This window comes from Psychrobacter sp. AT9, from assembly GCF_047272965.1.
Lineage (GTDB): Bacteria > Pseudomonadota > Gammaproteobacteria > Pseudomonadales > Moraxellaceae > Psychrobacter > Psychrobacter glaciei.
Map to the genome: position 1 here is coordinate 1,556,590 of NZ_JBKOTW010000001.1, position 57,671 is coordinate 1,614,260.

Annotated in this window: 51 protein-coding genes (2 of these 51 only partly in view); 23 read left to right on the forward strand and 28 right to left on the reverse strand. The window is 43.6% G+C overall.

Annotation, left to right across the window (positions count from 1 at the left end; genetic code table 11):
• From ACMFL8_RS06605 to cobA, 3 genes are all read left to right on the forward strand, one after another.
• Window positions 1-1,132, forward strand: partial view of an NAD(P)/FAD-dependent oxidoreductase gene (locus tag ACMFL8_RS06605; RefSeq protein WP_413190452.1) — the 3' portion only. 329 nt of this gene lie to the left of the window's left edge; 1,132 of the gene's 1,461 nt are visible here — the last part of the coding sequence; its start codon lies off the left edge, out of view; it ends in the stop codon at window positions 1,130-1,132.
• Window positions 1,129-4,500, forward strand: a complete 3,372-nt coding sequence (locus tag ACMFL8_RS06610; RefSeq protein WP_413190453.1) for a molybdopterin-dependent oxidoreductase — start codon at window positions 1,129-1,131, stop codon at window positions 4,498-4,500. The genes ACMFL8_RS06605 and ACMFL8_RS06610 overlap by 4 nt, the downstream gene beginning before the upstream one ends.
• Before the next feature lie 137 nt (window positions 4,501-4,637).
• Complete coding sequence (gene cobA / locus ACMFL8_RS06615; RefSeq protein ID WP_413190454.1) at window positions 4,638-5,570, forward strand: uroporphyrinogen-III C-methyltransferase; 933 nt, start codon at window positions 4,638-4,640, stop codon at window positions 5,568-5,570.
• Window positions 5,571-5,582: 12 nt separating this feature from the next.
• Here the strand turns inward: cobA and ACMFL8_RS06620 are convergent, their stop codons facing one another.
• Window positions 5,583-6,467, reverse strand: a complete 885-nt coding sequence (locus ACMFL8_RS06620; protein WP_413190455.1) for a LysR family transcriptional regulator — start codon at window positions 6,465-6,467, stop codon at window positions 5,583-5,585.
• Between the two features lie 173 nt (window positions 6,468-6,640).
• Between ACMFL8_RS06620 and ACMFL8_RS06625 the strand changes: the two genes are divergently transcribed.
• A complete protein-coding gene (locus tag ACMFL8_RS06625) occupies window positions 6,641-7,780 on the forward strand; it encodes an alkene reductase (RefSeq protein ID WP_413190456.1) in 1,140 nt (379 codons plus the stop codon).
• 353 nt (window positions 7,781-8,133) lie between these two features.
• On the forward strand, window positions 8,134-8,355 hold the full coding sequence (locus tag ACMFL8_RS06630; RefSeq protein ID WP_194619683.1) for a hypothetical protein: 222 nt from the start codon (window positions 8,134-8,136) through the stop codon (window positions 8,353-8,355).
• A 35-nt stretch (window positions 8,356-8,390) separates the two neighbouring features.
• On the opposite strand, the gene ACMFL8_RS06635 is transcribed toward ACMFL8_RS06630, so the two are convergent.
• The 7 genes from ACMFL8_RS06635 to ACMFL8_RS06665 all read right to left on the reverse strand — a co-directional run bounded on the left by ACMFL8_RS06635 (window position 8,391) and on the right by ACMFL8_RS06665 (window position 14,127).
• Window positions 8,391-8,876, reverse strand: a complete 486-nt coding sequence (locus ACMFL8_RS06635) for a DUF305 domain-containing protein (protein WP_413190457.1) — start codon at window positions 8,874-8,876, stop codon at window positions 8,391-8,393.
• A 27-nt stretch (window positions 8,877-8,903) separates the two neighbouring features.
• A complete protein-coding gene (locus ACMFL8_RS06640) occupies window positions 8,904-10,070 on the reverse strand; it encodes a copper resistance protein B (protein WP_413190458.1) in 1,167 nt (388 codons plus the stop codon).
• A gap of 25 nt (window positions 10,071-10,095) precedes the next feature.
• Window positions 10,096-11,796: a copper resistance system multicopper oxidase gene (locus ACMFL8_RS06645; protein WP_413190037.1), complete on the reverse strand. Its 1,701-nt coding sequence runs from the start codon at window positions 11,794-11,796 to the stop codon at window positions 10,096-10,098.
• A 118-nt stretch (window positions 11,797-11,914) separates the two neighbouring features.
• A complete protein-coding gene (locus ACMFL8_RS06650) occupies window positions 11,915-12,550 on the reverse strand; it encodes a DUF411 domain-containing protein (RefSeq protein ID WP_240216052.1) in 636 nt (211 codons plus the stop codon).
• Between the two features lie 132 nt (window positions 12,551-12,682).
• The gene (locus ACMFL8_RS06655) at window positions 12,683-13,276 is read right to left on the reverse strand and encodes a c-type cytochrome (RefSeq protein ID WP_413190459.1); all 594 of its coding nucleotides are present in this window, start codon (window positions 13,274-13,276) and stop codon (window positions 12,683-12,685) included.
• 108 nt (window positions 13,277-13,384) lie between these two features.
• Window positions 13,385-13,666, reverse strand: coding sequence for a hypothetical protein (locus ACMFL8_RS06660; protein ID WP_189585229.1), 282 nt, complete (start codon window positions 13,664-13,666; stop codon window positions 13,385-13,387).
• A 134-nt stretch (window positions 13,667-13,800) separates the two neighbouring features.
• Complete coding sequence (locus tag ACMFL8_RS06665) at window positions 13,801-14,127, reverse strand: hypothetical protein (protein ID WP_189585232.1); 327 nt, start codon at window positions 14,125-14,127, stop codon at window positions 13,801-13,803.
• A 236-nt stretch (window positions 14,128-14,363) separates the two neighbouring features.
• Between ACMFL8_RS06665 and ACMFL8_RS06670 the strand changes: the two genes are divergently transcribed.
• Both ACMFL8_RS06670 and ACMFL8_RS06675 read left to right on the forward strand, forming a co-directional pair.
• Window positions 14,364-15,086, forward strand: a complete 723-nt coding sequence (locus ACMFL8_RS06670; RefSeq protein ID WP_413190460.1) for a heavy metal response regulator transcription factor — start codon at window positions 14,364-14,366, stop codon at window positions 15,084-15,086.
• 1 nt (window position 15,087) lies between these two features.
• A complete protein-coding gene (locus tag ACMFL8_RS06675) occupies window positions 15,088-16,620 on the forward strand; it encodes an ATP-binding protein (protein WP_413190461.1) in 1,533 nt (510 codons plus the stop codon).
• Window positions 16,621-17,304: 684 nt separating this feature from the next.
• Here the strand turns inward: ACMFL8_RS06675 and ACMFL8_RS06680 are convergent.
• The 13 genes from ACMFL8_RS06680 to ACMFL8_RS06740 all read right to left on the reverse strand — a co-directional run bounded on the left by ACMFL8_RS06680 (window position 17,305) and on the right by ACMFL8_RS06740 (window position 30,748).
• Entirely contained in the window at window positions 17,305-18,666 is a 1,362-nt protein-coding gene (locus ACMFL8_RS06680; RefSeq protein WP_413190462.1) for an MFS transporter, read from the reverse strand.
• Window positions 18,667-19,058: 392 nt separating this feature from the next.
• A complete protein-coding gene (pcaD, locus tag ACMFL8_RS06685) occupies window positions 19,059-19,835 on the reverse strand; it encodes a 3-oxoadipate enol-lactonase (protein ID WP_413190463.1) in 777 nt (258 codons plus the stop codon).
• 88 nt (window positions 19,836-19,923) lie between these two features.
• Complete coding sequence (gene pcaF, locus ACMFL8_RS06690) at window positions 19,924-21,156, reverse strand: 3-oxoadipyl-CoA thiolase (protein ID WP_413190464.1); 1,233 nt, start codon at window positions 21,154-21,156, stop codon at window positions 19,924-19,926.
• Between the two features lie 51 nt (window positions 21,157-21,207).
• Window positions 21,208-21,867, reverse strand: a complete 660-nt coding sequence (locus ACMFL8_RS06695) for a 3-oxoacid CoA-transferase subunit B (protein WP_210539205.1) — start codon at window positions 21,865-21,867, stop codon at window positions 21,208-21,210.
• Between the two features lie 37 nt (window positions 21,868-21,904).
• A complete protein-coding gene (locus ACMFL8_RS06700) occupies window positions 21,905-22,606 on the reverse strand; it encodes a 3-oxoacid CoA-transferase subunit A (RefSeq protein WP_413190465.1) in 702 nt (233 codons plus the stop codon).
• 115 nt (window positions 22,607-22,721) lie between these two features.
• Entirely contained in the window at window positions 22,722-23,918 is a 1,197-nt protein-coding gene (gene benE, locus ACMFL8_RS06705) for a benzoate/H(+) symporter BenE (protein WP_413190466.1), read from the reverse strand.
• 78 nt (window positions 23,919-23,996) lie between these two features.
• A complete protein-coding gene (locus ACMFL8_RS06710; RefSeq protein ID WP_413190467.1) occupies window positions 23,997-24,776 on the reverse strand; it encodes a 1,6-dihydroxycyclohexa-2,4-diene-1-carboxylate dehydrogenase in 780 nt (259 codons plus the stop codon).
• Between the two features lie 49 nt (window positions 24,777-24,825).
• Complete coding sequence (gene benC, locus ACMFL8_RS06715) at window positions 24,826-25,851, reverse strand: benzoate 1,2-dioxygenase electron transfer component BenC (protein ID WP_413190468.1); 1,026 nt, start codon at window positions 25,849-25,851, stop codon at window positions 24,826-24,828.
• A 138-nt stretch (window positions 25,852-25,989) separates the two neighbouring features.
• A complete protein-coding gene (gene benB / locus ACMFL8_RS06720) occupies window positions 25,990-26,496 on the reverse strand; it encodes a benzoate 1,2-dioxygenase small subunit (RefSeq protein ID WP_413191379.1) in 507 nt (168 codons plus the stop codon).
• Window positions 26,497-26,558: 62 nt separating this feature from the next.
• Window positions 26,559-27,938, reverse strand: a complete 1,380-nt coding sequence (gene benA, locus ACMFL8_RS06725) for a benzoate 1,2-dioxygenase large subunit (protein WP_194621164.1) — start codon at window positions 27,936-27,938, stop codon at window positions 26,559-26,561.
• A gap of 131 nt (window positions 27,939-28,069) precedes the next feature.
• The gene (gene catA / locus ACMFL8_RS06730) at window positions 28,070-28,993 is read right to left on the reverse strand and encodes a catechol 1,2-dioxygenase (protein ID WP_413190469.1); all 924 of its coding nucleotides are present in this window, start codon (window positions 28,991-28,993) and stop codon (window positions 28,070-28,072) included.
• 202 nt (window positions 28,994-29,195) lie between these two features.
• Window positions 29,196-29,486 (reverse strand): muconolactone Delta-isomerase, encoded by a 291-nt coding sequence (gene catC, locus ACMFL8_RS06735; protein ID WP_179799432.1) that lies wholly within the window; start codon window positions 29,484-29,486, stop codon window positions 29,196-29,198.
• A gap of 89 nt (window positions 29,487-29,575) precedes the next feature.
• Window positions 29,576-30,748, reverse strand: a complete 1,173-nt coding sequence (locus tag ACMFL8_RS06740) for a muconate/chloromuconate family cycloisomerase (protein ID WP_413190470.1) — start codon at window positions 30,746-30,748, stop codon at window positions 29,576-29,578.
• 240 nt (window positions 30,749-30,988) lie between these two features.
• Here ACMFL8_RS06740 and ACMFL8_RS06745 point away from each other — a divergent pair, with 240 nt between their 5' ends.
• The gene (locus ACMFL8_RS06745; protein WP_413190471.1) at window positions 30,989-31,906 is read left to right on the forward strand and encodes a LysR family transcriptional regulator; all 918 of its coding nucleotides are present in this window, start codon (window positions 30,989-30,991) and stop codon (window positions 31,904-31,906) included.
• Window positions 31,907-32,176: 270 nt separating this feature from the next.
• Window positions 32,177-33,304, forward strand: coding sequence for a M14-type cytosolic carboxypeptidase (locus ACMFL8_RS06750; RefSeq protein WP_413190472.1), 1,128 nt, complete (start codon window positions 32,177-32,179; stop codon window positions 33,302-33,304).
• A 106-nt stretch (window positions 33,305-33,410) separates the two neighbouring features.
• Here the strand turns inward: ACMFL8_RS06750 and ACMFL8_RS06755 are convergent, their stop codons facing one another.
• A complete protein-coding gene (locus ACMFL8_RS06755; RefSeq protein ID WP_413190473.1) occupies window positions 33,411-34,301 on the reverse strand; it encodes a LysR family transcriptional regulator in 891 nt (296 codons plus the stop codon).
• A gap of 189 nt (window positions 34,302-34,490) precedes the next feature.
• Between ACMFL8_RS06755 and ACMFL8_RS06760 the strand changes: the two genes are divergently transcribed.
• The 14 genes from ACMFL8_RS06760 to ACMFL8_RS06825 all read left to right on the forward strand — a co-directional run bounded on the left by ACMFL8_RS06760 (window position 34,491) and on the right by ACMFL8_RS06825 (window position 49,817).
• Window positions 34,491-34,880, forward strand: coding sequence for a RidA family protein (locus ACMFL8_RS06760; RefSeq protein ID WP_189582353.1), 390 nt, complete (start codon window positions 34,491-34,493; stop codon window positions 34,878-34,880).
• A 42-nt stretch (window positions 34,881-34,922) separates the two neighbouring features.
• Window positions 34,923-36,398 carry an aldehyde dehydrogenase family protein gene (locus ACMFL8_RS06765; RefSeq protein ID WP_413190474.1) on the forward strand — a complete coding sequence of 492 codons (1,476 nt, stop codon included), beginning with the start codon at window positions 34,923-34,925 and terminating at the stop codon, window positions 36,396-36,398.
• Between the two features lie 107 nt (window positions 36,399-36,505).
• Window positions 36,506-37,495 carry a membrane dipeptidase gene (locus tag ACMFL8_RS06770; RefSeq protein WP_413190475.1) on the forward strand — a complete coding sequence of 330 codons (990 nt, stop codon included), beginning with the start codon at window positions 36,506-36,508 and terminating at the stop codon, window positions 37,493-37,495.
• 197 nt (window positions 37,496-37,692) lie between these two features.
• Window positions 37,693-39,372: a BCCT family transporter gene (locus ACMFL8_RS06775; protein ID WP_413190476.1), complete on the forward strand. Its 1,680-nt coding sequence runs from the start codon at window positions 37,693-37,695 to the stop codon at window positions 39,370-39,372.
• Between the two features lie 401 nt (window positions 39,373-39,773).
• Window positions 39,774-41,501: a hypothetical protein gene (locus tag ACMFL8_RS06780; RefSeq protein ID WP_413190477.1), complete on the forward strand. Its 1,728-nt coding sequence runs from the start codon at window positions 39,774-39,776 to the stop codon at window positions 41,499-41,501.
• Window positions 41,498-42,223, forward strand: a complete 726-nt coding sequence (locus ACMFL8_RS06785; RefSeq protein WP_194621154.1) for a DUF3726 domain-containing protein — start codon at window positions 41,498-41,500, stop codon at window positions 42,221-42,223. Before ACMFL8_RS06780 ends, ACMFL8_RS06785 begins: the two co-directional genes overlap by 4 nt.
• A gap of 386 nt (window positions 42,224-42,609) precedes the next feature.
• Complete coding sequence (locus ACMFL8_RS06790) at window positions 42,610-43,401, forward strand: putative hydro-lyase (RefSeq protein WP_110923439.1); 792 nt, start codon at window positions 42,610-42,612, stop codon at window positions 43,399-43,401.
• Between the two features lie 190 nt (window positions 43,402-43,591).
• Window positions 43,592-44,137 (forward strand): acetyl-CoA carboxylase biotin carboxyl carrier protein, encoded by a 546-nt coding sequence (locus tag ACMFL8_RS06795; protein WP_413190478.1) that lies wholly within the window; start codon window positions 43,592-43,594, stop codon window positions 44,135-44,137.
• 78 nt (window positions 44,138-44,215) lie between these two features.
• The gene (gene accC / locus ACMFL8_RS06800; RefSeq protein WP_197217226.1) at window positions 44,216-45,562 is read left to right on the forward strand and encodes an acetyl-CoA carboxylase biotin carboxylase subunit; all 1,347 of its coding nucleotides are present in this window, start codon (window positions 44,216-44,218) and stop codon (window positions 45,560-45,562) included.
• 204 nt (window positions 45,563-45,766) lie between these two features.
• Window positions 45,767-46,420, forward strand: a complete 654-nt coding sequence (gene pxpB, locus ACMFL8_RS06805; protein WP_413190479.1) for a 5-oxoprolinase subunit PxpB — start codon at window positions 45,767-45,769, stop codon at window positions 46,418-46,420.
• Between the two features lie 52 nt (window positions 46,421-46,472).
• Window positions 46,473-47,396, forward strand: a complete 924-nt coding sequence (locus tag ACMFL8_RS06810) for a biotin-dependent carboxyltransferase family protein (protein WP_413190480.1) — start codon at window positions 46,473-46,475, stop codon at window positions 47,394-47,396.
• A complete protein-coding gene (pxpA, locus tag ACMFL8_RS06815; protein WP_413190481.1) occupies window positions 47,386-48,123 on the forward strand; it encodes a 5-oxoprolinase subunit PxpA in 738 nt (245 codons plus the stop codon). The genes ACMFL8_RS06810 and pxpA overlap by 11 nt, the downstream gene beginning before the upstream one ends.
• A gap of 54 nt (window positions 48,124-48,177) precedes the next feature.
• Window positions 48,178-49,365: an NRAMP family divalent metal transporter gene (locus tag ACMFL8_RS06820; RefSeq protein WP_201551326.1), complete on the forward strand. Its 1,188-nt coding sequence runs from the start codon at window positions 48,178-48,180 to the stop codon at window positions 49,363-49,365.
• A 23-nt stretch (window positions 49,366-49,388) separates the two neighbouring features.
• The gene (locus ACMFL8_RS06825) at window positions 49,389-49,817 is read left to right on the forward strand and encodes an acetyl-CoA carboxylase biotin carboxyl carrier protein (protein WP_413190482.1); all 429 of its coding nucleotides are present in this window, start codon (window positions 49,389-49,391) and stop codon (window positions 49,815-49,817) included.
• 297 nt (window positions 49,818-50,114) lie between these two features.
• Here ACMFL8_RS06825 and ACMFL8_RS06830 read toward each other — a convergent pair whose 3' ends face one another.
• The 6 genes from ACMFL8_RS06830 to ACMFL8_RS06855 all read right to left on the reverse strand — a co-directional run.
• Window positions 50,115-51,992, reverse strand: coding sequence for a hypothetical protein (locus tag ACMFL8_RS06830; RefSeq protein WP_413190483.1), 1,878 nt, complete (start codon window positions 51,990-51,992; stop codon window positions 50,115-50,117).
• A gap of 809 nt (window positions 51,993-52,801) precedes the next feature.
• Window positions 52,802-53,386: a TetR/AcrR family transcriptional regulator gene (locus tag ACMFL8_RS06835; protein ID WP_210539228.1), complete on the reverse strand. Its 585-nt coding sequence runs from the start codon at window positions 53,384-53,386 to the stop codon at window positions 52,802-52,804.
• Between the two features lie 220 nt (window positions 53,387-53,606).
• Window positions 53,607-54,464, reverse strand: coding sequence for a glutathione-dependent disulfide-bond oxidoreductase (yghU, locus tag ACMFL8_RS06840; RefSeq protein ID WP_210539229.1), 858 nt, complete (start codon window positions 54,462-54,464; stop codon window positions 53,607-53,609).
• A 29-nt stretch (window positions 54,465-54,493) separates the two neighbouring features.
• Window positions 54,494-55,177: a glutathione S-transferase family protein gene (locus tag ACMFL8_RS06845; RefSeq protein ID WP_189582305.1), complete on the reverse strand. Its 684-nt coding sequence runs from the start codon at window positions 55,175-55,177 to the stop codon at window positions 54,494-54,496.
• Between the two features lie 133 nt (window positions 55,178-55,310).
• Window positions 55,311-56,573, reverse strand: a complete 1,263-nt coding sequence (locus ACMFL8_RS06850) for an MFS transporter (protein WP_413190484.1) — start codon at window positions 56,571-56,573, stop codon at window positions 55,311-55,313.
• Between the two features lie 508 nt (window positions 56,574-57,081).
• A protein-coding gene (locus ACMFL8_RS06855) for a LysR substrate-binding domain-containing protein (protein ID WP_413190485.1) crosses the window boundary here: on the reverse strand, window positions 57,082-57,671 show its 3' portion. The gene runs 328 nt beyond the window's last position; the window shows 590 of its 918 coding nt (coding positions 329-918); its start codon lies beyond the right edge, outside the window — the gene reads right to left on this strand; it ends in the stop codon at window positions 57,082-57,084.

Below are 57,671 nucleotides of genomic sequence, written 5' to 3' on the forward strand. Positions count from 1 at the left end.
ATTGGCTGGAGTTTCGGTTGACACAATAGACATCAAACAGCAATCCATTGAGCTGAGCAATGGACAAACGATCGCTTATAGTAAGCTGGTTATTGCGACGGGCTCCAGTGCTCGAATTATTCCTTTTCCTAATTACGATGCTAAAGGCGTGCACGTGTTTCGAGAAGTAGCCGATGTAAATGTACTAACCGCATATGCACATCAAGGGAAAAAAGGTCTGGTGATTGGGGGCGGGGTATTAGGGTTAGAGGCCGCGTGCGCTTTGGCTTCTCAAGGAGCAGATATGACGGTTGTTCATGTGGACAGCTATGTACTGAATCGACAGCTTGATTTGCCCGCCGCTGAGCTATTGCAAGCAGAGCTCAGTTGTCGAAATGTCGGACTTGAGGTATCAGCGATCACTGAATGTATAGCGGTCAACAACCAGCATGAAGTATGCGGATTATTACTAAAAGATGGGCGCACGTTGCCAGCAGATTTCGTGGTCATGGCAGTGGGAGTGGTACCTAATATCACATTGGCAAAAGACAGCGGGCTGACGGTCAACCGTGGCATCATCGTCGATAATTATATGCATACCAGCGCTGCCAACGTATACGCTATTGGTGAATGTGTGGAGCTAGACGGTGAGCTGTTCGGTATGGTAGCGCCCGTCAATCAGCAAGTTGATACCTTAGTTTCTGTCCTAAAAGATGCGAGGATATCAAACGATGGCTTAGCATCCAGAAATAATTGGCACCCCTTTACTAGCAAACCGCTGTCTTTAAAGCTAAAAGTATCTGGCATCAGTGCCTTTTCAGCAGGACAAGTCGACTTTGATGAGGAGGAAGCGGCGGCTGTCGAAACCATCACTTATCAGCAGACCAGTATAAATCACTATCATTGCCTCTATCTTAGAAACAATAAACTGATCGGCGCTGTACTCTACGGTGAGGTCAATGAAGGCAGTTTTTATAGCCAGCTGATCAACAGCAATAGTGATATCGCGCCTATAAAAGCGGATTTGATATTTGGCGAGGCTTACTGTGATTTGGAGAAAATAACGACAGATAGTGAGGCTAACGGAGACATGGATATCGATAGCGATCTGGATTTATTAAGCGCAGCAGACATAGTAGGAGCGGCGTCATGAGTGAAGTGATCTTGAGTAATAAATCGAATGCTAGTCAAGAATTAGAAAGTGGTATACGTCGATCTGATCACAAATCTAATAACAAATCTGATGACATGATCAATCCTTCAAAAACGGCTCTTATTGCCACTTATACTGAAGAAACGACGTCCACCATACGTACCACTTGTCCTTACTGCGGGGTAGGGTGTGGCGTCCTAGCCAGTGTCGATGCGATAGGGGTAGTGAGCGTAAAAGGAGATCCTGAGCATCCGGCGAACTTTGGTAAACTATGCTCAAAAGGCAGTGCGCTGGCACAAACCTTAGGCAGTGAGCGACGCTTAACTGAGCCTTACTATCAAAACAAGCAAGCGGTAATGCAACAGCATCGACCTATGCAATTGGGTAATGATTTTAACGCTATCGACATATCTGATGAGCCACTTATAAATCCTACCGATTGGGATAACGTTTTAGATGATATTGCCACGCGCTTAAACGACACGATCGCCAAGCATGGTCGCGACAGTATTATGTTTTATGTCTCAGGACAGCTACTCACTGAGGATTATTACGTCGCCAATAAGTTTATCAAAGGCTTTATCGGTAATAATAATATTGATTCCAACTCACGCCTATGTATGTCTTCCGCAGTAGCAGGGCACAAACGTGCCTTTGGCGCTGATTTGGTGCCTGGTAATTACGAGGATTTAGAGTCCTGCGATTTATTGGTGCTGGTGGGCTCAAACATGGCATGGTGCCACCCTATTTTGTTTGGACGTTTTTTAGCCGCCAAAAAAATTGATCCCAGTAAAAAGCTTATCGTCATTGATCCGCGTCGTACGGACTCTTGTGAGTTCGCGGATTTGCACTTACCAATAGCCGCTGGCACCGATACGCATTTATACAATGGGTTGTTGCACTATCTTAAGCAGCAAGGTTGTTGCGATGAGCGTTATCTCAAGCAATGTAATGATGTCGACCTCGCTCTGGAGGCTGCCAAGACGTGGAGCATCGACAAAGTCGCTCAAGCATGCAAAATCAGCGCTGACCTCATACGCCAGTTTTATCAGCTAGTCGCTGCCAATGACAAGACAGTGACCGCGTTTAGTATGGGCGTTAACCAATCAAAGAGTGGCACCGACAAGGTCAATGCCATTATCAATAGTCATCTGTACACCGGACGCGTAGGAAAAGTAGGCGCCAGTCCGTTTTCACTCACTGGTCAGCCAAATGCTATGGGTGGCCGTGAAGTCGGTGCACTGGCTAATTTGCTGGCGGCACATTTAGATTTGAGTAATAGTATTCATCGTCAACTGGTGGCTGACTTTTGGCAGGCACCGCAGTCTATTGCGCCAGAGGTTGGCATCCAAGCTTGTGATGCTGCCGATGCTATCTTAGATGGGCGTATCAAAGCCATTTGGATTATGGCGACCAATCCAGTCGTGAGCTTACCTGAAGCGGATAAATTTCGCCGCGCATTAGCGGCTTGTGACTTGGTCATTGTCTCTGACTGCTCGGTAGACAGCGATACGGTGAAGTGCGCAGATATTGTATTACCAGCACAAGGTTGGGGCGAAAAGTCAGGCACAGTCACCAATTCTGAGCGGCGAATCTCAAGGCAACGGGCATTGAAGCCTGCACTAGGACTCGCTAAGCCTGACTGGTGGATACTGTCTCAAGTGGCTACCCGCATGGGGCTAGCTGGGTTTGATTACCAGCATCCCAGCGAGATATTCAATGAGCATGTGGCATTGACTGCTTATAAAAACGATCCTAGCCAAGTGCCCTCTATTAGAAATCAACCGCGCTATCTGAACTTTGCTAAAGACCTACCAATGCCAATCCTAAACCGTGCTGACTATGAGGTAATGACCCCCTTTCAATGGGGCGACCAGCGAATCACGATGGCGCACTCAAACTTTATCGCTATTACACCCTCAGATAGTGCCAGCTTACCTAATAGGCATCAGCGTCGCTCAAGACCGGAAGCTAATGGCCATACAGAAAGCGATAATATAGCGAGCGATAATAGAGAAAAGGATAATAAGAGCGATAAGCCACATAACGGTCACTCATCAACCGTGAATCTACGTCTTATTACCGGTAGATTACGTGATCAATGGCATACCATGACCCGCACAGGACTTGCGCCGCAGCTTAACCAACATGAGTCTGCGCCGATGCTGACCCTCCATCCCGATGACGCCGAGCAACTCGGTGTTGAAAAAGGCGACTATGTGCAGCTACGTCCTCGCTATGAGCAAAACCTACCAAACAAGCAGCAGCAAAAACAGCGTCAGCCACATAGTAAGGCGGCTGTTGATTCAAATACATATGACTCACATACAGATCATTCAAATACAGATATTGAAGTGTTAGAACAAAAAGTAATAGCACAAGTTGCCATCAGTGATGGCATGCGTGTTGGTGATGCATTTATGCCCATGCACTGGAGTAACGCCTTTGCCAGCGGTGCAAGAGTAGGTACGCTCATTCCGACGGTTGTCGACCCCCATTCAGGACAGCCTGAGCTAAAAAACTCAGCGATTAGCATTAGCACTGTACCTATGCAGACGTTTGGCAAGATTTTGGTGCATCCTGATTTGCAAGACACCATACTAGTGCACTTTCGTGCTATGGCGGCTAACTTTAAGGAGCAAATGACAGACAATGAGTCGCAAGCAGCCTTTTCGAGCTTTGATGTGGCTAGTGAGCAGTCGCCTCAGACACTACCAACACTGACATGGAGTATTAGTCGCCAAACCAACAGCGTTCTAATCACTCTTGCTAGCCCAGTCGATAGCATCGCTAAGAAATTGCTTGATCCTGAGTTTTGGCAGCAGTTTATCGATAGCTATCAAAGCTCTGTATCGGATAAAAGATTGACTGATGACGCTGCTAATACTGTAGGGATTAATAGTGCTTTTACCCTTAGTAAACCGGAGCAGCAACTACGCTTTATTTTAACTCAGTCGGAGGCGAATGAGGCAAGTGAGGCAAATAATGAAGAGGTTGATCGCACGTTGCCAAGCACTTCTGTCTCTACTATACCGAGTGAGCGGCTACTATTAGCTATTTACTTCGCGCCGCAAGTGACGCAGCTGCCAAGCAGTCATTGGCTTGATAGCTGCTTTACCAATACCGATGCGATACCCGCACAGCAGCGCTATAAATGGTTGCTGGCAGGTCGTCCAGCCACAGGTTATATCGATCCAGGCCCGCTGGTGTGTTCGTGCATGGCGGTGGGGAAAAATATCATCATCAATGCTATCACCAAACAGCAATGTACCAGCGCACATGCCATTGGTAAAGCGTGCCGAGCGGGCACCAATTGCGGCTCATGCGTGAGTCAAATTAATGCACTTATTGAGGAGTATGCGTCCTAAACGCCTGTTGAAAGAGGGTTAAGTTATCGATATGGCATGAGGCTTGCACCGTGTCTTGTACTATCTTTTGTTCTTATGTATTCCATTATTAAGTGCTGATCTGCACGGCGCTAGTAGTGTTATTAGGAGTGACCATTATGACTGATTCATCTGCTTTTATCGCAACCCTACCTTCGGATAACTTGTCCAATAAAAAATGCAACGTCAATGTGCTAAACACACCATCAACGATAGCAGAAGGTGAGAAAGTGGGCACTGTGCATTTAGTCGGTGCTGGTTCTGGTGATCCTGAGTTGTTGACTCTAAAAGCGTTACGAGTCATGCAGCGCGCAGACATAGTGCTTTATGACAGCTTAGTCTCAGAGGATATCTTAGATATGTGCGCGCTGACAGCAGAAAAAATATTCGTCGGTAAGCGCCGTGCTAACCATGCTCTGCCGCAAGAAGGCATCAATGAGCTGCTAGTCAAACACGCGCTGGCAGGCAAAACAGTGGTTCGTCTAAAAGGCGGCGACCCCTTTATTTTTGGGCGCGGCGGCGAAGAGCTGCAAGAAGTTGTGCGCCATGGCATTCGTTTTGAATCCATTCCTGGTATCACAGCCGCCAGTGCCGCTGCTAGCCGTGCAGGGATTCCACTAACGCACCGTGATCATGCACAAGCCGTCAAGTTTGTGACAGCGTGCAAAAAGTCAGGCGCAGCCAATAATGACTATGACGAACACTTGGACAGCAAACAAACCGTGGTGTTTTATATGGGACTACATCGGCTAGGTGAGTTGACCAAAGGGTTGATAGCAGCGGGGCGCGACAGCGAGACTCCTTTTGCCGTGATTAGTCATGCAAGCTTACCCACGCAGCAGCTGCTCATCGGTACGCTTGGTAGTATCGCTAATCAGCAAGCGATAGCGAAATTGCCAACACCTGCACTATTAATTATGGGTGATGTGGTCACTTTATATCATGAGTTTGCAGACTATAATCTTGGTGCTGTGGGTAAAGGTGCATTTGTTGATGTTAATAAAGTTATAAGCAGTAACGACTTGATACCCAATTTGGAAAGTATGACGTAGGAACGTTACTTATTATAAATTTCGTAATTGCTCGATTAACCAACGATGTATGCCACTGTCAGTAGTACGTGGATGCCATGCCGCGATGACTTTAAAAGTAGGTGGCAAGGCTTCAACCTCAAGCTCTTTGACCTTACTGCTCGGCAATAACCGCGAAGGATAAAACGCAATCATATCAGTCGTGTGCAAAATATTGGGTACAGCCGAAAAGCTAGGAACTGACATCACAATATTTCGTTTTAGACCTTTTTCTGCAAACCATTGGTCATGAGAGCCGCGCAAATTAGCACGCGAAGGCGATACCACCAGCTGTGGGTGCGCAGCCACTTGCGTCAGTGTTAATGGCTCTGTGGCAAAGGTATTTTCACAACCCGTCACGCATAAATGTTGCTCTTCAAACAGAGTGACATACGATAAGTTATCAGGGATGAATTCAGGAAAGGTAATCAATAAATCAAGTTCGCCTGCTGCAATCAGCTGATTGATATTGTCTGAGGCAAAGTCGCGCACGATCAACTTCAAATCCGGTGCGTCGCGGCGCGTAATATTAAACAACTGCGGTAATAATGCCTGCGTCGCATAGTCGGTTGCGCTAATCGTAAAGACGCCTTTATATGTTTGCGGCATAAAAATCTCTGGCTCTAACAAATCTTCCAACTGCTTTAATATATGATCAATAGGTTGCTGCATCGATAGCGCCTTTGGTGTTGCCACCATGCTATTTCCTTGACGAATAAACAAGCGATCATCAAACACCTCACGTAACTTGCGCAACTGCTCACTAATGGCTTGTTGGGTCAGCCCCATTTTGCGTGCGACTTGTGAGAGGTTTTTTAGATCAAGCAAAGCCTGTAATACTCTAAGCTGCTTAATATCGAGCCGATTCATACCATTCATAACTCATACCATTAATAGTTGTATCTTAAACAATAAGTGGTTGTTTCTAATTGTACCCTCAAAACGCTATGCTGACCAACATTGCTTAAGTAGCCACTAAATGAGCTATTAAGCATCAAAACAGGCCAAATACATTCAATAATAAGCCATCAGCTGCTTTAAAAGAGACATTTATGACACAAACCATTCTAAATACAAGTACACTATTTTCCTCTGTAGAACTTGGGCCTTATACGCTCAAAAACCGTATCGTAATGCCGCCATTGACACGCTCTCGTAGCACGCAGCCTGACAATATTCCTAATGACTTGATGGCCAGCTACTATGCACAGCGTGCGACAGCAGGCTTTATGGTGACGGAAGGTACGCAGATTGAGCCAAGAGGCCAAGGCTATGCTTGGACACCTGGTATCCATTCACCAGCCCAAATTGAAGGCTGGAAAAAAGTTACGCAAGCAGTACATGCTAAAGGTGGTATTATTTTTGCTCAGTTATGGCATGTTGGGCGTGTGTCTCATACCAGCTTGCAGCCACAAGGTGCTCAGCCTGTAGGCCCATCAGCGATTGCTGCTGACAACGTAAAAGTATTTATTGAAACAGGTCCAGGTGAAGGTGCATTGGCCGATCCAAGTGAGCCACGCGCACTCAGTACCGATGAAGTTGGTGAGCTGGTAACGATGTATGCGGCAGCCGCAGGCAATGCATTGGAGGCGGGTTTTGATGGGGTAGAGCTGCATTGTGCTAATGGTTATTTGGTCAATCAGTTTATTTCTGAGCATAGCAACACACGTGATGACCAATATGGTGGGTCATTGACCAATCGTCTACGTTTCTTAAAAGAAATCGTCGCTGCTGTCAGTGATGTGGTTGGTGCGGATCGTTTAGGTGTACGCTTTGCGCCTTTGTTTGCGAGTACGGATGAGACGCGCGTGTATTTAGGATTGGTAGAGTCAGATCCTCATCATACGTATGTCGAAGCGGTCAAATTGCTTGAGCAAGCGGGTATTGCTTACTTATCAATTGCAGAAGCTGATTGGGATAATGCGCCTGATTTGCCAGACACTTTTTATCGAGCGGTCAGAGAAGAATTTTCAGGACGTATTATTTATGCGGGTAAATATACCGTAGAAAAAGCCGTGAATATTTTAGCCAAAGGCTATGGCGATTTATTTGCGTTTGGTCGTCCTTTTATTGCCAACCCTGATTTACCTGAGCGTATCGCCAATAATTGGCCACTCAATGAAGTAGATCCTGCCACGATGTATGGTGGCACTGACGTTGGCTACAGCGATTATCCTTATTATCAAGCGTAGTTAAAAAAACAATAATAATAAATGAAATAAGGCCATTTTTGGTCTTATTTCTATTTATAAATTTAGGGTCTGTTAAACATTCAAATATTAGGACTGCTGATCGCTAAAATCGCATCAAACTAGGCGTAAACCGACGATAATGTCGATACCTTAGCTAGGTTTATAACAACGTTTGAGGTGATTTTAGCATCAGCCTTTCAGGGCAGGACTATTTTTTGCCAATACATAGCGAAATTGTCTAACCTAGAATGACTAGGCATCAAAAATTTCACTGCGTATTGTCTAAAAAATAGCCACTGCCAGTACTACATTTGAATGTTTAACAGACCTTAATCATCAGTCGGTATCATATAATGAATCAGAATACTAAAGACAGACTTATACGCATATTAGTAGGATATGTCGGACTCTATCCAACACTCTTAATTGTATTAACGTTATTGAAGCCTGTGACTCAAGGATTAAGCCTGCCAGTGGTGGTATTAATTGAAACGATCATACTCGTTCCACTGACACAGCTGGTGTCCTTCCCACTAGCAGGCTGGGTCATTGAGCGTCTAAGCAGAAAAAAGTGATCGTTTTTCGCAGCGTTCACTGGTAAATCATCATATTATTCCAGCTCTTCAATCAACTGCTTCATCTCAGCGATCTCACGTTTTTGCGCTTTTATAATATCGTCAGCAAGCTGTTGTACACGCGGATCTTCAATATCAGCGCGGCTACTGGTGAGAATGGCAATCGAGTGATGCGGTATCATGGCTTGCATCCAATCCACTTGATCGACAGTTGCTTGTGATCTGACACCCCAAATACCAACGGCAAACATCAACACGCTCAGACCATAAATCATTAAGTTGACCTTGGTCTTCTTATACATATTGGTCATAAATGCCAACATGACCACTGCCATACCAGCACCCATATAGAGCGCCATATAAGCTCGGGTTTCACTAAAATAAATATGACTCCATTCATAAGTATTGAAATACATCATGATGTACATCACAATCGTAGACGTCACAATCATCAGAGTGAACTTTACATACGGGTTCATGCCCTGTTGATGATCCATGTTGTTTTGATCTGAAGCATTCATAGTATATCCCCTATTATTTTAATAATATTAGAACCAGAATTTGACCCCCGCAGTCAAACTACTGCTATCAACCGATTCATTTTCTTGACGTCGTTGACCACGAGCCTTGCCAAGCGCTGTCTCATAACTCACACCCACATAAGGAGCTAGCTGGCGACTGAACGTCTCGTAAGTCAGCCTGACCTCAGCTTCCATCTCATTAAAACCTTTGGTAATGCCATTATCATGGTCATCTTTACTAAAGGCAGTTAATCCCACCTCTGGTATGACTACCCAATGCTGATCCAAACGCCATTCGTACTCTGCACCTAAATCAAGGCGGAGTTGACCATCGGTATATAAGTAGGCTCTCGCATCTGTTTCGATAAAATACGGTGCAGTGCCGACAATACCTGCCATCACTGCAGCGTTATCGTTTTCAGTATCGTAAGCGACACCAGCTTCACCATTCCAGAAAATGCTCAGTGGTTTCCAATAAGCAAGCGAGCTCAAGCTGTCTATTTCTTTATCATCTTTAGTCTGAGCACTACCTTCCGTGCGTAGCCTTATACGATTGCTATCAGTCCCATACCAACCCGTCGCCTCAAAGTTGATTTGATCCTCATCAAACTGATAGCCCAAGTCGTCTACTGATACTCCCCATAATGGCATGCTGCCCATCATCATTGGCTTACCATACTGCCCGTAGGGAACCCCGTTTGAATAGTCTGGACTGCGAGCATCGGCTGGTGGCTGCCCACCTTGCATACCAGACATATCCATACTGCCATGGTCCATGCCTGACATATCCATGCCGCTATGATCCATACCAGACATATCACCTGACATGTCCATGCCGCTGTGATCCATATCAGACATATCGCCTGACATATCCATGCCACTGTGATCCATACCAGACATATCGCCTGACATATCCATGCCGCTATGATCCATATCAGACATATCGCCCGACATGTCCATGCCGCTATGATCCATACCAGACATATCGCCTGACATATCCATGCCGCTATGATCCATACCAGACATATCGCCTGACATATCCATGCCGCTATGATCCATACCAGACATATCGCCTGACATATCCATACCGCTGTGATCCATGCCAGACATATCAGCAGCCGTTGCAAACGATGAGGTGAGCAAGACTAGCGATGACAAACCAATGAATGGCAGATTTTTCTTAGATATTTTCATAATAAGCCTCATATTCGAAGGTTTGTTAAACGACGGCAACTTCTCTGAACATACCAGCTTCCATGTGATAAAGCAGGTGGCAATGCCATGCCCATCGTCCAATTTCACCCGTCACATCGAAGCTAATCTTTTGCGCTGGCTGCACCACAATCGTATGTTTACGTACCTGAAAGTCTCCAGATGGGGTTCGCAAGTCACTCCACATACCATGCAGGTGCATAGGGTGATTCATCATGGTGTCATTGACTAAGGTAATACGCACGCGCTCGTTTGGCTTAATATTGACAGGCGTTGCATCCTTGAACATCACACCATCTAGCGCCCAGATATAGCGCTCCATATTACCCGTTAAATGTAGCTCGATCTCTCTAGTAGGTTTGCGCTGCTCTGCCAATACTTGCTCATCCACGGAGCGTAATTGGTCATAAGTCAAAACCTTTCTATTAATATCACGCAGGTTAATACCGGGGTCATCGAGGTTCATACGTGGACTGTCGACGCGCATATCAGATTTAAAGTCGTACTCGGTCTTAGCATGTTTTGCTTTGTAGCCTTTATCACCCATCGCACCCATCATATCAGCCATGGTCAGCCATTCGATCTTGTCCATAGCAGGTATTGCAGCACGAGCGCCTTTTTTGGTCGCAAGCGTGGTCGCAACATAGCCCGAACGATCAATGTTTTGGGCAAATATCGTATGCGCATCTTTGGTCGGCGTGACGATGACATCATAAGTCTCAGCCACCCCAATACGGAAATCATCAATCGCAACAGGCGCGACATCATTGCCATCCGTTGAGACGACGGTCATTTTTAGACCCGGTATACGCACATCGAATATCGTCTGTGCTGAGCCATTGATAAAGCGCAGTTTGACGGGCTGTCCCGCTTTTACTAGCTGTGTCCAATTGGCGGCGGTGGTTTTACCATTCATAAGGTAAGTAAAGGTCTTCTCACCAGATAGATCGGTAAAATCTGTCGGCATCATGCGCATCTTATTCCACATTTTGCGCTTGTCATAAGCGGCTTCTAGATCTGTTGCGGCAATATCAGACAGCAGCTTTTTAAAATCTGGCAAGTGGTAGTTATCAAAGTCAGCACGCTGCTTCAATAGCTTTAACAAGTTATGCGGATCGCGGTGTGTCCAATCACTCAATAAAATCACGTGATCTTCGGCGACTGGATGGCGTTCGCGGCCTTTAGGCTCAATGACGATAGCGCCGCGCATTCCAGTTTGCTCTTGAAAGCCAGTATGGGAGTGATACCAATACGTACCCGATTGAATCAGTTTGAATTTATAGGTAAAGGTACTGTTCGCGGGAATACCATCAAAGCTGATACCTGGCACACCATCCATCTCAAATGGGACGAGCAAGCCATGCCAGTGAATAGAGGTCGACTCATTCATCTGGTTATGGACACGGATGGTCACGGTATCGCCTTCTTGCATCTTTAGCGTTGGCGCTGGCAGTGAGTCATTGATGAGGGTTGCCATACTCGACTTACCATTGACAGTAACGGGCTTCTTGCTGACATACAGGTCAAACTCATTACCGGTTAGGATAGGTACGATATGGTCAGATTTATCACTATTGACGGCTACGTTTTGTTGACCTTTACCGAGCGCACTATTGGCAATAGATGGCAGTGTGGATAGCATGGAGGCCCCTAATAGAGTAGAGGACCCTGTCAAAAAACGCCTGCGGTTAAGCATATTCTTGTTCATAATTATTTACCTAACTTAATCCATGAAATGGGAGTTGAGTCTATATATTTATCAGTCAAGCTTATGTCTTCGACAGCCCATTAGTAGAGCTGGATAAGCTATTTAAACGTCACTCAAACTATAATTGCTGCTGCGGTGATTCAATGGTTGCATAAATGGCTGTTGAGCCATCTTTGTTAAGTTGCATCACTTTATACGGCATAAATTTATCTTGATATTCCATACCAGGGCTACCAACTGGCATGCCAGGTACGGCAAGACCAATCGCATCACTTGGTGGGTTTTTTAGGAACTGTGCCATATATTTGGCAGGGACATGACCTTCAAATACATAGCCGTCAGTAGTGACGGCGGTATGACAAGAGCGCATCTGCTGCGGTACGCTGTAGCGCTCTTTAAACAAGGACAAATCTTCGACGTTCTGTGCGGTTGCATTTAGGCCATGACCTTCGACATAACCGACCCATTCTTTGCAGCAGCCACAATTGGCGTCTTTATAGACGGTGGCTGAGATATTTTTTAGGATAGTTGGCTGGGTGTCTGAATGAGCACTGACAGGCATTATTTCCGCTTTTGGTTGCTCTGTTTGCGCGGTTTGCGTAGCGGTCGTTGGCTCAGTCGCTGGTGTTGAGTCAGCAGCAGCGTTAGGTTGACTACAAGCCGCTAATAATAGTGAAGATGTCATCATCACTAAAAGAACACGACCAGATAACCGGTTGTGTTCACTAGAAAATATATTGGTATAGCGTCTCATAAAATCACTCCTGAGCGTTTATCTGACGATCAAATTTATAAAAATTAAAGCCGTAACACTGACCAAAGTAGTATTGGTAAAGCTTAAATCGCAAAAGGCAGCACTATTTAGTACTGCATTTCTTACGAATAATCAATGTTGCATGCCGGATCCATCACCAGACATATCCATCTCACCATCAAATGACATGTCCAACATATCATCGTCTATCCTAGTCGTTAACATGGTGTATTGATTTTCATTTAAGTCAGGTAACGATCTGATAAAAGCGACCATTGCCCACATTCTATCGTCATCGTGCGAAGCGCCCCATGCTGGCATACCTGATGCCATAATGCCGTGTTTGATGGCCCAAAAAGCTTGCTGAGCACCGGCATCGGTCTTATAGCGTTCAACCAGTTCAACATTGGTAAAACTTGGCGGCTTAGGATATAAACTGGCGCTAAAATCAGTGCTTTCTACCCCAGGAGACAAGTGACAACCTGCACACATATCTTTGTAATCGGCACCGCCCGAGCTGATAATTTCTGTCTTTTCTAAGTTGGGAACCGTAATGTCCTTACTAGCATTCGCTATTGAACGCGTGCGGGCAGTCTCTAAGAGTTTATACATTATTGGGTTATGCGCTTGATCTGCTCCTATATTGACAATGCCGCTAGTAACAACTGCAAAAACCCCAACGACTGCCACAAGTGTGGCAAAAAGCGCACCCAATAAAAATTTCATATATCCGTCCTACAATTTATTGCTGTCAAAATGAGATTGTCATCTGATGTTAGGTTAGGCAATATTTGTCGTTGAACCTGACTCTTTACCTAGCGAGCGCGACTAGATTTACTTAGAAGCACTGTCATTAGTGACACAGTGCTTTTGATACATCGCTTTCATTTTGCTCATGTTGGTCATCATGGCTTTCATAGCAGGATCGTTCATATCCATTTTGCTATGATCCATTTTTCCCATCATATCCATGTGTTTTTCCATCTTTTCGCAGTTCATCTGATCTTTCTGCGCATGCATTTTTGGGTCATGTGCCAACGCTGACGTTGAAACAACTAAGGCTATAGCAGTGGCTACGATTGATTTAGATAGTGGCATTGATTTGAATAATGACATGGTAAATCCTTATTTGATTTGGTATAGAGTCAAAAAATCTTTGGGATGTTAAGTTATTTTAAAGCATACTTCATTGATTCTGACAGAGAGATGACAGCAAGATTACAATATTGTCATCTTGCTGTTTTTAGTTTTTAATGTTGCTTGTATTCATTTAGTATTGAGGCAGCATTAGAATCACGATCACGTCCATATTTATCTACGAAATACTTTTCAGACTGTAGATGCTGATCTTTGTGTTCGATCTCACAAGCCACTCGTGCATCATTATAGCGCTTCATTTGCGTACTAGAAACTTGCGCATCGTTGTGATCCAAGTTTTTTGCAAAGTCAGTAACCGCATCACAGTTATTGATGACTGACGTACTTAGCTCGGTAGTGTGCGCATTAGCCGCAGTAATACCAATAAGTACAGAAGCCGATAGCAGTACTGCTTTTTTGAATGAACCATATGTTTTCATGTAAAACCTCTTTTGTAAGTTGTTAGATATTTAAGGTGTTAGATATTTGAATTGATTACCTGTGAAAATAATTCATAGTCGCTAGGTATGAACAACTATGTTTCATTCATACAGATTAGCAAATGAAGACTGACAATCTGATTACGAACAGATGACATCTTTGTCAGCTACCAGTCAATTTTGTCATCTGTGTGGGTTAAAACGTTAAATAATTATAATCGTACTGAGGAATTACCATGAAAGTACTGCTGGTAGAAGACGAGTTGAAGCTTGGCGAGTATATAAAAAAAGGCTTAACGGAAGCTGGGTTTATTGTGGATCATCACATAACAGGTTTAGATGGCTATCATGCATTGATGACGGAAGAATTTAGCGTGATACTGATGGATGTCATGCTACCTGATGTTAGTGGCTTTGAGCTGGTGCGCAATTACCGAGCGGCAGGTAAGCGTACTCCCGTGCTGTTTTTAACGGCAAAAGATGACTTAAGTGATAAGATAAAAGGGATTGAGATTGGGGGCGATGATTATTTGACCAAGCCTTTTGCGTTTGCAGAATTGATCGTTAGAATCAAAAGCTTATTACGACGTGCCAATCAATCCGATTATCAAAGTACGATTATGCAAATAGCGGATCTTAAAATGGACATTGCCAAGCGCACTGTGCATAGAAAAGATAGGGCTATTAAGCTCACGGCAAAAGAGTTTTCTTTATTACAGTTTCTATTAGAGCGCCGAGGTGAGGTGCTACCGCGCTCAGTCATTGCTTCTCAAGTATGGGATATGAATTTTGAAAATGATACCAATGTGATTGATGTGGCGATAAGGCGTCTTCGCATAAAAATAGATGATGAGCATGAGGCGAAGCTGATTCATACTGTGCGTGGTATGGGCTACCGATTGGAGGCTGTCGATACAGTGCTTGATAATAATCCGTCTTACGAAGCTGGCAATATCTAATATGAAACACAGGTTGGATAATCGGCGCTTGCCACTATTGTGGCGTACTGTGTTGTTGCTCACGATATTTGTCGTTATGTCACAGATTATTATTTATATTTGGGTACAGCACTCTGTTAAGGGTCATTTTGAGCAAATGGACTCAGAGATTATGACTCATGCCGCGTTTAACTTACGTAAGCAAGTGGCAGAACCTAACAGCCATATAACCTCTCAAATGCTAACAAATTCTCAAGGTCTATTAAATAACCAGCCACCGTTAAGCTTGTCATCTGATACAACGTCATTTTCTGCAGAAGCATCAGAGGAGGCCGACCATCTGCATTCTTCTTGGTTAGACTACGATCTAAAAACGGTCATTGCTAACAAAGAGGGACAGATACTGTCTAGTACCCCCAACAACTTTACTCAAGAGCTAGGGGAAGCGTTTAATCTGTTGTCACTGCGACAAGATAACGATAAGCAACAGTTTGTGATGAGTATTAACAGCAGATATTATCGAGCGATGGTCATTGAAGACGATAAAATGCTCGCGCTTATCGCGTTACCTATAGATGTACATCATCAGTATTTATTACAGTTCAATCGTCAGCTTAGTATGATTTTATTCGCCATTACACTATTACTCGTCTCAATCGCCGCATTGAGTGTGTATTGGGGTTTTGCTCCTCTGGCCACTATCGTACAAAAAATGAAAAGAATCAATCCTGAAAGGTTGGATGAAAGAGTAACCGTCAGTGACATGCCATTAGAGCTGCGACCGCTAGCAGAATCTTACAACTCAATGATGGTCAAGCTTGAAAGCAATTTTGAATCTTTGTCACGATTTTCAGACAATATCGCCCACGAGCTCCGCACCCCAATAGCGACGCTTAGTACACAAACGCAGGTCATGTTAACTAAGCCAAGAGAAGGCAACGAATACATCGAGCAACTACATCATCAGCATGATACGTTAGAGCAGCTGTCAGCCATGATAAACAATATGTTGCTACTGGCAAAAACTCAGAAAGGATTAAGTGACTCGCAAATTAATCACGTAGATACTGAAAACCTAATCACCAAGCTCGTTGATTACTATGAAATGATTGCAGAGGATCGAGGGATAACTTTTGAAAGATCAGGCGAATTTAAGACAGTATTAGGTGATGAAGGTTTACTGCAACGGTTATTTGCTAATCTCATGTCAAATGCCATTTATTACGCCGCTAGTGACAGTATTATCATAATATCAGCTACCATTATTACCTCAGGCAGCACCCTTGATACGGCAAAGGAAGAGGCTCTATCCTCAAAGCAATCTTTATTAATAACAGTGACTAATCGCTTAGACAAGATGCTCAATCAGAGTGAAGCTGATAAGTTATTTGAGCGATTCTATCGTCATGATAAGACTAGCCATCAGCATTCAGGCACAGGATTGGGATTGTCTATCGTTCAGGCTATCGCTAATGCACATAAAGGCAAGGTTGGCATCACGATTAAGGATGACTATTATTTTCAAGTCAGTGTAGAATTATTGACTGAGGGTTGAGGTCTGTTGAGCATTCAAATATTAGGACTGCCGATTTTAGCATCAGCCTTTCAGGGCAGGGCTATTTTTTGCCAATACCTGGCGAAATTGTCTACCCTAGAATGACTAGGCGTCAAAAATTTCACTGCGTATTGTCTAAAAAATAACCACTGCCAGTACCACATTTGAATGCTCAACAGACCTTAATCTAAACCTTCGATAGTTGAGCATATAAATTTGATCTGAATAGATATAGCAGATTCACTTTAAAAAGAATGCAGTACTGCTGGGATAAATTTTTCGACGCCTCTAGAGGGCAAAACACGCAGCAAGCGAAAAAATTTTATACCAGCTGAGTGCTTTATTTTCCATATCTTTTTATATTGAACTGACTATATCGTTCTAAGCGATGTTGAAGAGGTCGAAAGATAATAAAAGTCATTCTCTGGAAAATACATACAGGTGCATCTTCCCATTGAACCGTCCCAGTATTGTCGGAGACTCAACATTCTGGGAGGATACGCCAATGATTTTCATCTTATACACCGATTAAAACGAGCTACTAGAAGAACGAGTTGTTTTTCTAAGAAGCTCGACAATCATTCTGGCGTATTTGAGTTGATGTTCTTTTATTTCAATTATGGCTATGTTTGATGCCAGTATACTTTTTAGAACACTACCAAATTTTCAAGCTTACTATTATTTTTACGCTGCCGAAGTGTCTAACCTTGCGGGTTGCATTTTACTTTCCTTGCTGTCCACTGCTGCAGTAAGATTTACTAAGAAGATAGCAATGGCTGCGATAATGCCTGGTATAGCGATAAACAAAAAATTCATCTGATGAGTCAGTTCTAAGGTGAGTAGCGCACCAGTTAGAATAGGACCTACGATAGCACCAATACGTCCAATCCCTGACGCCCAACCCATAGCAGTCGTACGTACAGCGGTAGGATAATATTGAGCCACAAAAGTATAAAGTAGGATTTGTGAGCCGATGGTTGTAGCACCTGCAATCGCAATGAGCGTATAGAGTACAATTTGAGGACTGTTGTAGCCAAGCAAAATTAATGCTACTGCCCCAGCGACAAACATAATAGTTAGTACAGGTTTTAAATGGAATTTATCGGCTAGAATACCACCACCAATAGCCCCAATCATCCCACCAATATTAAGTGCAAATAGAAATAACATACTAGCACCTAGCGAGTAACCGGCTTGAATCATTAGCTTGGGTAACCAGCTTGCTAAAGCATAAACCATCAGCAAACACATAAAAAATGCTACCCAGAACATAATAGTAGTGAATCCACGTCTGTTCAGAAACAATGCTTTAATTGGCGCGTCATCACCTTTGGTAGGTTCATCTAATACTAAAGTGGTAGAGGGTGTGACTTTTTCTTGAGGAGCCAATTTTTGGACGATATTTTTAGCTTCATCTTCCCGCTTTTCTTTGACCAAATACATCAGGGATTCAGGTAGCATCTTCCAGATGATTGGTAATAGCAAAGTAGGGATACCCGCAATATAAAACATAATTTCCCAGCCAAAATCTAGAACCAAGAAAGATCCTAGTAGTGCTGAAGTCATACCACCAATTGCGTAACCACTGAACATAATAGCGACTAATGTACTACGCATACGTTTCGGTGCGTATTCAGATGTTAGTGCCACGCAGATTGGCATCACGCCGCCAATACCTAAACCTGCAATAAAGCGTAAAGCTGCAAACTGCATAGGTCCATTAGCGAAAGCACCAAAGAAAGTAAAGCTACTAAATAAAGCGACACAGATCATAATTGTTTTTTTACGACCGATTTTGTCAGATAAAGTACCAAAAATCATGGCACCAAACATCATACCGAATAGTGCTGCGCTAGCAAGAAAACCTGCTTGTACCGAAGTTAACGACCACTCTTCCATAAGCAATGGCAGGGCCACGCCATAAATAATGAGGTCGTAGCCGTCAAAGATAATAATCAGTAAGCACCAAAACAGGACTTTCCAATGAAAAGGTGAAAATTTGGCTTCATCAATAACTTTATTGATGTTTAAGGTTTGAGATTCCATTCATGTTCTCCGTTGATGATATCCTTATACGTGCTTTACAAGTTAGGGTTTTACAGGGGCTAAGTCAAAAACTATCTAGGTATTAATTGATACCTAAAAGGTATAGCTCTCTATATAACATGCTGTTGAAAAAATGTCGGCTTCCATCTTTATGAGAGGAGTGAGTACTCTCATAAAGTATTAGATACGAAGAATGATGCTTGCAGTGAGCGTATGTAAGACAACTAACACCAAAAAGTTTCATTAATTTCTATTATAAAAATACTGGATGCGCAGAAAATCATCCATATACTAAAAAAATATATAGATGATTAAAAATATAAGATAAATAGATCAAATTAGCCTAATTAATCAAGGCTAATAAAGGTGTTTTTTAAAAGCATTTACTGGCGTTATTGTAGGTAATATCTAACATACTCATTAAATGCTTCAGGTTGTTCAATATTTGAGATATGCGAGGCATCGATAGTGGCGAGCTTAGCATTAGGTATATGATCGACCATATATTGGCCATCGGCAACGGTCGTCACCGGGTCTTCAACGCCTGCTAACACTGTAATTGGCACACGAATCTCTTTTAACTGCTCACGAGTATCAGCGATAGATAAAGCCTCGCAGCAGCTTGCGTAACCCTCGCTACTGCCAGCCGCAAGAGCGCTAGACAATGCCGCGACTACATCTGGGTAATGATCGATAAAATCTGCTGTGAACCAACGCGGAGAAGCTGTAGCCGCGATAGGAGCTAGACCTTGCTCACGTACCAATTTTGAACGCTCCGTCCATGCTATTTCGTTACCAATTTTCGCTGCAGTATTACATAACATCAAGTGGTGGAAGCGGTCAGGGTGATTGATAGCTAACCATTGACCTGTCATGCCGCCCATAGAAATGCCACAAAAAAACACCTTATCAAGATGCAGGTGATCTAACAAATCAATCACATCTTGCCCAAGCTGGTTTAAATTATAAGGACCTCTGGGTGCTGATGATTTACCATGGCCACGAGTGTCATAGCAGATGATAAAGTAATCGGCTTGTAAGGTATCGATTTGTGGTTGCCACATATGATAGCTAGTACCTAAAGAGTTGGAGAATATTAGGGCAGGGTTGCTGCTATCTCCAAAGGTGGTATAGTTTAGCGTGACACCTTTATTTTCAAATACAGGCATGATGAACGTCCTTGTGTTAACTGTCGGGTGATTAAGGTCTTCTTTTTGACTTATTGAGCTGGGTGTCTATCTTATTTTGAACGATTAATCAGCTCTCAACACGTTCAATAATCATTGCGATGCCTTGTCCAACACCGATACACATTGAGCAGATGGCATAACGCTTACTTGTTTTTTCAAGCTGATTGAGAGCGGTTAAGATCAAACGTGCACCTGATGCACCGAGTGGATGACCAAGGGCAATCGCACCGCCATTCGGATTGACACGTGCGCTATCGTCAGGCAGACCTAAATCACGAGTACAGGCTAATGATTGCGATGCAAAGGCTTCGTTTAACTCAACGACATCCATATCATCAAGTGACAGGCCAGTTTGCGCTAGTAGCTTTTTCATCGCTGGTGCTGGGGCAAAGCCCATAATACGTGGCTCAACGCCTACCGTAGTTGAGGCCACGATACGTGCACGCGGCTTCAAATTGAATTCTTTAACCGCTTGCTCTGACGCTACTAAGAAGGCTGCTGCGCCATCATTGATTCCAGAAGCATTTCCAGCGGTTACGGTGCCATCTACAGTGACGATAGGGCGTAATTTGGTCAACTTTTCAAGTGTAGTATCAGCACGAGGATGCTCATCAGTATCGATGGTGACAGGCTCGCCTTTACGTTGTGAGATGACGACAGGGGTAATCTCATCTTTGAAGAATCCTGACTCTTGCGCCGCTGCAGTACGTTGTTGGCTACGTAATGCAAATGCATCTTGGTCAGCTCGATTGACATTAAATTGCTCTGCAACATTTTCAGCCGTTTGAGGCATGGTTTCTGTACCATATAGCTCATCAAGTTTTGGATTGATAAAGCGCCAACCCATGGTGGTATCTTCAAGATTTTGGCTACGACCAAAAGATTTTTCTGATTTACCCATCACAAATGGCGCACGGCTCATGCTCTCAACACCACCTGCAATAATTAGATGAGCTTCACCGGCTTTAATCGCACGCGCAGCTATCGCTAACGCATCCATCGACGAGCCGCACAAGCGATTAACAGTAGTTGCAGGCACTTGATAAGGTAGGCCGGCTAGCAATGTCGACATACGTCCGACGTTACGGTTGTCTTCACCGCTTTGGTTGGCACAGCCGTAGATGACGTCATCTACTCGTACCCAGTCAATATTAGTATTACGTTCGATTAGCGCCTTGATAGGGATAGCACCTAAATCGTCCGCACGTACTGGTGCTAGACCGCCGCCGTAACGACCAAAAGGAGTGCGAATGGCATCGATAATATAAGCATTGTTTAAATAGACAGTTGAATCAGTCATGGCGATTATCCTGAATTTTTGGTTGTTTGAAGTTTTGAGTAAGACCTGTTTTTATTGAGTAGCGTCAATTAACATTGCACCAGTCAACTCTTGCAAGTCCAAAAAGCTCATACCATCGACCATTTCAGTGACTAGCAGTCCTTTATCAGTGACATCAATGACGCATAAGTCAGTATAAATCCGATCTACGCAATTTTTCCCAGTCACAGGGTAGGTAAGTTCGCTGACGATTTTAGGATCCCCAGTTTTGGTGATGTGATTGGTCATTACAAAGACTTTTTTAGCGCCGACGGCTAAGTCCATAGCACCTCCAACAGCGGGTATCGCATCCTCTGCACCAGTACTCCAATTGGCCAAATCACCATTAGCGGCTACTTGAAACGCACCCAACACGCAAATGTCGATATGGCCACCGCGCATCATGGCAAAAGAGTCACCATGATGAAAGTAGCTACCGCCATCGAGCATAGTAACGTATTCCTTTCCAGCATTAATCAGTTCGGGATCTTCTTCACCTTTGGCAGGTGATGGACCAAAAGCTAATAAGCCGTTTTCTGAATGCAAAAATACGTCTTTATCATTAGATAAGTATTGTGCGATTTTGGTCGGTAGGCCGATGCCTAAGTTGACATAGGCTCCATCTGGAATGTCTTGTGCAGCTCGTTCGGCTATTTGGTCACGGGTCAAAACGGTGTAAGAGGTATGGCTCATGATGACGCTCCTTATAATTGGCAGTATTTAGCGGTGGCTACGCTGCAGTATCAGAAAGTCCAGTACTAGTGCTAGCAGGTTGGACTTGCACCACGTGCTGCACAAAAATGCCTGGTGTAATAACGTGCTCAGGATCAAGCTCACCAAGATCAACTGTTTGAGAGACTTGAGCGATAGTCACGTCAGCTGCCATTGCCATAATTGGACCAAAGTTACGTGCAGATTTTCGGTAAACTAAGTTACCCCAACGATCACCCTTGTTTGCTTTTATTAAGGCGAAATCAGCTTTAAGTGGATATTCCAAGACATAGTCTTTGCCATCGATATGACGAGTTTCTTTGCCTTCTGCGAGTAGAGTACTGAACCCTGTTGGTGTATATACGGCTCCAAGCCCCATGCCTGCCGCTTGAATACGGCAAGCCAAATTACCTTGTGGTACTAATTCCAGATCAATTTTGCCCGCATGATAAAGCTCATCGAATACCCATGAGTCTGACTGACGAGGGAAAGAGCAAATGATTTTACGTACTGCGCCCGTTTTTAATAATCTGGCAAGACCATGATCACCGTTTCCAGCATTATTATTAATAATGACAAGGTCTTTAATACCTAAATTGATAAGGCCATCAATGAGTTCAGCTGGCTGCCCTGCAGTTCCAAAACCACCAATCATAATAGTGGCGCCATCTTTAATTTGGCTAAGTACATCCGTGATATTTTTTTCAGCTTTATTAATCATGTTTATGTCCTATACAAAAGTAATATTAGGTATTGCGAGACTTAAGTTTTATGCATCTTCGAGACTGTCTTGTTGTTTTAGCTGTTCTATTAATAAAAGTGACGTATATTTTTGCTTATGAAAACAAAGGTAATAATCGTTTTTTGCTTAAAACATAGTAAGCAATCATGCCGATAAGAATGCCCCAAAAAACAGAGCTTAATCCAAGAAAACTCATACCAGATGCTGTTGCTAAAAAAGTGATTAGCGCTGCATCTCTTTGAGAGTCATCTTTCATTGCTATAGTAATGTTGGTAGAAATAGCACCGATAAGTGCAAGACCGGCTAATGCTGCAACTAGCTCTTTGGGCAGCAAGCTAAATACCATCACGATGCTACTGGCAAGTAGTCCCCCTAATAGATAAAAAATACCGTTTGCCACACCTGCTATGTAGCGTTTCTCTTTTAATTCATGGGCGTCCTTACCAGTACAAAGTGCTGCGGTGATTGCTGCTAGGACAATCGTAATACCCCCTACACAGGCGACTGCTAACGAAGCTAGGCTTGTAATACTGACGATAGGCTTGGCTGGTGTGTCATAACCACTAAGATTAAGAATCGCCATACCAGGTAAAAACTGTCCAGTTAAGCTAACAAGAATGAGTGGAATCGCAAGGTTGAATACGGCATTCCACGTCCACTCAGGCCATATCACAGTAGGTATGGTAATGGCCAAATCTATATCGACAGGGTTCATTTTCCCCAATAGAACACTCAAAGTGACACCGCATAGCAGTACCCAAATCATGGTATAGCGCGGTGAAAATCGTTTGGCCACTAAGTAACAGCCAAGCATGCTAAACACGATAAACGGCATCGTATTGGTTGCTACAAATAACTCTAAGCCGAATTGGAACAGGATGCCTGCCATCATACCGGCAGCGATACCATTAGGAATCCATCTTAAAATTTTGTCAAAAGAGCCAGTTGCACCTACTAAAAAAATCACAATCGCTGATACGATATAAGCGGCTATCGCTTCATTAATACTCATATTCGGAAAGACGGTTACCAATAGTGCGGTACCAGGCGCTGACCAAGCGGTAATAATAGGGGTTTTATACTTAATGGATAAATAAATACCTGAGACAGCGGCACCTATAGACACCCCCCAAATCCACGATGCCATCATCGCTTCTGACACCTGCGCTGCTTGTGCTGCCTGAAAAAAGATAATTAAGGGGCCAGCATAAGAAATCAGTACGGCCAAAAAACCTGCTACGGTGGCAGAGATTGACCAGTCGTCTTTCAATGTGTGTATTACGTTTGCCATATTGCTTCCTTGCAAATCAGCAGCGAGTAGATAGTTCTCTGTTCAACGCTATGCTACTTAATAAGCTGACGAGAGAGATTAGCCTGCGTCACCACCGCCTACAGGGATAGTGCTTCCAGTGATATAAGAAGATTCATCAGAAGCCAAAAATGCGATGGCATTGACTTGTTCATCTATTGTGCCGTAACGTTTCATAAATGTGCTGTCGATGGTTTGATCAATAACTGCGTTCATCCAGCCTTTCTCCTCATCAGTTAAAGGCTTTGTATTACGTGGAATCTTTCTAGGCGGGGCTTCAGTACCACCCGTTGCCACTGCATTAACGCGAATTCCATCACTTGCATGTTCAAAAGCAAGTGATGCAGTCATGGCATTTACACCGCCTTTTGCAGTTGAGTAGGGTATACGGTTGATACCACGCGTCGCGATGGAGGAAACATTAACGATAGTGCCAGATTGTTGTTTGATCATCGATGGCAATACTGCATGGCAACACCATAATGTTGGAAATAGTGAGTGACTAATTTCTTTTTCAATCTCTATCTCAGAGAAACTGATGAATGGTTTCATACATATTGCACCGCCTACATTATTGACCAATATGTCAATACGACCGTAGGTATCAAGTGCTTTATCGATAACATCCTGTGCCCCTTGATAAGTCTCAAGATCAGCTTGGATGGTCGTCGCATGCCCGCCATTTGCAGTGATTTCTGCTAATACGTCTTCTACCAAAGGTGAAAAGTCTGCCATGACTATCTTGCCACCCTCATTTGCTAAGCGTAATGCGACCCCGCGACCGATACCTTGTGCGGCACCCGTTACGACACATACTTTATTATCAAAGCGCTTACTCATTGCTGTCTCCTAGAGAAAAGTATTCTATCGCTGTATTGTTTGAGCTATATTACTGCTCACTAGGTGTGAACTTTTCATAATAAAAATTGCTAGGTTTGAGGCTACTTGTATCTAACCAATTACTAACGGCATCGACCATCGCCAGAGGACCACACAGATAGACATCAACATCGCCATCATTTAGCCAATCAGCTTCAACATGGCTGGTCACATAGCCTTTGCGCTCATGGTCACTTTCTTCGCTTGCTACACAGGTATAATAGTCAAACCAATCGTGGTTTTTCTTCATTTCTTCCAGTTTTTCAATCTCTATCAAATCAGCATCATTAGTAACACCGTAGACCATCTTGACAGGATGATGAGCACTCGATATTTCTAAGCTTTTTAGCATCGATAAAAAGGGTGCTATGCCTGTACCACCAGCTAAAAATACAGTAGGACGTACGATAGGACGTAAGTAGAAACTACCGAATGGTCCTTCAAAGTCAATATCTTGACCTAGCTTGGCAACATCAGATAAAAAGGTACTCATCTTGCCATTTGGAATGTTACGGACGACAAATTCAGCCTGATTGGTACTAGGCATTGAGCTAAAAGAGTAGGAACGTGTCTCATCAGAGTCAGGGATGGTGATATTGACGTACTGCCCAGGTAAAAATACTAAGGCATCTGGGTTATCAACTTCAACGCCGAAGTGAATGGTGGATTCTGACAATACATTTAGCTGCTGTAGCTTACCTTTGAACACAGATTTTCTGACTTTGCAGGCTTCTGATGAGGTTGGTACTTTAATGACGCAGTCGCTCTCAGGAATCATTTGACAGGTCAAGACGTAGCCATCATTAGCTTCGGTTTCGGTCAGCGCCTCTTCAATATACATATCAGGATGCATGTCATAGCTGCCCGACTCACAATGACAACGGCAGGTACCGCAGGCGCCATCAAGACAGTCCACAGGGATATTATATTTTTGACGATAAGCGGCTTCGGCGACGGTTTCATCATCTTCACATTTGATAAATCCCGTGACACCATCTTCAAACTGTAGAGCTATGTTGTATTCCATGAGAAACATCCTTTTTCAATATATGGCTACTGACTAACATCACTATATTTTTGGTTGGCTCGTTGATACTTCATAAATTACCAACAAGCTATTTTTAAATTTGATTATTTGTACTGGCTGGCAAGCATAAATAAAATCATGCGAACTCTAGACGTGATATACATCCATAATTTGATGTACGTAATCATCTTTTAATACGATGTATTTATCCAAGATCTTTGGGCTAGCTTGATTCATGTCTATCTTGTATTTAGAGAACCCCCAATAAGTGTTGGTCTCATGATAACGATAAGACTTATTGATCCAGTTAAATCGGATGCTAACAATGCCGTCATTATCTTCAAGTAATTCGATATTAGATAAGTTATGCGTGGTGCGAGTATCAGGAATGGTTGCAGAAGAACGCTCAGTCTCGATACGGAAAATTCGATCTTCAAGCCCGCGACGATCAGGGTAATAAATCAGAGATATTTCGCGTTGCGGGTTGTTTATTAGCTCGCCATCATCATCCCAACTAGGCATCCAAAACGGACATTCTTCGTCATAACAAGCCAGCCATTCTTCCCATTTTTTTTCATCAAGCAATCGTGCTTCACGGTACAGAAACTGACGCACATCTTCGATATTAACCGTTGCATTTTTCATTAGCGATATCCTTTTATATTTGTTCGTCCTGCAATAACTAGCAAGTTACTGGTCTAAGTAGGTAGCTAATATTAGCCTGCGCCATGTAGCTGCTGTTCTTGCTCTAGGGCTTTTTTCATCTCTTCATGCCAGTATCGATGTTGCACGGTATACAACCCTTCATCTTCAGTCTTAGCTCCGCTTAACAAAGGCTTCAAGTCGATGGCTTTTGCACCTTCGTCAGCGCCTTCTATCCAGTGCTCGGAACCACGACACATGTCGTTCCATTCGAGCTTAATGCCGTTATAGCCTTGCTGGCATGAGCGGAATTCTTCTAAGTCATCTGGTGTTGCCATACCAGTTACGTTAAAGAAGTCTTCGTACTGACGGATACGACGAGTACGTGCTTCATCGCTTTCGCCTTTCGGTGCGATACACCAGATAGTGACTTCAGTTTTATCAACGGCTATTGGACGCAGCATACGGATTTGCGAGCTAAATTGATCCATGATATAGACGTTTGGATATAAGCATAAGTTACGAGAGCGTCCAATCATCCAGTCGGCCATTGCTTCACCATACTGGGCAACATAGTCATCGCGATACGCAAAATTAGGACGATCCTGCGGGTTTTCCCATTGAGTCCAGAGTAGTAAATGACCGTTCTCAAAAGAATAGAATCCGCCACCTTGACGACCCCATTTACCAGCGTTCATGGCTTTAATATTGTCTTCTTTTTTTGCTTCGTGCTCTTTGCGACGTGCTGTTGTCGCAGCATAGTTCCAATGGACAGCTGAAACATGGTAGCCATCAGCACCATTTTCAGCTTGTAGCTTCCAGTTACCATCAAAGGTATAGGTTGAGGTGCCGCGTAGTACTTCTAGGCCTTCTGGTGATTGATTGACAATCATGTCAAGAATTTTGGTTGAGCCGCCAAGCCAGTCTTCAATCGGTTCGACGTCATCTTTAAGACTAGCAAATAAGAAGCCTTTGTAATTGGCAAGTTTGACTTGCTTTAGGTCATGAGAGCCGTCTTTATTAAAAGCGTCAGGGTAACCTGCGCCGCGTGGATCTTTAACTTTAAGTAGCTTGCCAGAGTTGTTATAAGTCCAACCGTGAAAGGGGCACGTATAAGTTGCCTTGTTGCCTTTCTTATGACGGCATAATTGAGCGCCTCGATGAGAGCAGGCATTGATCATACAATGCAGTTCACCTTCTTTATTACGCGCAACGATGACCGGCTGGCGGCCGATGTATGTTGTATAATAATCGTTGTTATCAGGGATTTGAGTCTCATGAGCCAGATAAACCCAATTGCTTTCAAAGATATGTTTCATTTCAAGCTCAAACAGCTCTTCATTGGTAAAGGCGCTGCGATGTAGGCGATAAATCCCTTTTTCTGCATTTTCTTCTAAAAAATCATCGATAGCGATATCTGATCCTTCAGGTATTAGATTAATACGCTCGCTCATGGCTGTCTTCCTTGTAAATAACGGTGTTAAACGATGTTGGGGTATGACGCTTGATACGCCAACTGTATGCATATCAAGCGCAAATCTATAATATTTAGTAGTTGCTAACAGTAGCTAGGGATATTCAACAACTAAGCTTGCGCACGACGGCGTTCAACTTCACTGCCTTGTACTGGCTTATCGATGTCTTTTACTAAGTGAAAGTCAAAGTCGATACTGGCATAAGGCTTGTTCAGACCATGCTCTTTTAACTTGTCAGCATCTTCTACCATATTTACTTTGGGGACTAATCCTTCACGACTAGCAAAGGCAAAGTCATCCCATAGGTACTCATCACCATCGATATTAATTTGGGTGGTCAATTTGCGATGACTGTCAGCACTCGCGAAGAAGTGAATGTGTGCTGGACGATGACCATGACGTCCTAGTGCGCCCAATACCTTTTGCGTCATACCTTCTGGCGGCACTGAATAACCTAATGGGACGATACTGCGGAAAGCATAAAGTCCGTTTTCATCAGTGATAATGCTACGACGTAGGTTAAAGTGAGACTGCGACTCATCGAAGAAAGAGTAGTTACCTAAGCTGTTGGCATGCCAGACTTCAACCTTGGCGTTTGATAAAGGCTTGTCATCTTCGCCATAAACGCATCCTTGCATAAATAAAACGGTACCATTCTCAATATCAGTGCCATCATCTAAACGCGCAAAGCCTTTTTCTTCTGGCGCACCAGCGACATATAGTGGGCCCTCGATGGTACGTACAGTGCCACCGTCAAGACCCGCCGCTTTTAAGTCTTCTTCAATCATTAAATCCATAAAGTGATCAAAACCAAGACCAGGGGAGAGTAATCCTGCCTCTTTGCCTAAATCTCCAATGAACTCAACCCCAGACCAGTATTCATCGGCCGTGATTTTCAAATCATTGATGGTTTGCATGAGGTCCGTTACGATACGTAAGACAATGGCTTGTATACGTGGGTTAACTTGTTCAGGAAAGTCAATTTTACCTTTGATGAACTGAGTGGCTAATGCTTCAATTTGGCTGCGTTCCATGTCTCTCTCCTTGTTGAGGACTATTTAAAAGGTAGTTATATCGAGTACTCTTACTCAAATTTTATTCATCTAATACTTATTTTTGGCAACAGGTGTCCGTTGATCTGGTATAGACCAATAATTATTAAAAAATGGGTTAAGGCGCTATTATTTGATTAACATCAAAGGTAATAATGAAATCTAGTAATAGCGTTATAAGGCACTAACTATCATCATCGCGAATAGAAGAAGGATGACGAAGTAGAGGGGTGACTTCGACTTTCATATAAGGGTAAAGTGGTAGCGACATCATAATGTCGTGTAGTTCTTCATTACTTTCGACATCGAAAATACTAAAGTTAGAATACTCTCCCGCTAAGCGCCAAATATGACGCCACTTACCTTGTTCCTGCAGTTTGTGTGATAGCGCTTTTTCAGCTTGCTTAAGTTCATTAACTTGATCAGCATTCATATCTGTCGGTAACAACACATCCATTCTGACGTGATATAACATAATTATGTCCTTATATTTTATGGTTAGTCATATGGCTGATATTTGGTCTATATCAGCATTTATTTTACGGAGCTTTTGGCAGAGCACTATCAGACCCCAGTGTGAGAGTCGCTTACGTAAGTTCCTAACGATATAGGATTTGAGGATGATAAATTTGCTTGTCTGGCATAGTGATAGACTTTGTCATTATCTACTTCTATACCTAGACCAGCGCCAGTTGGAATAGTTAAACCAAAATTTTGATAATCAAGCGGCTGAGCTAGGATATCCTCTATTAATAGCAACGGACCAAACAGCTCCGTGTCAAAGTTCAGACTAGGATAAGTAGAGAATACATGCGCTGATGCAGCAGTACCAATGGGTCCTTCTAGCATCGTCCCGCCATAAAGCTCGATACCCGCTAGATGTGCCATTTGTCCAATGAGACAGGCAGCCTTCAATCCGCCGGCTTGATTGATTTTTACAGCAAAGACATCGGCACAGTGATCCGCTGCCAATTGAAACGCATTATATGGATCTTGCACGACTTCATCAGCCATAATAGCCACGTCGAAGTGTTCAGCTAAACGCTTTAACGCTGATTTATTACGCATCGATACTGGTTGCTCGATCAAATCAACGCCGCCGTCCTGCAACAGACTAATACCTTTCATAGCTTCAAGCTCTGTCCATGCTTGATTAACATCAACGGTGATGCGGCAATCGGGTAAAGCTTGTTTAATAGCTAACACATGGGCGACATCATCAAGGATAGGGTTGCTGCCTATTTTTAATTTAAAAATCCGATGCTTTCTCTGTTCAATCATCTGATGAGCTTCAGCGATATCGATATCAGTATTTCCGCTAGCAAGCGTCCATGCCACTTCGATACGATCACGGACGCGACCACCGATGAGCTCACTGATAGGTAGATTGAGTCTTTTGCCTTCGATGTCGAGTAGAGCAGTTTCAATCGCGCATTTTGCAAAACGATTGCCGCTGATGTGGGTATTCAATAGCTGCATTGCTTTTGCTGTGCTTGTAGGCTTCTCTTTCATCAAGAGAGGGGTGAAGTAAGTATCGATATTGGTTTTGATACTATGAGGACTTTCTTCAGCATAACTTAAACCGCCAATCGTCGTTGCTTCGCCCCAACCTTCGTAGCCATCTTCGGTTTGGATATGTACTAGAACCAATACCTGTTCATTCATTACGGTACAAGCCAATTTATGCGCTCGAATAGTAGGTATTGGTACTAGTAAAGTATTAATTGAACGAATCATATCTGTCCTTAGTATAAAATTTTGGCTTCCTTATGCTTAATAAGAACTATAGGTGCTAAGTATTGATATGTCTAAGACCTATTTAGTCTTATTTTGATACCTTTTAGGTATTTTGTTGAAAGGTATATAACATGTTATGTTCTTTAGGTATGAATATTCTGTATATGAAGTAGATTGTAGAGAAGAAGGAAATAGAACGAATTAGGATAGAAACGATAGATAGTCAATCAAGGAAGAATAATGGAACTCAGGCATTTACGCTATTTCGTAGCCGTGGCAGAAGAAAAAAGCTTTAACAAGGCAGCTGCTCGTTTGTATATCTCACAGCCACCACTTAGCCGGCAGATAAAACAATTAGAAGAAGAAATTGGCGTTACGCTTATCGATAGGGAGAACCGTCCCTTGAAATTGACTGAGGCTGGCGAGTTCTTTTATGATCACGCGATTCAAATTTTAAAAAAATCAGACGACCTACGTACCATGACTATCCGTAAGGGAAATTTTGATAATTCGCTTTCGATAGGTTTTGTGTCGTCTATATTGTATGGCATATTACCGAGAGTGATAGCGCGTTTTAGAGAGGTTCATCCGAATATTGAGATTAAACTGTATGAGTTGAATTCTTGGCAGCAAACGCAGGCATTGACAGAAGGTAAGATAGATGTAGGTTTTGGTAGGTTGTTGTTTGAAGATGCTTCTATTAGGCGAATGGTGCTTAGAGAGGAAGATTTAGTAGTTGCTGTTCCTATAGAACATCCCTTATCAAAAGAAAAATGCAAAAGTTTGAGCCTTATTGATTTAACGAATGAAAATTTATTACTCTATCCAACAGCACCACGGCCCAGTTTTATCGATTACGTATTGGACTTATTTGAAACTCGCAACTTGAAAGCGAACTATTTTATAGAAGTGCGTGAGTTGCATATTGCCTTAGGGTTGGTAGCAGCAGGAGAAGGGTTGACTATTGTACCAAAGACACTTGAGCACTTACGCGGTCAAGAGATAACCTATATACCATTTGAAGAGGGGATACTAACTTCGCCAATTGTGATGAGTGTCAGGCATTTCGATAAGTCTGAATTACTGGAAACGCTATTAGATGTCACTTATCAAATTTATGACGAAGAAGGTTTTATTTATAAGCGTGAATGTATTTAGAGGATTTGAAAAAACGAAGATAGACAAGTTTAATTAAGAGCTTTGGGTGTTGAAAGTTCTTGCTTGATAGCTATACAGTATTGATAAGTAGGGGTGGGGGCAATGATAAACTTTAAAAGGTATGCGTAAAAACTTTATCAGCCAATGACTTGAAAAGAAATTTACTATGACCAAGTAAATGCATATCTACCATTTTTCTTATATCTCATCATATTTTTTAAAACACACCTATTTTAAAACACAACTATAAAAAACAATTAAGGAGCGATTATGCATATCACGGCAAATTTTGATGCAGGAAATATTGACGTTATCAATGTAGAAGACAAAAACGATATTCAATTAGCCATTCGTCCAGACGTTGGTGAAGCGTTTTTTCAATGGTTTAACTTTCGCTTATCTGGTGAGGTTGGAGAGCAGTATGTTCTCAATATTATGAATGCAGGGGAGGCATCTTACCTTGAAGGGTGGGAAAATTACCAAGCGGTTGCTTCTTATGATCGTCAGCATTGGTTTCGTCTGCCAACGGCTTATAAAGATGGCAAATTAACCATCGTGGCAGAGTTAGAATGCGAAACCATGCAAATTGCTTATTTTGCGCCTTATAGCTATGAGCGTCACCAAGATTTATTGGCGGCCGTGCAGATGCACCCGTTAGTAACTTTGGAGCATCTAGGCGAAACGCTTGATAAGCGCGATTTAACTTTGGTTAAGATTGGCGATGGTGCTGCCCACAAGCGCAATATATGGATTACTGCCCGTCAGCATCCAGGTGAAACGATGGCTGAATGGCTCATCGAGGGCTTATTGTATAGCTTGCTAGATAGCGATAACGCGACCGCAAAACAGTTATTAGACAAAGCCAACTTTTATATTGTCCCTAATATGAACCCTGATGGTAGCGCGCGTGGTCACTTGCGTACTAACGCTGTCGGAACCAATTTAAATCGTGAATGGCAAAGTCCAAGCTTAGACAAAAGCCCTGAAGTATTTCATGTGATTAATAAAATGGAAGCGACAGGCGTGGATCTATTTTATGATGTGCATGGCGATGAAGCATTGCCATACGTATTCCTTGCTGGGTCACAAGGGACGCCAAGTTATAGTGACCGTCTCGCACAGCTACGCGATAGATTTTCAGACGTATTAAAATTAGCCAGTGCCGATTTTCAGTCCGAAGTTGGCTATGAAATTGATGCACCGAGTGCTGCCAATATGACCGTTGCCACCAATTGGGTAGCAGAACGTTTTGATTGCCTTGCTAATACGTTAGAGATGCCATTTAAAGATAATAATAATTTGCCTGACGAAGAGATGGGTTGGTCACCAGAGCGTTCTATAAAATTAGGGGAAGCATCACTAATTGCAATGCTGGCTGTCGTCGATGATTTACGGTAGGTAGTGATTCAGATGGATTATTTGGTAACCTCTGCTAAGTATAATTAGCCTTTATCCGTCCAAATATAAGTAATAAATAGGAGGGAGAAAATAATAGATAACCCAATTACAGTAAATAGTGCTCTTGAACATACGCAACACAGAGATCATAAAAAGCTTGAGCTGGGGGAGAGATAGATTTATTAGCGAGTTTAAAAATTCCGATCTGTCGGTTTAAAGAAGGGTCAATTAAATCTATCCAAACCAGCTCGGGTTCATTAGCAGGAAAGGCAAGCTTAGGTAACGTGGTGATACCCAGATCATTACGCAATAAAGAAAACAGCGATGTGATGTTTTCTACCGTATATCTTGCTCTGCGATTGAGCGCCTCGGCTGGTGTGTTTTCGAGCAATCTGCAAGTACCGTTATAAATAAATGGCTGCGACATAAGTTGCTGCCATGTTAGCCCTTGGGACTGATTTAACTCGTTGTTCAGTTCATTGCTTTTAAGACAGACTACTCCAATCGGGTCTGATATGAGTAGGGTGAAATCTATATTCGTTTGATCAATACTGGTGCAATTGCCCAATGCCAAATCTATCTCACCGGCTAACAATCGATTGGCCACACCAACAGAATTGTCATCTATCAATACAATCTCTATATCAGGATACTTTTTTGAATATTCGACCAGTACGCTCGGTAGTAGCTTGGTCACTAGCGACGGCACGCTTGCAATCCTAATTTTACCTTTATCACCAGCTGCGGATGCTTTTAAGTCATCTTCTAGCGCTTGATAAACGGTAAGGAATTGCTCCATTTTTGGTAAGCAGGTTTCACCAAATGGCGTCAATATGGCTTTGTTTCCCACTTCAAATAAACGCTGACCCAAGGTTTTTTCTAATTCTTTTATTGAGGCTGACAAAGCAGCTTGCGAACGGTTGGCGCGATCTGCCGCCGCACGAAACCCTCCTTCTTCCACGACAAATAAAAAATGACGCAATTGCTGTAGCTTCATATTCAAACCATCCAATACTATTCTCTAATAATTTATCTTAAATGATAGATTAAATCTATCAAAATTCAAATTTAATTAGTTAGATTTATCGTTATGAATTGAGTAGGATAAGTCATATAGCAATTGGCAGTGATTAAATAAATCTCAGATCGCTTACTGCTGAAACCACTTATCAAAGGACATGACAATATGACGACTCACTCAAACAAACAGGCCGTTAAAACCTCGCTTTATGCGTCTAAAGCACCTTTGGAGTGGGCCATCACTAATAACGGAACATTGTACACCGCGCAGATTCCTATCGATGAAAATGGTGATGTGGTTGCAGGTGGTATCGAAGCGCAAACCCGCCAAACGCTAGACAATCTCAAGCACACACTAGAATGTGCCAATGTCGGCATGGATTCGGTGCTACAGGTCATGATCTATGTGACTGATCGCGACTATCTAAAAACCGTCAATCAAGTTTATGCCGAATACTTTGAAGCACCCTATCCAAATCGGGCAGCGCTCGTGATAGCAGGACTGGCTCGTGAAGAGATGCTGGTTGAGCTGGTTGTATATGCCGCTGTGCCTTAATTCTAATATTCCATTTTTTAATACTTTATCAAGGAAGATCTTATGTCAGCTCACACCGCCCAACAGATATTGCAGCAAGACCCAACCAAATCACTTTATATTAACGGTGAATGGCAGGCGGGCGTAAATACCGTTGCCAATATTAACCCATCTGATATCACTGAAACTATCGGTGAGTTCGCCCAAGCGAGTAGCGATCAAGTCAAAGATGCCATTGCAGCGGCGCGTCAAGCCCAGCCAAAGTGGGAAGCGATTCCTTTAGAAAAAAAGCAGTCTATCCTACAAGCGATTGGCGATGAAATGATTGCTCGCTGTGATGAGCTAGGTACGCTGTTGTCTCTTGAAGAAGGTAAGCCGTTTGCGGAAGGTCGCGGCGAGATTTACCGCGCAGGTCAGTTCTTCCATTACTATGCCGCTGAAGTGCTGCGTCAAATCGGTGACAACGCTGATTCAGTGCGTCCTGGTGTTAAGGTCGAAGTCACTCGTGAAGCAGTCGGTGTGGTTGCCATTATCTCACCTTGGAACTTCCCAACCGCCACCGCTGTGTGGAAAATCGCACCAGCGCTAGCCTTTGGTAACACTGTCATTTGGAAGCCTGCAAATTTAACGCCTGCCAGTGCGGTCGCGTTGGCTGAAATCATTCATCGTCAAGGCATGCCAGAAGGCACATTTAACTTACTGTTGGGTGGCGGCTCGTCAGTCGGTGATGCACTTATCAATTCTACAGATATTGATGCCGTCAGCTTTACAGGTTCTGTACCAACAGGTCGCAAAGTCGCTGCTGCGACTGCACCAAACTTTATCCGTTGTCAGCTTGAGATGGGCAGCAAAAATGCCTTGGTCATCGCTGATGATGCTGATCTGCAAGTCGCTATCGATGCGGCAGTGGCTGGTGCGTTCGGCGGTTCAGGGCAAAAATGTACGGCTTCTTCACGCCTTATCGTGATGGACAGTATTCATGATGCCTTCGTCGAAGGTGTGGTCGCAAAGATGAAAACCCTGAAAGTTGGTCATGCGCTTGAAGATGGCATATTTATGGGGCCTGTCGTCGATGACAAGCAGCTGGCATCAAACATGGACTGGATCGAAAAAGCCAAGCAATCTGGTGCCAATTTAGCCTTTGGCGGTGAGCGTTTAGAGATGCCGCATGACGGCTATTATATGTCGCCCACGTTGTTTACTGAGACGGATAACAGCTGGGATATCAACCAAGAAGAAGTGTTTGCTCCGCTGGCGTGTGTCTTGCGTGTCAAAAACCTAGAAGAAGCGATTGCCATGACCAATGATACGCGCTTTGGTCTGACGGGCGGCATCATCACCCAAAGCTTACGCAGCAGTGCGATGTTCAAAGAGCAAGTACAAGCAGGCTGTGTCATGGTCAATCTAGCGACTGCAGGTACGGATTATCACGTACCATTTGGTGGTCGTAAACAGTCAAGCTTTGGCCCGCGTGAGCAAGGTCAATATGCCAAAGAGTTCTATACCATCGTCAAGACCGCTTATCAAAAAGCGTATTAGAGACCTTCTTGACAAGCATGTTAGCCGCTATCGACGCGACAGGGTGTAAACACGCACTTAATAGCAAATGATAGTGGTCACTGATAAAAGTATTAAAGGGAATTGATATGTACCAAGACCATATCGTCGTTGACGGATTACAGTATAGCCATTGGGATCGCGATTATTTTAAGATGCTGCAAGCCAGTGGTATCAATGCGGTACATGCCACCTTGGTCTATCACGAAGATGCTCGTCAGACCATGACCCGCTTTAGCGAGTGGCACACACGCTTTGAGCAAAACTCAGATCTTATCTTGCCCGTGTACTCAGTGGCTGATATCAAGATGGCAAAAGAGCAGGGCAAAGTTGGCATCTTTTTTGGCGCACAAAACTGCTCACCAATCGATGATGAAATTGGTTTGATTAGCGTGATGCGGCGTTTAGGTCTATTGATTATGCAGCTGACTTACAACAACCAGAGCTTACTAGCGACAGGTTGTTATGAGCAGAATGATAGTGGTATTACTCGTTTTGGTCAGCAGGCCATCGCTGAAATGAACCGTGTCGGTATGATTATCGATATGTCACACAGCGCTGAGCGTTCAACGCTTGAGGCGATAGAAGTGTCATCGCGTCCGATATGTATCAGCCATGCCAATCCCGCCACGGCTCATGAGGCCCTGCGTAATAAATCGGACACGGTCATTAACGGCTTGACCCAAGCAGGCGGGTTGTTAGGTTTCAGCTTATATCCGTTCCATTTGCCAAATGGTAGTGACTGTACGCTTAATGATTTCTGTACCATGATTGCCAATTGCGCTGATAAATATGGCGTCGAGCATTTAGCGATTGGTAGTGATCTATGTCTCAATCAGCCACAAGCCGTACTTGAGTGGATGCGTAATGGTCGCTGGTCAAAAGCGATGGATTATGGTGAAGGCAACGCCAATAATTCAGGTTGGCCAGATACCTTACCATGGTTCGCTGGCAAAGACGGTATGGAAAACATCTATAACGGTTTGCTTAAACATGGTTTTAATGAAAACGATGCTGGAAAAGTCATCGGTCAAAACTGGTTCGATTTTTTAGAGCAAGGATTAAAGCCTTTGGCTTAACTAGCTATTTAAAGAGTCATTTTAATCAATGGTTGCTCGAAATCGCTATAAGACGACAGTCGTGTTATAGCGCATAGCCATTTGAAGTAGATAATTTTGAATTAGATCGTATGTATAGTGAGGTCGTTTGATCACATCCTCATTGCTACCACTCTGATCTAAAACGCAACGTTAGCATTAGTATATGGAGCCACATCATGGCCGATTTAAAGGGATTTAATCAAGGTGAGCAAGGACGCTCAACTCCTGTTAATCAAGGAACAAGTGAGTCCGAAGCCGCCGCTATTTCTACCGATACATTAGGTCTCAAAAATCCAGCATTTTGGTACAGTGGCGGATTCATTGTAGCTTTTGTTTTGATGGCGATTTTTGCAGAAGCACGTTTAGCAAAAATAATCGAAGTGGGCTTCTCGTGGTCCGTCAAAATATTTGGGCCTTTTTGGCAGATATTGCTACTAGCTACCTTTGTTATTGCTTTGGCCGTCGGTGCTGGCCGTACAGGTCGCGTGATATTGGGTAATTTACCTGTTCCTGAGATAGACAGTTTCAAATGGATGGCTATTCTTTTCTGCACACTATTGGCTGGGGGCGGGGTTTTTTGGGCTGCCGCTGAACCCATCGCGCATTTCGTTTCAGCACCTCCTTTATACGGTGAGTCAGCCGATCTACAGCAACGCGCTTTTAACGCATTATCTCAATCATTTATGCATTGGGGGTTTTTGGCGTGGGCGATTGTTGGTAGTTTGACTGCGATTGTGATCATGCATCTGCATTATGACAAAGGCTTACCGTTGAAGCCTCGTACTCTCTTATATCCTATGTTTGGTGAGCGTGTACTCACTGGCCAAACTGGCGCAATTATTGATGCTTGTTGTATCGTGGCAGTGGCTGCCGGTACTATCGGTCCTATTGGTTTTTTGGGATTGCAAACCAGCTATGCGCTGAATGAATTGTTCGGTATTCCCGATACGTTCACGACTCAGCTAATCATCATTGTCTTTGCCATCGTACTCTATACGTTGTCTGCGATCAGTGGTCTGACTCGTGGTATGCAGCTACTCAGCCGCTTTAACGTCATTTTGGCTTTTGCGCTGATGGTCTTTATCTTAATATTTGGACCGACCAATTTTATTGTCAACGGCTATATCCAAGGTGTGGGTACGATGATTGACAACTTCGTTCCAATGGCAACCTTTCGCGGTGATGAAGGTTGGCTAAGCTGGTGGACGGTATTCTTCTGGGGTTGGTTCTTGGGTTATGGCCCTATGATGGCAATCTTTATCGCTCGTATTTCACGCGGTCGTACTATTCGTCAGCTGATTACCACCGTATGTATTATTGCCCCGCTTGTCACCTGCTTTTGGTTCACGGTCGTCGGTGGTTCTGGCCTGGCTTTTGAGATTGCCAACCCCGGTAGTGTCAGTAGTGCATTTGAAGGCTTCAACTTACCAGGTGCGCTATTGGCCGTCACGCAACAACTACCATTTCCTTTGATTACCTCGATATTGTTCTTAATTTTAACCACAGTGTTTATTGTTACCACGGGCGATTCGATGACTTATACCATCAGTGTGGTCATCAGTGGCGAGCGTGAACCAAACGCCATGATTCGTACCTTTTGGGGCATTATGATGGGGGTGACAGCAATTGTTCTAATCTCGCTCGGCTCAGGTGGTGTGACCGCATTACAGTCCTTTATCGTGATTACCGCCGTGCCCGTCTCTTTTGTATTATTGCCTTCATTATGGAATGGCCCGCAAATCGCGCAACAAATGGCGAGAGAGCAAGATTTGTATCGCCCTAATCAGGTAGAGGTGAGACACAAAATCAGTGAAGAGAAACAGGCTAAGAAAAAATTGGCTGAAAAAGTTAATTGAAGCACTAAATCACTGAACGGTAAATAAGAAACTAGCCCTCATCTATACCGCTGACTTCTTATTTACCGATAGATATTATCATTGAGACTAGGGTGTGTTTGACATTCACAAATAGGCACTGCTGATTGCTAAAACTGTTCCAGACAAGGCGTAAAACGATGGTAATGCTCGTGCCTTAACGAGATTTACAACGCAGTATGGGGTATTTTAGCATCAGCTCGAAGAGACAGGACTCTTTTTTGCCACTTCATTGTTAAAAATAAATGCTTAGAATGATTAAGCTTACTATTTTCAACGTCGAACTGTCTAAAAAATAGTCTCTGTCAGTGCCATGGTCGAATATCAAACACGCCCTGTTAACAAAGCTGCTGGCTCAGCATATTAGGTAAGGTAGTGACATTATGAATATGGTTTATGCAAATGATAAAAGTATCGACGTCAAATCGCCTTTACTTAGTACAGGTTTCCGTACTCGTGATGTGATTATGGATGCGCAAAGATTGGGCGCTATGCATCAAACCCGCGTTAGCTTTGTGCGTACGTTACTGCGTAAAATTGATAGAGAAAAATGGACGCTCAACACTCATCTGTGGGATTTGGATGGGCAAGGCTATGGCAAGGTTATCTATCGTTTACATACCCCAGAGCATCTGTATCATCTGGTGGTGTTTTGTAATGAGCTGGCTGATGACGAGCGTAATGATAGAGTGATTGCCCAAAAATGGGATGTCACCTTTGGTCTGGTGTTTGGTGAGATAAGCGAAGAGTTACTGAGTAATCTACAAGCCAACGTACCGCTACAAGAAGCTGGTCGTAACTCCAACATGATGATGGTGCTGGCACGAGCAAACAAGAGCGTCCGAGTCTTTGATCATATCGTCAGCTCACTTGCGGCTGGTAAGCAGCCTGATATTGATGTACTCGCACAAGTCGGCTACATCCTGCGTACCACGGCGGTCTATGGCAATGGTAAGTTCGGTATTTATGATTTTAAGCCGTTAGATCATAGCGAGGACTTTAATCAGTCGTTCCGAGCGCAGATGTGTGCTGTGTACTTGCTGCGCGAGTTTAGCTTAGACTGGGTCGATTATTTGGCACAGCAAAAAGGTGGCAGCAACGCAGTCAAGCTGCATCCAGAAATCAAGCGCTACTTGGGGATTGGTAATGCCACCGGTCTGGGTATGGCGCCTTATTTAATCAATCATCCATGCGTGGTTGACCAATGGCTGACCACCCGTGAAGAGGCGTTGCAAGCGACATTGGTTTGTCAGATTGAGCCTAAAGAAACCGCACATTTTGCCAGTCTAATTAAACGTGCTATTCAGCATTTTGGCGAGATTGTCACTATTAATGAGCAGCAAATCAAACGCAATGAAACGGTTGTTAGAGAATTAATTATTTTACAAAACAACTTGATGACAACCATTAATAATCATGCGACATGGGTGGATTTTTTACAGGTACATGACCATTTGGGCTTTGAGAGCCAAGAAGTCATCATTTCTTGCTTAATAGAGCTGTATCCTGAACGTGTCGATGCACTGCTCGAAAGCGTCAATGCTGATGAAGCATTATCGTTACCAAAAGGCAAAGTCATTCAGGATCTAATTGACGTCTTAGAGCAGCATTATCGCTGGGCCATTGATATCGACTTTACTCAGCCTGAGAATAGCCATTGGTTTTGGTATCGTTCCATCGATAAGGAAGAGCCACGTATGGGTATACGTGGTCAGGAGCCGGGTGCTGATCGTGAGCTGTCCTTGGATATCGCTCGCCAAGCCAATCATTTATATTTGGCTTTAAAACAAGCCAATTCGCAGCAGCTACTATCAGAGTTCATCTTGAATAAGCCCAAATATCGCTCAATTGCGCGCCGCGTTTGGACAATGGGGCATAAGCATCTGGGTGATATTCAGATGAATGTCTTGCACAAATACGCATTACCCATGCATCTATTACGGTGTAAATTATCAATGTTTGGGGCAACCAAGTTTGATCCCAGATCCGATCGCTGGGTCAGGATTACTTTGTTTCAAGGCGCGCCATTATTTGCAGAAGTGCATAGTGATGAATGGTTGTTTCCTTTATTGCCTGATGTATCAATAGAGCAAGGAGGCTCTGACTTATGATGGTATCGCACAATGAAATCGTCACGATGGTATACAAAGCTTTTACTGGGCTGCACCGAGAGGTGGGAGAAGCTGATGTGATAGCCACTATGGTCGCCGAACTACAGATGGCAGGATTGGATGGTATCAAACATTTTAATAATGCCACTCCTTATATCTTGAACGAGATTGATACGCCAATCGATATCGTTCATCAAGAAGAAGGTGCTATCCGTTTAGATCTGCATGGTAGTAGCTTAGCCTGTCATTTACCGACTATCATTGACTATGCGCTTGAAAAAATGGGCGACTCAGCGCATTTTTATATTTATTTGCAGAACTGTCATAATCGCTGGTTGGCTTATAGCGAGTTAGTGGGACTGGCTGCCAAAGGCTATGCTTGTTTGGCCAAGTGGGATAATGGCTCCGTGCCCAAACATACATTGTTTACGTTAAATAAAGACTTTGTCTATCCTGACCTTTACTTTTTTGATAAGGCACAGTCCAACTACAATACCAATGATATGGTCATTGAAATTGCCACGCAAAACTTCGATATCGAACATGATATCCAGCATTTCGATCGTAAAATATCGACAGATGCATTGTTTGAAACGCATCAGCGCGCATGGAAAGAAGGCATCTATGTCGATGATATGCAATGGGAAACACTCAAAAAAACAGCCGCTGCCATATTGGTCGAAAACAGCGAGGAGTCAAGTCGCGGCGCAGGAGGCGTATAAAGAATAAAAACATTTATTTTAGGTTATATGAGTAGCAACTGTTAAACATATTCGACGTGAGCAGTCAGATATTATTTAATCGACATATACCACGGCTAAATTTTGCAAAATGGTACCAACACTTCTACCAACGTTTGAACCTCTTTTCGATCTGACTCATAGTTTCATTTATATAACTAACCCCTCCTTGTCTATCCTCATTTATGTATCACATGCGTTTATTTACAACGCTTACGTCTTGTCATTTTAAAAATGTTCTGCTAGGTTACATAACGATAATATAGTTATCTATATATAAAATACTGTTACAAAGCGCCAACTTCATACAGTTTTTATTAGATGATTTTTTATCTGCCAGAAATGTCAAAACGTAAGAGGTTGTAATCATGTTAGATTTAGCAAATATGACGCCACAAGAGGTCAGAGCACTAATTGGTAAGAACGAAATCAACAAGCCGACTTCTGGCATGTGCAAAGGTCACATACAAGCAAACTTAGTCATAGTACCCAAAAAATTGGCCTATGATTTTTTATTGTTTGCACAAAGAAACCCAAAATCTTGTCCTATTTTAGACGTAACAGATGTTGGTAGTTCGGAACCGCGGCTGATGGCGAAGGGCGCAGACTTGAAGTCTGATGTCCCAAAGTATCGAATATATGAGTTTGGCGAGCTAGTAGCTGAGGTGTCAGACCTAACAGACTATTGGAGAGACGACTTGGTCTGCTTTCTTTTAGGATGTAGCTTCTCCTTTGAGTCTGCCATGCTCAATGCATCCATTCCTGTCAGACACATCGAAGACAATCACAATGTGCCGATGTATATCACGAATATAGAAACTGAGCCTGCAGGACAGTTTTATGGAAAAATGGTGGTCAGCATGCGACCGATACCTTATCCATTAATCACCAGAGCCGTACAAGCCACCTCTCGGTTTCCGCAAGTACATGGCGCGCCTATCCATATTGGAGACCCTAGTGTCATCGGTATAACAGACATCCATTCTCCCGATTTTGGTGATGCATCACTCATAAAGGAAGGTGAAGTGCCTGTGTTTTGGGCTTGTGGTGTAACGCCTCAAAGCATCGCAATGACCAGTAAACCTGAACTGATGATAACGCACGCGCCGGGACATATGTTTATCTGCGACCCAAAAGATGAAGACTTGGCAGTTCTGTAATATTGGGTGACAACGCTATTTTGAAACGCCATTTTAAAATGTAATGGCATCCAATCTTATTTGTCCACAAAGCTCTCGGTAAATAAAAGCGTATGGTTTAAAAGTAGGGCCCTATTTACATCAGTTACATCGCGCAAATTTTTTATAAAAAACAATTATTCACTTTTACTCTAATGGAATAGCTAACAATATGAATATTAACTTTACAGATCTAGAAAAGCTGATCAAAATTGCAGAAAGCGCTGACATACAATCATTAGAAGTAACTAATGGTGATGCACGCATCTCTATCGTTTGTCAGGCTAATGGCAATGAAAGCAGCAATCATATTGGTAATACTCGCCACTCAAAAACTACTCATTCAGAATCACGTACAGTAACCTCCCACAATAACACTCCTAATAGTACCAGTGCAGATAGTACCAGTGCAGACAACAGCTCTAGGGATGAAACGGTGACGACAGAGGTCACTGATTCATCTAGCTCTTCGTCTTCATCCCAAGTATTGGCTCCTATGCTCGGTACTTTTTATCTTCGCTCTGAGCCGACAGCTGAGGCGTTCTTTAAGGTGGGTGATCAGGTAGTAGCAGGGCAGACCCTATGTATCATTGAAGCCATGAAAATGATGCATGAAGTGAAAGCAGAAGCTGACGGTACGATTCAAGAGATTCTGATCGATGAAGGTGATGTCGTAGAATATGCACAGCCTTTATTTATTATAGCGCCAGACAGTTAAAGCCACTCAATAGCCACTCAATATTGTATAGACGCTGCACAAACACTGTATTTGACACTATATTTTAAGGGAATAAACATGTTCACAAAAATCTTAATTGCCAATCGTGGCGAGATTGCGCTACGTATTATTCGAGCTTGTAAGCAGCTAGGTATTAAATCCGTCATTGCCCATTCTGAATCAGACAAAGACTCGTTACCCGTACGCCTAGCCGATGAAAAAATCTGTATCGGGCCTGCCAATGCCACACACAGCTACCTCAATCAAAGAGCGCTGGTTTCTGCTGCAAAAATCACCAATGCACAAGCCATCCATCCAGGCTATGGCTTTTTGTCTGAAAACGCAGACTTTGCGGCTTTGATTGAAGACTCAGGTCTCACGTTTATTGGCCCAACGGCTGACAATATCAGAAACATGGGCGACAAGGTTGAAGCCAAAAAACAAATGACAATGGCTGGCGTGCCCTGCGTGCCTGGTTCTGATGGCGCATTGCCTGCTGATTCAGAGCAAGTTATCAAGATTGCCAGTGACGTTGGTTATCCAGTCATTATCAAGGCAGCAAGTGGTGGCGGCGGTCGTGGGATGCGCGTGGTTGAAAAAGAAGCCGACTTACTCTCTGCGATTTCTATGACGCAAACAGAAGCCAAAGCCAATTTTGGTAGCGCTATCGTTTATCTCGAAAAATACTTACAAGCACCTCGACATATCGAAGTGCAAGTCATGTCTGATACTCACGGCAATGCTATTTATTTAGGCGAGCGTGATTGCTCTATGCAGCGTCGTCATCAAAAAGTCATTGAAGAAGCGCCAGCACCTGGTATCACCGAAGAGCAGCGTCAGAAAATCGGTCAAGCCTGTGTCACAGCTTGCGAGCAAATGCAGTATAGAGGCGCAGGCACGTTTGAGTTTTTATATGAAAACGGCGAGTTCTTCTTTATCGAGATGAATACCCGTGTGCAAGTTGAGCACACCATCACTGAGATGGTGACGGGCGTCGATATTGTGCAAGAACAGATCAGAGTGGCTGCAGGGCTTCCATTGGCATACAAGCAAAGTGATATCGCCATTACCGGACATGCTTTTGAGTGTCGTATCAATGCTGAAAACGCGCAGACATTTTTGCCAAATGCTGGACGCATAGACTACTGCCACATGCCAGCAGGGTTTGGTATCAGAGTGGATAGCCATGCTGAGTCGAATTACACCGTGCCGCCATCTTATGACAGCTTGATTGCCAAGATATGTGTACAAGATCGTTCAAGAGAAAAAGCGATAGAAAAAATGCGGGCGGCTCTATCCGAAGCGCAAATTACGGGTATTGATACCAATATTGGTCTGCATCAACGACTTTTTGAAGATGAGGTGTTTTGTGAAGGTCAAATGAGCATTCATTATCTGGAACAGTGGATACAAGACAATATATAAATCAAGTCTTGCCCGCAAAAGCGAAAACCAAATCTGACATTAGCGTCAGAAGCGTCAGAATCAAGATATAGTCGGTTCAATATAATTTGGATACAAGGAAGGCGAGTGAAAGTACTACAAGTCGTAGACTAGGCGAGCCTGACACCGTATCCAATTTATAGGGGATTTGACTATAGCAGATAAAAAATAATGGAGTACGTGCTAATGGAACTACAATGGCAACTATGCAGTGAAACCAATCTCGCGTTGTTTTTCCCTAAACCGATCACCTTAGAAAAACAACAAAAATGCTGGGCTTTATCAGACAGTATCCAGAAAATGCCAGAAGTCATCGAAGTGGTGATTGGTATGAATACGCTCAGTGTATTCATCGTGCCATTAACATGGGCTGAGCTTACTACCTTTAAAGATAGGCTGTCAGATCTGCTCAATGATATCCCTTCAAAAACCATCCAAGGCAAGCACGTCGAGATACCCGTGCAGTACGGCGGTAAGTATGGCCCCGATCTAGCGGCCATGGCGAATGACCTAAACCTCTCGGTTGAAGCCGTTGTCGATCTACATACTAAAGCCACTTACACCGTTTACTTTATCGGTTTTCAGCCAGGATTTCCTTATCTTGGCGGCTTGTCTGAGTCGCTGTATTTCCCAAGGCATGCCATCCCTAGAACCCAAGTGCCGGCAGGCTCAGTGGGTATAGGCGGCGAGCAGACAGGGGTGTACCCTTTTGAGTCTCCAGGTGGCTGGCAGTTACTCGGTCAGACGGATACTGCCTTATTTGATTTAACCAAGTCTTCTCCGACGTTGCTTAACGCAGGCGATACTTTGACATTTAAAGCGATTGATATTCATCAATAAGCGATAAATAAAAGATGCATGAATCAAAAAGACAAATAAATAGGTGGTATCAATGAAAATTTTAACCGCAAGTGCCCTTGCCAGTATTCAAGATTCGGGACGACTGGGTTACCGCAGTATGGGCGTGGGTAGAAATGGCGTGATGGACAGCTGGGCACTACAAGCTGGCAACGCTTTGATGAAAAACGAAGCCAACGAACCCGCTATTGAAATAGCGCTCGGTGAGCTAACCATACAGTTTGAAGAAAGCGTCAGCTTTTGCTTAACAGGCGCTTTATACGAGGCCTATCTAGACGACAAGCGTGTTCCTTGCTATTGGCGTATCAATGCAACAGCTGGGCAAACACTCAAACTTTTGCGCCCGCTACAAGGCATGTATACCTATTTATGTGTGCACGGTGGCTTTGATATCGAGCCAGTATTGCAGTCAGTTAGCACCAATCTCAAAGCAGGATTTGGCGGATTTGAAGGCAGATACCTAAAAGCCGATGACAGCTTAGCGGTAAAAACCGAATCAAACCTGCCTGTGATTGGGGTGGCTCGACTTGCACCAACCGAGGTTATTCGAGTGATAAAAAGCAGTGAATACGACTGCTTCACTGAGTCGTCTCAACAAGCGTTTGAAAATCAGCCTTGGAAACTACAAAGCAGTAGCAACCGTATGGGTTACCGCTTAGAAGGATCTACAGCGCTTGAATTTAGCAAGCCAGTAGAAATGAGCTCACATGGCGTTGATATTGGCATGATTCAGGTGCCACCACAAGGACAACCGATTGTCCTAATGGCAGACGGGCAAACGACAGGGGGCTACCCCAAAATCGCAACTGTGATTCAAGCAGACATAGGTCTGATGGCACAGATTAGATTTGGCAAAGCCTGTCAGTTCGTCGTTGTGTCGTTAGAGCAGGCGCTGCATGAACAACAGAAAAGACAACATTACATCGATCAAATAAAGGAGTATGCCAATGAAAATTGATTTAAATGCTGATGTGGCTGAAGGCTGCGGGCAAGACGATAAGTTATTGACGATAGTCAGCTCAGCGAATGTCTGCTGCGGTCTTCATGCTGGGTCTTATAGCGAGATGCTAGCCACCTTGCAATTGGCAAAAGCAAACAACGTGAGCGTAGGCGCGCACCCTGGTCTAAACGATAGAGAGAATTTTGGCCGTATTCATCAGCCGTTAAGTGAAGCCGATTACCGTGCGTTATTGGTATATCAATTGGGCGCGACTAAAGCGCTCTGTGACTTGGTCGGCGTGACTTTGGACTATGTAAAACCGCATGGTGCGTTGTACAACCAAGCCGCTATTGATGAAAATTTATCAGATATTTTGGCGAGTGAAATCAAACGATTTGATCCAAGCCTAAAGGTCATGGGTTTGTCCGGCGGCTATTTGGTTAAATCAGCCAAAAAACATGGTCTAGAGGCGATATCAGAAGTGTTTGCCGATAGAAACTATGAAAAAGACGGCTCGCTGGTCTCTCGTAGTAAAGACAACGCCCTGATAACCGACACAGACGATGCGGTTAAGCATGTGTTGCAGATGATAACTGAAGGGAATGTCACCAGTGTCTGCGGTCAAACCGTACCCGTAGAGGCGCAAAGTATCTGCCTACATGGTGATGGTGAACACGCTATTTTGTTTGCGCAAGAGATAAAGAAACAACTAGAGCTCAAAGGTATCACTATCTCTGCCCACTAAATATCCGTTTCCTAATCATTTGATTAAATAATCCCATATAGCACAAGGATGTTTATGAGCACTATAAAAAAACACAATACCGCCATTTTAGGCGCGGCCTTCCTGATGGCTACATCAGCAGTAGGGCCAGGATTTTTGACCCAAACGGCCACATTTACCGAAAGCCTAATGGCAAGTTTCGGCTTTGTTATCTTAATATCTATTGTTATGGACATCGGCGTCCAGCTTAACGTTTGGCGAGTAGTCGCGGTCTCCAAAAAACGTGCACAGGAAATCGCCAACTTGGTGTTTCCTGGTGTCGGTTACTTGCTCGCGTTCTTAATCATTGCAGGTGGTCTGGCTTTCAATATTGGTAATATTGGCGGTGCCGGACTTGGCATGCAGTCCATGTTTAATATATCGCCCATCACAGGCGCTCTGATCAGTGGTGTGATTGCCGTCGCGATATTTTTAGGCCGAGAAACGGGTCCTATGATGGATAAGTTCGCTCAGTTAATGGGCTTTATCCTGATTGTATTGGTCATTTATGTGGTCTTTAAATCTGATCCGCCATTAGCAGAAGCCGTCAGCAAAACCATCATGCCTGACAAAATTGATGCAGTGGCTATCGTGACGCTAGTTGGCGGTACGGTTGGCGGTTATATTACTTTCTCAGGTGCGCATCGCTTATTGGAAGCAGGCGTCAGCGGAGAAGAGAATTTAAAATCAGTAACCAGAAGCTCGGTCTCTGGTATTTTAATTGCCTCTGTGATTCGCGTATTTTTATTCCTTGCAGTATTAGGCGTGGTATCTCAAGGCTTTGCATTGGATCCTGCCAACCCAGCCATGTCGCCGTTTCAGTACATTTTAGGAAACGCAGGTAAAGTTATTTTTGGTATGGTGATTTGGGCGGCTTCTGTGACCTCGGTGATTGGTGCTGCTTATACCTCTGTGTCTTTTATGACGAACTTCCATCCATTCATTGAAAAGCACAAACGCTACTTCATTATTGGTTTCATCGTGATCTCGACAATGGTGTTTGCCACTATCGGTAAACCGGCCCAAGTATTGGTATTGGTCGGTACGTTAAATGGTTTGGTATTGCCTATTGCTATGGTCATCATCTTGATTGCCGCCTACAGAAAAAATATCGTTGGCAATTATAAGCATCCTATTTGGATTGCGGTATTTGGTTGGTTAATCGCCATCGTTATGAGCATCCTAAGTGTCATGACCATTGCTAAATATCTGGGCATGAGCTAAAAAATTAAGATAAGGAATGTATTATGGATATAGAGCAAATAGAACGTGTGGTCAAACTGGTTGAAAGCAGTCAGCTGCACGAAGTCACGATTGCAGACAACGGGCAATCTATTACGGTGGTTAACAATCTAGGTGCGCAGAATAATGTGAGCGCTAATCCTATAGAGGTCACGACTACTCATGAGCCTGAACAGATTGGTAGTGATGTCTTGCAAGTAGGTGCCACCTATGTAGGGCAGGTGTACTTAAGTGAAGATGATGCAACAGACAACTTAATCAAAGAAGGCGACCATATTCAAAAAGGTCAAACCGTTTGCTTCATTGATGAGTTGACCCGTTTGCAGCCAGTGATTAGTAATAAAGAAGGTGTGGTCAGGGCTGTCTTGGTTGAAAGTGGCCAAAACATTGAGTACGGACAGCCTATTTTCGACCTATCGGGCGCTCCTATTTAGACAGGTAGGTATTTAATATTCGTATAGGTGGGTGTAGGTGGTATTACCTAAGGCGGTTTCGATAGCTGACATTGATTTTTTATTGACCTATGATGTCACGCTGTCTCTGTTTTACATTGACCTGACTATAGCCTTCAAACTGGAGTTTTGACTCTGTTAGTTAGCCTGCTGTTGCAAAGAGAATTTAAGCTATAACTATTTCGGTAGCAAAAACAGCCTTTGTTAAGCGAGCTTGGATCACCGAAAAACTAAGAAAGGCCACTCGAAGGTGGCCTTTCTATTGTTGCAGTGAATCAATTACTGAGCATTGCGTTTGATAAACGCGAGCAACGGATCAATCACATTGTTGTTGGCATCGTCGTCAGCGGAAAGTATATCGTTATGTGCATAGCCTTCACTCATATATACTTCAAAGCCACCTTCTGACCCACCATAAGTTGGAAATGCGCTTAAATCTGCCGCGCCAGACAACATTCTTGGTGTCCCATTACACGTCATTGTGACACAAGGCGCGATTGCATTGGCAAAGCTACGCCAGAGCCCCGATACAGGTGTCAGACCGTTAGTACCACCAAAACCAATCACCGGCACATCAATCTTACGGGCTTGAGTTTGATTGACAATATCTGATCGGCCCCGTCCACCTTGGGCTATTGGTAATGATAGTTTACTGGTATCGAGCCCTAAATTTGCACCACCTGCCGCCGCGTTGTTAGCAAGTAGCAAACCAGTACTAGGATAATACCAATCACTGTAGTTAGTACCACCGACAAAGAACGATGGTGCGATGCGCTTCAGATTGGTTGGCTCTGCCTCAACACCCCAAATCAAAGACTGATTCGATAGCATGGTCGGCGCAGGCCCATTGTCAACAAAGACTGAACTTGGCAAGGGCTGATCATTATCTAACCATGTAAACACGCCATCAGCATTTGAATTGCCAATGCTACCCATTGATAGTTGAATGAATGCTGGTGTGAGGATATTATCATCATCCTGAAAAGTACCTACAGCAGCGCCAGCGGTCACTGGCACAGGACGATCGACAAGGCCTTCTACCTGCTGATAGACGCTATTTGTTTTGCCATTGCGATCTGCACCGAAACCTTGTTGTAGTATATTCTGGGTGCCATTAATCGTATCCTCAAATACCATTTGCATACCCAGTACTTCAGTCGATGCCACTAGCCGCGGACTTAGGCCTGGTAAAGCAATATATGAGCTTATTCGACCTGCTTGCGCTGCTGCATAAAGTCCACCATCAGCGGCAGCTTCCACAGCATCTAACTGGGTATCAGAAGGAGGCTCACCTGCTAGCGCGCCACCTGAACCTTCCAGTAGTACCAGTCCTCGCAGCTTAGCGTAACCAGGCTCTTCAGCACCCATACCACTAAAATTAAAATCAGTCGCCGCATAACGTGCTACAAATCCCGTACCAGCAGAATGACCTGCTAAAAAGACGTTGCCATTACGCGCCGCTTCTCGTGCCAACTCGACTACCACATTAATATCTTGTGAATGAACTTGAGGCGTCCAATTCACCATAAAAGGAATGTCACTTTGCTCATAAAATTCAGCACGACGATTCAACTCAGGACTCAGATCCAGATCCAGCTCACCACCAAAAAGAGAGTCTAAAGCGATCTTAACATCTCTATTTTTTTCAGCAATATCCAGACCAGCTGTGTCCTCAAGTAATGTAGAGCGACGATCAAAACCCCATACCTCGACTGTCATTCCAGCAGCCTTCGCCTTTATCATAAGGTTTTCAGCCAGTCGGAAATAATTGTGCGCTGAGCCTAGTGTGCCGGGTATGGCAACTAGAATAGCGTCGGGCTGTTGATTGTCTTGATCAGCGAGTGCGTAACGCGTATAACGTGCTTGGTTGAGATCAGCGTTTGCACCTAAATGAGTGATGAGTTTGGGATTACTGACCATCACGCCTTCGGTACCAGGGGTTTGTGCTGCTTTAGCAGGACTCGATACAGTCGTGGTCGATACACACATATCATTTACTTGGATAGCATTAAGTACCGAGGAACAAGGCTCAATTACCGAAGGTGTGCTAGTAATATTATTGTCGTTGTCATCATCAGAAAAACATCCTGCCAACGCAATGCTAGCTGCAAAAATAGTAGCCGCATGAACGGCAATCGAAAGCTTATTCAGTCGCATTTAAATCTCCATTTCCGGCTAGACCGGCAACATTTCCGTATGTAGGATTTTTTATATCACATAATTATTACATTGTGTTAAATTTAAGTAATAAATAAAAAATAATAGGTATAAGGCACGCTAGATTATGAGTCATAACTCACTGAATATTAAGTAATTTTACTCTTAAGACAGTAAAGCCATTCGCGCTAATTTTACAGCTGATGCTTGCTATCAAGTTTTATAAACAAACAGTGATGTTTTAGTTATGCGCCCTGACGATGATAATCAAACTACATTTTTCTTGGCGATGTATAGCTTAAACTCTTTTAAATGCTATGCCCACGGCGCGCACAGCCCTGCGGATGGCACTCGACCAAAGCAGTATTTTGCTTATTCTCACTTATATAGTCAGAGCACTTTTAAACCGCTACGGTGCTACCTGTCCTAGATGTACTCAATGTACTATCTGCGGTCGGTCGCCTTGTAGCGATTCTAAAACTCCTTGACTATAGGGTAATAGGGTAATACGCCATAAAAAAGACAGCCTAGGCTGTCTGTTTTGGAGAGTAATTTATTAACGTAAGGCGAGGCGATATTGCCATCTCAAACTGAGTGGGATTAGCGAATATTTTAACGGTATTGAGCAAAAAACCATTTGCCACTTGACCTGCCGCATCCTCAGCCTAAGTTTTGTCTGAGGTAATGGCAGCTAAATATGGCTTACGCATTGAGGCATCAAAGACGCGTACATTTAAATCAAAGGTGTGCTGATTTATTTTCATAGATAACATCCATGTAGGTTTGAATGATACCTAACAAAAATCATCTTATAAAAACTGCTCGAATATACCATCAATATATCTGTCTACCGCTTCTGTATCATTACTTACCTGCGCATAAGTCCTCAAACCGATGAGTTGAATTTGGAAGTAGCGCGCCAGTTCGTTTGGATCTTTATCACTGCTTATTTCACAGTTATCGATGGCTTGCTCAAAGGCTCTAACAAAAGAGGTCTCCACACGTTCTAAAATGCTTGTCGCGTAAGCCAGTAACTCTGGGCTGTCGTTTTGTGTGAGCTCCGCGATGGTTTTGACCACCATGCACATGCCGCTGGGAGCAGTGCCTTTGCTACAGACAGTCACACTTCGGACAAACCGCTTGAGGCCAGCTAGGACGGTTTTTTCTTGCGCAATGCCATTGGTAAGATTGACCGCCCCTTGATCAGCATAGCGGTTTAAGGCTTCTTTAAACAAATTGTCCTTGTTACCAAAAGCGGCATAAAGACTGCCAGGGCGCATGTCCATGACCTCCTGTAAGTTTCTCATGGAGGTGGCGTGGTAGCCTTTTTCCCAATAAAGATTTTTGGCTTTTTCGATTACGTCATCACGATTAAACTTCGCTTGTTCACTCATCATGTTCACCTTAAAAGCTATTGTTTTATAAAACTGCCATCTTAAATTCTGGAAAACTAAGTCACACTAGTCTTATTGGTAGAGTTAATCTCAAACTACAAAAGCATAACCATTATAACGTGTTACTAGGATAACTGTTTCTTGCGTGCTGTGCCTATGTGCCTACGCCGACAGAGGCGATAAAAAATTATCCTAGCAGCACTGTATTGGTGCTAACCAGTTACTCCGGTTTTAGTGCCAATACTTTATCGATATCTGTCGCACTGTAACGGTTTTCCAGTTGTTCCCATGCTTCGCCCCACGTGCGGTTGACGATACGACCACGTTGTACTGCGGGACGCGCTAAGATAGCTTTTGCCCAACGCTGCACATGGGTGTAATCATCGACTTGCAAAAAGTCTTTTGCCTCATACTGATTGCCCAGCACCAAGTTGCCATACCAAGGCCAAGTGGCAATATCGGCGATACTATACTCATCACCGGCAATAAATTCATTTTTTGCCAATTGCTTATCAAGCACGTCCAACTGGCGCTTGGTTTCCATGGTAAAGCGATTGATGGCATATTCAAATTTTTCGGGTGCATAAGCATAAAAATGCCCGAAACCGCCGCCCAAATACGGGGCAGAACCATGTAACCAAAATAGCCAGTTAAAGACTTGGGTGCGTTTGCTGCCTGCTTTAGGTAGTAATGTATCAAACTTTTCAGCAAGGTAAAGCAAAATAGATGCCGACTCAAATACCATTTCAGTCTCTGAGACAGAGCGATCAACGAACGCTGGTATTTTTGAGTTGGGGTTGATATCGACAAAGCCTGATGAAAACTGATCGCCGTCGCCAATATTAATCATATGGGCGTCGTATTCTGCATCTTTGCCTAGCGCTAGTAGCTCCTCTAACATGATGGTGACTTTTTGACCGTTGGGCGTGCCCATCGAATATAGCTGCAAATCATGCTTGCCTACTGGTAATTCTTTCTCATGGGTAGCACCGGAAACGGGGCGATTCACACTGGCCCATTTACCGCCACTCTCTGCATCATGCGTCCAGATTTTGGGAGGTACGTATTGGTTTTCCATTTTTATTATTCCTGTTTTTATATTCGAGGTTATTTGATGTCTTTGGCGAAGTTTTGTGGATATAAGGCGCGTGCAGCTACGTCATCAAAATCTGATTTGAACTCAATGTCTTTGGCGATATTGCGAGCTTTATCAACCGCAGGACGAGTGTTTATACTAGCAAACCAACGTTTGAGATTCGGGTAATTGTCTAACCCTGCTTCGCCCAATACAAAGGCGGCCTTATCAACCCAGCCCCAAGCAGAGATATCCGCAATAGAGTAGGTGTCTCCAACCAAGTAGTCACGGCCTTCCATGTGCTTATCTAGCACTTCGTAATGACGCTCTGCTTCACGAAGGTAACGATTGATCGCATAAGGGTTTTTTTCAGGCGCTTTATGTCTAAAGTGCACTGATTGACCAGAAAATGGACCTAGGCCTGTCGCGACAAACATTAGCCATGACAGCATCTCGCCTCGGTCTTCTGGCTTTCCAGCAAGCTTGCCTGTTTTTTCAGCTAAGTACATCAAAATAGCTGTCGAATCAAAAACTCGGTGGCCATCGTCTTCGATAGCGGGCGCTTTACCGTTTGGATTAATCGCGCGATACTCAGGCGTGTGTTGCTCACCTTTCAAAGTATCTACAGGCATCAGCTCGTAAGCGAGGCCTGTCTCCATAAGATACAAAGCCACTTTCATTGGATTAGGCGTTTGGTGAAAATAAAATTTAATCATAATACTATCCTTAAAGGGTGAAAAGAATTTAGATGTCCGTCGCGTAGCTACAATAAACATAAATGAACGACCGTTCAAGTGTATTTTGACCAATTATTTGTTTTATTAAGGTCAACTGTAGCGATAATTTTTATTAAACAGACTTTTGTGGTCGTAATAATAAGGCGAGTCCAATCGCGACAAAGGCGGCAATGCCAGACATCATATAACTGATACTAAAGTCGCCAGTAAGCTCTGCGAGATAACCTGCTGCCACTGGTCCGAGCGCCTGCCCACCCGAAAAAGCAAAAGTCAGCGCTGCAAGAGCACTTGCTGCCGCCGCAGGTCCGAAATAATCGCCAGCGGAGGCTGCCATAATGACAGGCACGCTCCAGACCACCAAGCCAAACAGAATGATGGACATATACAGTCCTAAAGTCCAATCGGTCAATCCGACCAGCAGATAAGCGATGGCCAGAAAGAAAAAAGCCAGAGCGAGCCCAAGACGTCTGCCAATGTGGTCAGAAATCCAGCCAAAGAGCATACCTGAAAAGACACTAAGTAGCCCAATCCATGCCCAGATACCACCTGCAGTCGCTTCGCTCAGTTGATATGAGCCAACCATACTAGTCACGATAAAAGTTACGTAAACCATATAAGTGGCGCCATAAATAGCAAATATAATGCCCAAATGTACAAGCAGCTTGATATTGCTACGCTCTAGTTTTTTCTTATTCTTTACAGGCAAGGTTGGGGTGCGCCCAAAGGGACTTTGATTGACATCGTTTGGGTGATTGCGAATCAAAGTGAAAGTAAGACAAGCCACCACAACATTGATAACCGCAAAAATTAGCCAGCCTGTCTGCCAAGACAGTAGTGTGGAAACAGGCAGGAGTTTTGGGACGACAAAGCCAGACAAAATAATGCCAAACCCAGGACCAGCCATGACCAGTCCTAAAGCGAGACCACGGTGCGAAGGAAAAAACCAATGCGACATGACGCTCATCATCGGCAAAACCACGCCGCCGCTACCAATACCAGTGAGCACATAAAGTGTGCATAGTAGAGGGAAGCTTGTGGTAAAAGCCATACCAAGCATAGAGGCAGCAATTAAGAGAAGGCTGGCTGTCCCAGTAGCTCGAGTACCAAATCGAGGTAGGATGAGCGGGCTTAAAATAACAGCGACGAGATAGCCTATCAGGTTAGTAAACCCCAATATGCCGCTTTGAGTATAGTTTAGTTCCAAAGAAGCCGACATAGATGGCAGTAACATTCCAAAGGCAAATCGTCCTAAGCCAAGTCCGCAAAACATTGCTACAGCGCCTGTCGCAGCAACTATCCAAGCATAATGTAATCCACCTAGTCTAAGGGGAGGCGTGCGACCTTGGTCTTCTTGTTGAATGCTCCCATCATGCATTGTGATTCTCCGATAAGTGGAGAAGAGCACGCTTTGCGATCACAGTGCTCATGTTAGATAGATCGAATAAAGCGGTTATCTGGCTTAAAGTATTACCCATTTTACACACATCCTTTTGTGTTTAGGTCTCGTAGAATTTCCAAGCGACTGTGGCATGATCGTTATATGAATAGCTTTTGCTGCTTCCTTAGCGACTGATATCAGTTAGATTTCTCTAATCATCATCATGCACAATACAAATGAGTATAACTTTGCCTGAACGTTCGTTCAATAGGATTTTACATAAGAAGCTAAATACTTCATGAATGACATAAAAAAATGCCAGAACATTTGAGGGACTGGCATTTTGATTACTACTTCTACGGTATAGTCTTCATACGGATGTCTTTCTGCTATTACAGTAGTATTTTTCTTTGATATATAGATCTCTCAGTTGCTTATTCGCGTTCAAATTTTCAAGGCAACCGTAAGTATTAATAGATCAGTGGTTGATCATTGAAGTTTTTAATCATTTCCTACTGATACATTCATCCCAATATGGCGGTGTACCATAATAGTCTGCCATAAAATCAATGAAACACCTGATCTTGTGAGGTAGCAGTTTTCTATGGGCATAGATGGCATATAACCCGATAGGGGTCGGTTCATATTCAGGTAACACTATGACTAACTTGCCAGCATTTAATGCTTTACTAGCAATAAAGGTCGGTTGCAATACCAATCCAGCGCCTTCAATGGCTGCCTCTACCAATACGTCGCCATTGTTACTCCGAAAAACACTACTTTCCTTGAGTTGTTTGGCTTTTAGGTATTTGAAAATTTGTCCCTTAGTGTCTATATTCATATAGCTATAATGCAAATAGCGATGCGCTTCTAAATCCTCAAGTCGTTTAGGTGTACCGTGAATATTAAGATAGTCGGGCGATGCGCATAAAACCACACGAATAGGTGCGATTTTCTTAGCAATAAGTGATGAGCTTTCAAGCTGTCCAATACGCAGGGCAACATCAAACCCTTCTTCAACAATATCGACTTTTCGGTCGCTTAGCTGTAGATCAACAGTGACTGAAGGGTATCGTGCTTGAAAGTCAGTGACCA

Bases quoted from the DNA above. Each gene is read 5' to 3' on its own strand.
- ACMFL8_RS06610 (WP_413190453.1), top strand. From the start codon at position 1,129: ATGAGTGAAGTGATCTTGAGTAATAAATCGAATGCTAGTCAAGAATTA.
- cobA (WP_413190454.1), top strand. From the start codon at position 4,638: ATGACTGATTCATCTGCTTTTATCGCAACCCTACCTTCGGATAACTTG.
- ACMFL8_RS06620 (WP_413190455.1), bottom strand. From the start codon at position 6,467: ATGAATGGTATGAATCGGCTCGATATTAAGCAGCTTAGAGTATTACAG.
- ACMFL8_RS06625 (WP_413190456.1), top strand. From the start codon at position 6,641: ATGACACAAACCATTCTAAATACAAGTACACTATTTTCCTCTGTAGAA.
- ACMFL8_RS06630 (WP_194619683.1), top strand. From the start codon at position 8,134: ATGAATCAGAATACTAAAGACAGACTTATACGCATATTAGTAGGATAT.
- ACMFL8_RS06635 (WP_413190457.1), bottom strand. From the start codon at position 8,876: ATGAATGCTTCAGATCAAAACAACATGGATCATCAACAGGGCATGAAC.
- ACMFL8_RS06640 (WP_413190458.1), bottom strand. From the start codon at position 10,070: ATGAAAATATCTAAGAAAAATCTGCCATTCATTGGTTTGTCATCGCTA.
- ACMFL8_RS06645 (WP_413190037.1), bottom strand. From the start codon at position 11,796: ATGAACAAGAATATGCTTAACCGCAGGCGTTTTTTGACAGGGTCCTCT.
- ACMFL8_RS06650 (WP_240216052.1), bottom strand. From the start codon at position 12,550: ATGAGACGCTATACCAATATATTTTCTAGTGAACACAACCGGTTATCT.
- ACMFL8_RS06655 (WP_413190459.1), bottom strand. From the start codon at position 13,276: ATGAAATTTTTATTGGGTGCGCTTTTTGCCACACTTGTGGCAGTCGTT.
- ACMFL8_RS06660 (WP_189585229.1), bottom strand. From the start codon at position 13,666: ATGTCATTATTCAAATCAATGCCACTATCTAAATCAATCGTAGCCACT.
- ACMFL8_RS06665 (WP_189585232.1), bottom strand. From the start codon at position 14,127: ATGAAAACATATGGTTCATTCAAAAAAGCAGTACTGCTATCGGCTTCT.
- ACMFL8_RS06670 (WP_413190460.1), top strand. From the start codon at position 14,364: ATGAAAGTACTGCTGGTAGAAGACGAGTTGAAGCTTGGCGAGTATATA.
- ACMFL8_RS06675 (WP_413190461.1), top strand. From the start codon at position 15,088: ATGAAACACAGGTTGGATAATCGGCGCTTGCCACTATTGTGGCGTACT.
- ACMFL8_RS06680 (WP_413190462.1), bottom strand. From the start codon at position 18,666: ATGGAATCTCAAACCTTAAACATCAATAAAGTTATTGATGAAGCCAAA.
- pcaD (WP_413190463.1), bottom strand. From the start codon at position 19,835: ATGCCTGTATTTGAAAATAAAGGTGTCACGCTAAACTATACCACCTTT.
- pcaF (WP_413190464.1), bottom strand. From the start codon at position 21,156: ATGACTGATTCAACTGTCTATTTAAACAATGCTTATATTATCGATGCC.
- ACMFL8_RS06695 (WP_210539205.1), bottom strand. From the start codon at position 21,867: ATGAGCCATACCTCTTACACCGTTTTGACCCGTGACCAAATAGCCGAA.
- ACMFL8_RS06700 (WP_413190465.1), bottom strand. From the start codon at position 22,606: ATGATTAATAAAGCTGAAAAAAATATCACGGATGTACTTAGCCAAATT.
- benE (WP_413190466.1), bottom strand. From the start codon at position 23,918: ATGGCAAACGTAATACACACATTGAAAGACGACTGGTCAATCTCTGCC.
- ACMFL8_RS06710 (WP_413190467.1), bottom strand. From the start codon at position 24,776: ATGAGTAAGCGCTTTGATAATAAAGTATGTGTCGTAACGGGTGCCGCA.
- benC (WP_413190468.1), bottom strand. From the start codon at position 25,851: ATGTTTCTCATGGAATACAACATAGCTCTACAGTTTGAAGATGGTGTC.
- benA (WP_194621164.1), bottom strand. From the start codon at position 27,938: ATGAGCGAGCGTATTAATCTAATACCTGAAGGATCAGATATCGCTATC.
- catA (WP_413190469.1), bottom strand. From the start codon at position 28,993: ATGGAACGCAGCCAAATTGAAGCATTAGCCACTCAGTTCATCAAAGGT.
- catC (WP_179799432.1), bottom strand. From the start codon at position 29,486: ATGTTATATCACGTCAGAATGGATGTGTTGTTACCGACAGATATGAAT.
- ACMFL8_RS06740 (WP_413190470.1), bottom strand. From the start codon at position 30,748: ATGATTCGTTCAATTAATACTTTACTAGTACCAATACCTACTATTCGA.
- ACMFL8_RS06745 (WP_413190471.1), top strand. From the start codon at position 30,989: ATGGAACTCAGGCATTTACGCTATTTCGTAGCCGTGGCAGAAGAAAAA.
- ACMFL8_RS06750 (WP_413190472.1), top strand. From the start codon at position 32,177: ATGCATATCACGGCAAATTTTGATGCAGGAAATATTGACGTTATCAAT.
- ACMFL8_RS06755 (WP_413190473.1), bottom strand. From the start codon at position 34,301: ATGAAGCTACAGCAATTGCGTCATTTTTTATTTGTCGTGGAAGAAGGA.
- ACMFL8_RS06760 (WP_189582353.1), top strand. From the start codon at position 34,491: ATGACGACTCACTCAAACAAACAGGCCGTTAAAACCTCGCTTTATGCG.
- ACMFL8_RS06765 (WP_413190474.1), top strand. From the start codon at position 34,923: ATGTCAGCTCACACCGCCCAACAGATATTGCAGCAAGACCCAACCAAA.
- ACMFL8_RS06770 (WP_413190475.1), top strand. From the start codon at position 36,506: ATGTACCAAGACCATATCGTCGTTGACGGATTACAGTATAGCCATTGG.
- ACMFL8_RS06775 (WP_413190476.1), top strand. From the start codon at position 37,693: ATGGCCGATTTAAAGGGATTTAATCAAGGTGAGCAAGGACGCTCAACT.
- ACMFL8_RS06780 (WP_413190477.1), top strand. From the start codon at position 39,774: ATGAATATGGTTTATGCAAATGATAAAAGTATCGACGTCAAATCGCCT.
- ACMFL8_RS06785 (WP_194621154.1), top strand. From the start codon at position 41,498: ATGATGGTATCGCACAATGAAATCGTCACGATGGTATACAAAGCTTTT.
- ACMFL8_RS06790 (WP_110923439.1), top strand. From the start codon at position 42,610: ATGTTAGATTTAGCAAATATGACGCCACAAGAGGTCAGAGCACTAATT.
- ACMFL8_RS06795 (WP_413190478.1), top strand. From the start codon at position 43,592: ATGAATATTAACTTTACAGATCTAGAAAAGCTGATCAAAATTGCAGAA.
- accC (WP_197217226.1), top strand. From the start codon at position 44,216: ATGTTCACAAAAATCTTAATTGCCAATCGTGGCGAGATTGCGCTACGT.
- pxpB (WP_413190479.1), top strand. From the start codon at position 45,767: ATGGAACTACAATGGCAACTATGCAGTGAAACCAATCTCGCGTTGTTT.
- ACMFL8_RS06810 (WP_413190480.1), top strand. From the start codon at position 46,473: ATGAAAATTTTAACCGCAAGTGCCCTTGCCAGTATTCAAGATTCGGGA.
- pxpA (WP_413190481.1), top strand. From the start codon at position 47,386: ATGAAAATTGATTTAAATGCTGATGTGGCTGAAGGCTGCGGGCAAGAC.
- ACMFL8_RS06820 (WP_201551326.1), top strand. From the start codon at position 48,178: ATGAGCACTATAAAAAAACACAATACCGCCATTTTAGGCGCGGCCTTC.
- ACMFL8_RS06825 (WP_413190482.1), top strand. From the start codon at position 49,389: ATGGATATAGAGCAAATAGAACGTGTGGTCAAACTGGTTGAAAGCAGT.
- ACMFL8_RS06830 (WP_413190483.1), bottom strand. From the start codon at position 51,992: ATGCGACTGAATAAGCTTTCGATTGCCGTTCATGCGGCTACTATTTTT.
- ACMFL8_RS06835 (WP_210539228.1), bottom strand. From the start codon at position 53,386: ATGAGTGAACAAGCGAAGTTTAATCGTGATGACGTAATCGAAAAAGCC.
- yghU (WP_210539229.1), bottom strand. From the start codon at position 54,464: ATGGAAAACCAATACGTACCTCCCAAAATCTGGACGCATGATGCAGAG.
- ACMFL8_RS06845 (WP_189582305.1), bottom strand. From the start codon at position 55,177: ATGATTAAATTTTATTTTCACCAAACGCCTAATCCAATGAAAGTGGCT.
- ACMFL8_RS06850 (WP_413190484.1), bottom strand. From the start codon at position 56,573: ATGCATGATGGGAGCATTCAACAAGAAGACCAAGGTCGCACGCCTCCC.